Annotated in this window: 57 protein-coding genes and 5 pseudogenes (2 of these 62 running past the window's edge); 33 read left to right on the forward strand and 29 right to left on the reverse strand. The window is 60.0% G+C overall.

Annotation, left to right across the window (positions count from 1 at the left end; translation table 11 throughout):
- The 3 genes in view from ACPEE0_RS22855 to ACPEE0_RS22865 are tightly spaced (each overlapping or abutting the next) and all read right to left on the reverse strand, a layout consistent with a single transcriptional unit that may run on beyond the window.
- Positions 1 to 315: the 5' portion of a hypothetical protein gene (locus ACPEE0_RS22855; RefSeq protein WP_424575543.1), read on the reverse strand. 3 nt of this gene lie to the left of the window's left edge; only the first 315 of its 318 coding nucleotides appear in the window; it begins with the start codon at positions 313 to 315; its stop codon lies beyond the left edge, outside the window.
- Positions 290 to 2,665, reverse strand: a complete 2,376-nt coding sequence (locus ACPEE0_RS22860) for a DEAD/DEAH box helicase (RefSeq protein ID WP_424575544.1) — start codon at positions 2,663 to 2,665, stop codon at positions 290 to 292. The genes ACPEE0_RS22855 and ACPEE0_RS22860 overlap by 26 nt, the downstream gene beginning before the upstream one ends.
- The gene (locus ACPEE0_RS22865; RefSeq protein ID WP_424575545.1) at positions 2,662 to 3,495 is read right to left on the reverse strand and encodes a HamA C-terminal domain-containing protein; all 834 of its coding nucleotides are present in this window, start codon (positions 3,493 to 3,495) and stop codon (positions 2,662 to 2,664) included. The genes ACPEE0_RS22860 and ACPEE0_RS22865 overlap by 4 nt, the downstream gene beginning before the upstream one ends.
- 695 nt (positions 3,496 to 4,190) lie before the next feature.
- On the opposite strand from ACPEE0_RS22865, the gene ACPEE0_RS22870 reads away from it, so the two are divergent.
- The 3 genes from ACPEE0_RS22870 (at position 4,191) to ACPEE0_RS22880 (ending at position 7,829) form a co-directional block, all read left to right on the forward strand.
- On the forward strand, positions 4,191 to 5,225 hold the full coding sequence (locus ACPEE0_RS22870) for a nucleotide-binding protein (RefSeq protein ID WP_424575546.1): 1,035 nt from the start codon (positions 4,191 to 4,193) through the stop codon (positions 5,223 to 5,225).
- 347 nt (positions 5,226 to 5,572) lie between these two features.
- Positions 5,573 to 6,997 carry a hypothetical protein gene (locus ACPEE0_RS22875; RefSeq protein WP_424575547.1) on the forward strand — a complete coding sequence of 475 codons (1,425 nt, stop codon included), beginning with the start codon at positions 5,573 to 5,575 and terminating at the stop codon, positions 6,995 to 6,997.
- A gap of 514 nt (positions 6,998 to 7,511) precedes the next feature.
- On the forward strand, positions 7,512 to 7,829 hold the full coding sequence (locus ACPEE0_RS22880; RefSeq protein WP_424575635.1) for a plasmid pRiA4b ORF-3 family protein: 318 nt from the start codon (positions 7,512 to 7,514) through the stop codon (positions 7,827 to 7,829).
- Positions 7,830 to 8,029: 200 nt separating this feature from the next.
- Here the strand turns inward: ACPEE0_RS22880 and ACPEE0_RS22885 are convergent, their stop codons facing one another.
- Together ACPEE0_RS22885 and ACPEE0_RS22890 are read right to left on the reverse strand one after the other, a co-directional pair.
- The gene (locus ACPEE0_RS22885; protein ID WP_424575548.1) at positions 8,030 to 8,632 is read right to left on the reverse strand and encodes a recombinase family protein; all 603 of its coding nucleotides are present in this window, start codon (positions 8,630 to 8,632) and stop codon (positions 8,030 to 8,032) included.
- Between the two features lie 203 nt (positions 8,633 to 8,835).
- Entirely contained in the window at positions 8,836 to 9,189 is a 354-nt protein-coding gene (locus ACPEE0_RS22890) for a YegP family protein (RefSeq protein ID WP_424575549.1), read from the reverse strand.
- 414 nt (positions 9,190 to 9,603) lie between these two features.
- On the opposite strand from ACPEE0_RS22890, the gene ACPEE0_RS22895 reads away from it, so the two are divergent.
- Positions 9,604 to 10,026 carry a hypothetical protein gene (locus tag ACPEE0_RS22895; protein ID WP_424575550.1) on the forward strand — a complete coding sequence of 141 codons (423 nt, stop codon included), beginning with the start codon at positions 9,604 to 9,606 and terminating at the stop codon, positions 10,024 to 10,026.
- Positions 10,027 to 10,363: 337 nt separating this feature from the next.
- Here the strand turns inward: ACPEE0_RS22895 and ACPEE0_RS22900 are convergent, their stop codons facing one another.
- Positions 10,364 to 11,023, reverse strand: a complete 660-nt coding sequence (locus ACPEE0_RS22900; protein WP_424575551.1) for a hypothetical protein — start codon at positions 11,021 to 11,023, stop codon at positions 10,364 to 10,366.
- Positions 11,024 to 11,112: 89 nt separating this feature from the next.
- Positions 11,113 to 11,448 (reverse strand): hypothetical protein, encoded by a 336-nt coding sequence (locus tag ACPEE0_RS22905; RefSeq protein WP_424575552.1) that lies wholly within the window; start codon positions 11,446 to 11,448, stop codon positions 11,113 to 11,115.
- A 563-nt stretch (positions 11,449 to 12,011) separates the two neighbouring features.
- On the opposite strand from ACPEE0_RS22905, the gene ACPEE0_RS22910 reads away from it, so the two are divergent.
- Entirely contained in the window at positions 12,012 to 12,281 is a 270-nt protein-coding gene (locus ACPEE0_RS22910) for a hypothetical protein (RefSeq protein WP_424575553.1), read from the forward strand.
- Positions 12,282 to 12,539: 258 nt separating this feature from the next.
- Here ACPEE0_RS22910 and ACPEE0_RS22915 read toward each other — a convergent pair whose 3' ends face one another.
- The 9 genes and pseudogenes from ACPEE0_RS22915 to ACPEE0_RS22955 form a co-directional block, all read right to left on the reverse strand.
- On the reverse strand, positions 12,540 to 12,902 hold the full coding sequence (locus ACPEE0_RS22915) for a hypothetical protein (protein WP_424575554.1): 363 nt from the start codon (positions 12,900 to 12,902) through the stop codon (positions 12,540 to 12,542).
- A 549-nt stretch (positions 12,903 to 13,451) separates the two neighbouring features.
- Positions 13,452 to 13,784 (reverse strand): ANTAR domain-containing protein, encoded by a 333-nt coding sequence (locus tag ACPEE0_RS22920; RefSeq protein WP_424575649.1) that lies wholly within the window; start codon positions 13,782 to 13,784, stop codon positions 13,452 to 13,454.
- Positions 13,744 to 14,139, reverse strand: a complete 396-nt coding sequence (locus tag ACPEE0_RS22925) for a GAF domain-containing protein (protein WP_424575555.1) — start codon at positions 14,137 to 14,139, stop codon at positions 13,744 to 13,746. The genes ACPEE0_RS22920 and ACPEE0_RS22925 overlap by 41 nt, the downstream gene beginning before the upstream one ends.
- A 431-nt stretch (positions 14,140 to 14,570) precedes the next feature.
- A complete protein-coding gene (locus ACPEE0_RS22930; protein ID WP_424575556.1) occupies positions 14,571 to 15,476 on the reverse strand; it encodes a sugar phosphate isomerase/epimerase family protein in 906 nt (301 codons plus the stop codon).
- Positions 15,477 to 16,059: 583 nt separating this feature from the next.
- Entirely contained in the window at positions 16,060 to 16,491 is a 432-nt protein-coding gene (locus ACPEE0_RS22935; RefSeq protein ID WP_424575557.1) for a DUF1330 domain-containing protein, read from the reverse strand.
- 76 nt (positions 16,492 to 16,567) lie between these two features.
- Positions 16,568 to 17,383, reverse strand: a complete 816-nt coding sequence (locus tag ACPEE0_RS22940) for an SDR family NAD(P)-dependent oxidoreductase (RefSeq protein ID WP_424575558.1) — start codon at positions 17,381 to 17,383, stop codon at positions 16,568 to 16,570.
- 649 nt (positions 17,384 to 18,032) lie between these two features.
- Positions 18,033 to 18,197, reverse strand: a pseudogene (locus ACPEE0_RS22945) (hypothetical protein); the annotation flags it as partial.
- Between the two features lie 771 nt (positions 18,198 to 18,968).
- Positions 18,969 to 19,439 (reverse strand): pyridoxamine 5'-phosphate oxidase family protein, encoded by a 471-nt coding sequence (locus tag ACPEE0_RS22950; protein WP_424575559.1) that lies wholly within the window; start codon positions 19,437 to 19,439, stop codon positions 18,969 to 18,971.
- Positions 19,440 to 19,546: 107 nt separating this feature from the next.
- Positions 19,547 to 19,747 (reverse strand): STAS/SEC14 domain-containing protein, encoded by a 201-nt coding sequence (locus ACPEE0_RS22955; protein ID WP_424575560.1) that lies wholly within the window; start codon positions 19,745 to 19,747, stop codon positions 19,547 to 19,549.
- Between the two features lie 330 nt (positions 19,748 to 20,077).
- On the opposite strand from ACPEE0_RS22955, the gene ACPEE0_RS22960 reads away from it, so the two are divergent.
- Positions 20,078 to 20,782, forward strand: coding sequence for a GntR family transcriptional regulator (locus ACPEE0_RS22960; RefSeq protein WP_424575636.1), 705 nt, complete (start codon positions 20,078 to 20,080; stop codon positions 20,780 to 20,782).
- A 504-nt stretch (positions 20,783 to 21,286) separates the two neighbouring features.
- Here ACPEE0_RS22960 and ACPEE0_RS22965 read toward each other — a convergent pair.
- On the reverse strand, positions 21,287 to 21,505 hold the full coding sequence (locus ACPEE0_RS22965) for a GMC oxidoreductase (protein ID WP_424575637.1): 219 nt from the start codon (positions 21,503 to 21,505) through the stop codon (positions 21,287 to 21,289).
- A complete protein-coding gene (locus ACPEE0_RS22970; protein WP_424575561.1) occupies positions 21,453 to 22,433 on the reverse strand; it encodes a GMC family oxidoreductase N-terminal domain-containing protein in 981 nt (326 codons plus the stop codon). Before ACPEE0_RS22970 ends, ACPEE0_RS22965 begins: the two co-directional genes overlap by 53 nt.
- Before the next feature lie 825 nt (positions 22,434 to 23,258).
- Between ACPEE0_RS22970 and ACPEE0_RS22975 the strand changes: the two genes are divergently transcribed.
- The 10 genes from ACPEE0_RS22975 (at position 23,259) to ACPEE0_RS23020 (ending at position 31,045) form a co-directional block, all read left to right on the forward strand.
- A complete protein-coding gene (locus tag ACPEE0_RS22975; RefSeq protein ID WP_424575562.1) occupies positions 23,259 to 24,557 on the forward strand; it encodes an ABC transporter substrate-binding protein in 1,299 nt (432 codons plus the stop codon).
- A gap of 31 nt (positions 24,558 to 24,588) precedes the next feature.
- Positions 24,589 to 25,302, forward strand: coding sequence for a carbohydrate ABC transporter permease (locus ACPEE0_RS22980; protein WP_424575563.1), 714 nt, complete (start codon positions 24,589 to 24,591; stop codon positions 25,300 to 25,302).
- A gap of 235 nt (positions 25,303 to 25,537) precedes the next feature.
- A complete protein-coding gene (locus tag ACPEE0_RS22985; protein WP_424575564.1) occupies positions 25,538 to 26,377 on the forward strand; it encodes a carbohydrate ABC transporter permease in 840 nt (279 codons plus the stop codon).
- The gene (locus ACPEE0_RS22990) at positions 26,374 to 26,787 is read left to right on the forward strand and encodes a C-glycoside deglycosidase beta subunit domain-containing protein (protein WP_424575565.1); all 414 of its coding nucleotides are present in this window, start codon (positions 26,374 to 26,376) and stop codon (positions 26,785 to 26,787) included. The genes ACPEE0_RS22985 and ACPEE0_RS22990 overlap by 4 nt, the downstream gene beginning before the upstream one ends.
- A gap of 471 nt (positions 26,788 to 27,258) precedes the next feature.
- A complete protein-coding gene (locus ACPEE0_RS22995) occupies positions 27,259 to 27,786 on the forward strand; it encodes a hypothetical protein (RefSeq protein ID WP_424575566.1) in 528 nt (175 codons plus the stop codon).
- Between the two features lie 200 nt (positions 27,787 to 27,986).
- A complete protein-coding gene (locus ACPEE0_RS23000) occupies positions 27,987 to 28,850 on the forward strand; it encodes a fumarylacetoacetate hydrolase family protein (RefSeq protein WP_424575567.1) in 864 nt (287 codons plus the stop codon).
- Positions 28,813 to 29,760 carry a VOC family protein gene (locus tag ACPEE0_RS23005; protein ID WP_424575568.1) on the forward strand — a complete coding sequence of 316 codons (948 nt, stop codon included), beginning with the start codon at positions 28,813 to 28,815 and terminating at the stop codon, positions 29,758 to 29,760. The genes ACPEE0_RS23000 and ACPEE0_RS23005 overlap by 38 nt, the downstream gene beginning before the upstream one ends.
- 330 nt (positions 29,761 to 30,090) lie before the next feature.
- On the forward strand, positions 30,091 to 30,312 hold the full coding sequence (locus ACPEE0_RS23010; protein WP_424575569.1) for a hypothetical protein: 222 nt from the start codon (positions 30,091 to 30,093) through the stop codon (positions 30,310 to 30,312).
- A gap of 225 nt (positions 30,313 to 30,537) precedes the next feature.
- Positions 30,538 to 30,801, forward strand: coding sequence for a transposase (locus tag ACPEE0_RS23015; RefSeq protein ID WP_424575638.1), 264 nt, complete (start codon positions 30,538 to 30,540; stop codon positions 30,799 to 30,801).
- A 49-nt stretch (positions 30,802 to 30,850) separates the two neighbouring features.
- Positions 30,851 to 31,045 carry a hypothetical protein gene (locus ACPEE0_RS23020; protein WP_424575570.1) on the forward strand — a complete coding sequence of 65 codons (195 nt, stop codon included), beginning with the start codon at positions 30,851 to 30,853 and terminating at the stop codon, positions 31,043 to 31,045.
- A gap of 355 nt (positions 31,046 to 31,400) precedes the next feature.
- On the opposite strand, the gene ACPEE0_RS23025 is transcribed toward ACPEE0_RS23020, so the two are convergent.
- The 3 genes from ACPEE0_RS23025 to ACPEE0_RS23035 form a co-directional block, all read right to left on the reverse strand.
- Complete coding sequence (locus ACPEE0_RS23025; protein ID WP_424575571.1) at positions 31,401 to 32,798, reverse strand: amidohydrolase family protein; 1,398 nt, start codon at positions 32,796 to 32,798, stop codon at positions 31,401 to 31,403.
- 11 nt (positions 32,799 to 32,809) lie between these two features.
- Positions 32,810 to 33,727, reverse strand: a complete 918-nt coding sequence (locus ACPEE0_RS23030) for an alpha/beta fold hydrolase (protein ID WP_424575572.1) — start codon at positions 33,725 to 33,727, stop codon at positions 32,810 to 32,812.
- Between the two features lie 107 nt (positions 33,728 to 33,834).
- Entirely contained in the window at positions 33,835 to 35,487 is a 1,653-nt protein-coding gene (locus tag ACPEE0_RS23035) for an FAD-dependent monooxygenase (protein ID WP_424575573.1), read from the reverse strand.
- A gap of 260 nt (positions 35,488 to 35,747) precedes the next feature.
- On the opposite strand from ACPEE0_RS23035, the pseudogene ACPEE0_RS23040 reads away from it, so the two are divergent.
- The 4 genes and pseudogenes from ACPEE0_RS23040 to ACPEE0_RS23055 all read left to right on the forward strand — a co-directional run.
- Positions 35,748 to 35,939: pseudogene (locus ACPEE0_RS23040) on the forward strand (LysR family transcriptional regulator); the annotation flags it as partial.
- Between the two features lie 33 nt (positions 35,940 to 35,972).
- A complete protein-coding gene (locus tag ACPEE0_RS23045) occupies positions 35,973 to 36,701 on the forward strand; it encodes a LysR substrate-binding domain-containing protein (RefSeq protein WP_424575639.1) in 729 nt (242 codons plus the stop codon).
- A gap of 327 nt (positions 36,702 to 37,028) precedes the next feature.
- Positions 37,029 to 37,958 (forward strand): cytochrome P450, encoded by a 930-nt coding sequence (locus ACPEE0_RS23050; protein ID WP_424575574.1) that lies wholly within the window; start codon positions 37,029 to 37,031, stop codon positions 37,956 to 37,958.
- 4 nt (positions 37,959 to 37,962) lie between these two features.
- On the forward strand, positions 37,963 to 39,234 hold the full coding sequence (locus tag ACPEE0_RS23055) for a cytochrome P450/oxidoreductase (RefSeq protein ID WP_424575575.1): 1,272 nt from the start codon (positions 37,963 to 37,965) through the stop codon (positions 39,232 to 39,234).
- Positions 39,235 to 39,274: 40 nt separating this feature from the next.
- Here ACPEE0_RS23055 and ACPEE0_RS23060 read toward each other — a convergent pair.
- The 3 genes and pseudogenes from ACPEE0_RS23060 to ACPEE0_RS23070 all read right to left on the reverse strand — a co-directional run.
- Positions 39,275 to 39,707, reverse strand: a pseudogene (locus ACPEE0_RS23060) (DDE-type integrase/transposase/recombinase); the annotation flags it as partial.
- 367 nt (positions 39,708 to 40,074) lie between these two features.
- A complete protein-coding gene (locus ACPEE0_RS23065; RefSeq protein WP_424575640.1) occupies positions 40,075 to 40,518 on the reverse strand; it encodes an alpha-hydroxy-acid oxidizing protein in 444 nt (147 codons plus the stop codon).
- Complete coding sequence (locus ACPEE0_RS23070) at positions 40,476 to 41,651, reverse strand: DUF6069 family protein (protein WP_424575576.1); 1,176 nt, start codon at positions 41,649 to 41,651, stop codon at positions 40,476 to 40,478. The genes ACPEE0_RS23065 and ACPEE0_RS23070 overlap by 43 nt, the downstream gene beginning before the upstream one ends.
- 358 nt (positions 41,652 to 42,009) lie before the next feature.
- On the opposite strand from ACPEE0_RS23070, the pseudogene ACPEE0_RS23075 reads away from it, so the two are divergent.
- The 4 genes and pseudogenes from ACPEE0_RS23075 to ACPEE0_RS23090 all read left to right on the forward strand — a co-directional run bounded on the left by ACPEE0_RS23075 (position 42,010) and on the right by ACPEE0_RS23090 (position 45,359).
- Positions 42,010 to 43,145: pseudogene (locus ACPEE0_RS23075) on the forward strand (Gfo/Idh/MocA family protein).
- A gap of 1 nt (position 43,146) precedes the next feature.
- Positions 43,147 to 44,148, forward strand: coding sequence for a sugar phosphate isomerase/epimerase family protein (locus tag ACPEE0_RS23080; protein ID WP_424575577.1), 1,002 nt, complete (start codon positions 43,147 to 43,149; stop codon positions 44,146 to 44,148).
- Between the two features lie 258 nt (positions 44,149 to 44,406).
- On the forward strand, positions 44,407 to 45,027 hold the full coding sequence (locus ACPEE0_RS23085; protein ID WP_424575578.1) for an ROK family protein: 621 nt from the start codon (positions 44,407 to 44,409) through the stop codon (positions 45,025 to 45,027).
- Positions 44,931 to 45,359, forward strand: coding sequence for an ROK family protein (locus ACPEE0_RS23090; protein WP_424575579.1), 429 nt, complete (start codon positions 44,931 to 44,933; stop codon positions 45,357 to 45,359). The genes ACPEE0_RS23085 and ACPEE0_RS23090 overlap by 97 nt, the downstream gene beginning before the upstream one ends.
- Before the next feature lie 639 nt (positions 45,360 to 45,998).
- On the opposite strand, the gene ACPEE0_RS23095 is transcribed toward ACPEE0_RS23090, so the two are convergent.
- From ACPEE0_RS23095 to ACPEE0_RS23105, 3 genes are all read right to left on the reverse strand, one after another.
- A complete protein-coding gene (locus tag ACPEE0_RS23095) occupies positions 45,999 to 46,208 on the reverse strand; it encodes a hypothetical protein (RefSeq protein WP_424575580.1) in 210 nt (69 codons plus the stop codon).
- A 339-nt stretch (positions 46,209 to 46,547) separates the two neighbouring features.
- Positions 46,548 to 47,831, reverse strand: coding sequence for a GMC oxidoreductase (locus ACPEE0_RS23100; protein WP_424575581.1), 1,284 nt, complete (start codon positions 47,829 to 47,831; stop codon positions 46,548 to 46,550).
- Between the two features lie 116 nt (positions 47,832 to 47,947).
- A complete protein-coding gene (locus tag ACPEE0_RS23105; protein ID WP_424575582.1) occupies positions 47,948 to 48,874 on the reverse strand; it encodes a sugar phosphate isomerase/epimerase family protein in 927 nt (308 codons plus the stop codon).
- Positions 48,875 to 49,078: 204 nt separating this feature from the next.
- Here ACPEE0_RS23105 and ACPEE0_RS23110 point away from each other — a divergent pair.
- The 9 genes and pseudogenes from ACPEE0_RS23110 to ACPEE0_RS23150 form a co-directional block, all read left to right on the forward strand.
- Positions 49,079 to 49,258, forward strand: a pseudogene (locus ACPEE0_RS23110) (TetR/AcrR family transcriptional regulator); the annotation flags it as partial.
- Between the two features lie 147 nt (positions 49,259 to 49,405).
- A complete protein-coding gene (locus ACPEE0_RS23115; RefSeq protein ID WP_424575641.1) occupies positions 49,406 to 49,750 on the forward strand; it encodes a TetR family transcriptional regulator C-terminal domain-containing protein in 345 nt (114 codons plus the stop codon).
- Between the two features lie 652 nt (positions 49,751 to 50,402).
- The gene (locus ACPEE0_RS23120; RefSeq protein WP_424575583.1) at positions 50,403 to 51,827 is read left to right on the forward strand and encodes an MFS transporter; all 1,425 of its coding nucleotides are present in this window, start codon (positions 50,403 to 50,405) and stop codon (positions 51,825 to 51,827) included.
- Positions 51,828 to 52,521: 694 nt separating this feature from the next.
- On the forward strand, positions 52,522 to 53,244 hold the full coding sequence (locus ACPEE0_RS23125) for a sugar phosphate isomerase/epimerase family protein (protein WP_424575584.1): 723 nt from the start codon (positions 52,522 to 52,524) through the stop codon (positions 53,242 to 53,244).
- A gap of 8 nt (positions 53,245 to 53,252) precedes the next feature.
- Entirely contained in the window at positions 53,253 to 53,402 is a 150-nt protein-coding gene (locus ACPEE0_RS23130) for a hypothetical protein (RefSeq protein ID WP_424575585.1), read from the forward strand.
- 195 nt (positions 53,403 to 53,597) lie between these two features.
- Positions 53,598 to 53,822: a hypothetical protein gene (locus ACPEE0_RS23135; RefSeq protein ID WP_424575586.1), complete on the forward strand. Its 225-nt coding sequence runs from the start codon at positions 53,598 to 53,600 to the stop codon at positions 53,820 to 53,822.
- A 114-nt stretch (positions 53,823 to 53,936) separates the two neighbouring features.
- The gene (locus tag ACPEE0_RS23140; RefSeq protein WP_424575587.1) at positions 53,937 to 54,179 is read left to right on the forward strand and encodes a hypothetical protein; all 243 of its coding nucleotides are present in this window, start codon (positions 53,937 to 53,939) and stop codon (positions 54,177 to 54,179) included.
- Positions 54,180 to 54,371: 192 nt separating this feature from the next.
- A complete protein-coding gene (locus ACPEE0_RS23145) occupies positions 54,372 to 55,133 on the forward strand; it encodes an SGNH/GDSL hydrolase family protein (RefSeq protein ID WP_424575588.1) in 762 nt (253 codons plus the stop codon).
- Position 55,134: 1 nt separating this feature from the next.
- Positions 55,135 to 55,548, forward strand: coding sequence for a transposase (locus ACPEE0_RS23150; protein ID WP_424575589.1), 414 nt, complete (start codon positions 55,135 to 55,137; stop codon positions 55,546 to 55,548).
- A gap of 574 nt (positions 55,549 to 56,122) precedes the next feature.
- Here ACPEE0_RS23150 and ACPEE0_RS23155 read toward each other — a convergent pair.
- Both ACPEE0_RS23155 and ACPEE0_RS23160 read right to left on the reverse strand, forming a co-directional pair.
- A complete protein-coding gene (locus tag ACPEE0_RS23155; protein ID WP_424575590.1) occupies positions 56,123 to 56,608 on the reverse strand; it encodes a hypothetical protein in 486 nt (161 codons plus the stop codon).
- A 49-nt stretch (positions 56,609 to 56,657) separates the two neighbouring features.
- Positions 56,658 to 56,729: the final stretch of a MarR family winged helix-turn-helix transcriptional regulator gene (locus ACPEE0_RS23160; RefSeq protein ID WP_424575591.1), read on the reverse strand. Its footprint extends 243 nt past the window's final position; 72 of the gene's 315 nt are visible here — the last part of the coding sequence; the start codon falls outside the window, past its right edge — the gene reads right to left on this strand; it ends in the stop codon at positions 56,658 to 56,660.

Raw genomic sequence — 56,729 nt, forward strand, 5'->3', positions numbered from 1 at the left:
TCTCGCGGCACGTTCAGTCTGGACCTTCACCATGATGTTCTCGACCTCGGCGCGAGCCTCGTCCGACAGCGTGGTGCTTGCCAGCACCGCTTCATGATCAAGCTCTTCCAGCTCGTCTGCGTCAGAGAATCGCAGTGATTCTGCGTGATCTGTCAGAAGCTCCGTCGCTACAGCTCGACCGAAGCCCACCTCCTGTAATTGGATCGCGCGCTGGTCAGTTGTGCCGTACTCGACTAACGTCGCTACGTTGATCCCTGACGCTTCTCTTCCCAACGCCATCACACTGACGTCAATGAAGTTCTGCAGGTAACCCATGATGCGGAACCGTAGGCCCCCCCTCGATGTCTCTGAGAGTCCATTCAATAATCAGGTTGATGTGCTTCGCAGAATGCCTGTCGAAAGGCTCGGTGACCAGGCTCTCCTCACGGGAGTAGTCACGGTATGTGATCCAACCACGTTGGCTGTAGTAGGCAACCGAACTGGAGATAACACGGCTGATTGGGTCGCCTCGGACCCAGCCGCGCATGAGGAGTGCCCAGTAATAAAGACGGCGGTCCCACCCATCGGCATCGGCTCTCTTCGGCATAAGTGGGTCTGTCCCAGAGACCTCGGTCGTTCTCCAGTCATACAAAGTGCTGAGGCGCCTGAGAACGCTGAGGAATGTTTGGACATCGGTCAGATTTGCCTGATCGGCAACCAGGGGCGCAGCGGACCCGGTGGTGAGTTCGCTCCAGACAAGGTCCTGGTATTTGGGGAGGATGTTCGGTGAGCGTCGCAGTACGTCCGTTGGCACGGCAACTGAAGAGGCTGCCTTCTTCAGCAACTCGCGGCCGTCTTTGACCTTATCGAGGAAGTAGCTGCGGAGCGGTGTCTGCTGGTTGTCGAGCTGGTGGAGCGTAAGGATCGACGCGTACTGCTCAACACTTCGCTGCTGGTCAGCCGACGTTGCCGTCGGCAGGCTCTCACCGCGGAGGATCCGCGCTATGTCGGTGTACTCTTTCTTTCGGTTGTTCGCTGGCCTGACCAGAAAGCTCTCTGCTCGTCCAGGCTCTGATCGAGGAATCAGGGCGCGCGTCGTTTCTGCCCATCGGTTGGCTTCCTCGCGCACGCAGACAACGTTGCCGGAGAAGTCGTACGTGAGACGGCCTGCGCGTCCGGCCAAATTCTCGAAATCGATCTTTGTAAATACGCTGTTTCCGTGCTTGTCGTTAAGGACGAAGATGTTCTTCGCGGGCAGATTAACGCCCTCCAAAAGCGTCGAGGTGCACACTACGAACTGGACAGCCGAGTCGGGATCAGCGAATGCCTGCTCGACTCGTTCGCGCACCTCTTGCGGCATCTTGCCGTGATGGAAGGCAACGCCACGACGCAGCGTGTTCGCCAGGAAGTAGTCCTTGTGAACATACTCGCGAACATGTTTGACCAGTTCCTCAATCTTCTCGTCCGCGATTTCACTCCGACGCTCCGCGAGTCGGAGGGCAAACTCTGCCGACTTCAAGGACCCATTGATGTAGATGATTGCTTTGCGATCACCGCTGAGTGAGAGGATTAGGTCCACCACGCCCCTCTGACCCGGCCCGGCGTCGATCTCTCGCGGCTGCGCGTCCTGTCCGGAGAAGTAGTACTGCTTTCCCGCGACCAGATCAACGAAATAGCGATGCTGCGCGACTGTTCGCTCCCGAACGGTAAAGGCTCCATTAGCCGCCTTACCGAACAGTTCCAAGAAGAGCTCGGGGTTTTCGATGCTAGGTGAGGCGAACACAAGTTTCGTGGCGAACCGGCGAGTCACCTCGACGATCGAGTGGTAGTAGAGCGAGCTTCTCGCATCATTTTTAGCGATGACCTTCTGCGCCTCGTCAACCACGAGGTAGTCGATCTCGCGCACAGGGTTAGCCAGATAGCGAAGCAGCCGTTCCGGCGTCAGCACAAAGATGGTTCGTGGGTACTTTTGGCGTAGCAACTTGGGAAGCGAGGGGTAGGTTGCCACGTTCACTTCCGGCACTTCCGCCAGAAGTTTCCGAAGATCAGCCGCTGTCTGCCCGATGAGTGCCTTGGTAGGAACAAGCACGACGACACAGTGGTCGTTGAGATCGTCACGACGAACGATGTCATAAAGAGCATCCTTGATGATGAAGGATTTACCGAGCGACGTTGGTCCCGAAAAGCTGAAGTAGTCTTCGCCGCGCATCTTCTCCGTAATGGCGTACTGCGTGTCGGTGAGTATCGCGTCTCCCTTGCTGGTGCGCTGGAGCACCTCCTTCGCGATGCGCAAGGTGCCCCGCGAGAGCGGCAGCGCGAAGCGGCTACCCACACCCTTCTGAAGGGTACGGATCCCCGGGAAATTGCCGAGCTGCACGAGGACCGCCTCGGCAACGGCGAGCAGTCGGTCGCTCAGCTCCTGGTCGAAGCCTGTGGAGGTGTCATACTCTCGAAGCAGAGCAATCGTTGTGTAGGCGAGCTCTCGGTGACGAGGGTCGCTCGCGTGCGACAGCACGTCCGCGTAGCGAAGCAGGTGCTTCGCCTCGACCGGATCAACTGCTTGGGTTATCTGCCCTGAAAGGAATGACTCGGCGACAGCACGTTCAAGGTTTTCGTACGCGGTCTGGAAGTCCTCGCGCTCAACAATGATCTCGCTCAGTAAGTCAGCGGCGGTACGCGAGGTCACTTCTTTTTCTTCTCCTTTGGTGGGCGTAGGTTCTTACCACTTAGCTCAGAAGCGAGATCGATGCGGATGTCCTCGATTCCTCGCACACTGCCATTTACGTTTCGCTTCAGGAAAGGGACTGCATAGATGTGGAACTGGAATCCGCCAAGTCCGCGGTTCTGGATCTCGGTCTTGATGGTTTCAACTTCGGCGGTTATCGCCGACAGCGCGAGCTCACGTAAATGATTCTCGATCTCTGGCGCCGTGTGATCGGCGAACGGGAAGGTCGTCACGTCGAGCTCGAAGCCGATGAATACTCCGAAAGCGTTTGACTTCGTAATCGCTGGCGTCCCTGTTGCGGGTGGCAAAAGAATCGAAGCGAGGAGTCCAACCTTTTCTTCGTTGAGGCTCTCCTTTAAGAGCTCGGACTCCACCAGCCAGGTGTCGAAATCGAAGTCATCTTCCTGAACCTTGCCCATTGACTCGAAGGCAGCCTTCACACCACGGCTGGCACTCGATCCGATCTTGCGAGCGGTATCCCCATACATCTTCGATTCGCCAAATATCAGCTGGTAGTCACCTTGCGATACCTCAAGCAGGTGTACGCCATCGGTGCCGTGAACGTAGTGCTCCGAAGATGTTTTGAGTTCCATTTTCGAGAGGATTTTGGGCGCGCCCAGATGTCCTTCGAGAAAGGAGTAGAGAAGGAGTTCGCCACCCTCACCCGCGTTAGGGTCAGGGGTTTTGAATTGCGTCTGTGTTTTCCTCCAGAACTCGCCCATGCGGCTTGGATCGCTCAGCACCTTCGCCAGATTCTGGCGGGAGAGCACGTAACTGATGCTATTGTTCACCAACTCTTTAAAAGAGGCTTTACAGCGAAATCGCCGCCATCGACACGAAGCACGTGAAGGTGCATGATCGTTTTCTGATGGATGTCGAAGCGCTCCGGCTCATAGAAGAGTGCCAGGAATCGATCGCGATTCATCAGTGAGAGTGGCAGAACGGTGCTAGTCATTAAGCTGCAACCACCCTCCGCTGCGCATCACACCAAGTGGTGGGGTTGGCTTTACGCGTCAAAAACATGCGCTGGCTCTCCTTCGCGCCAACGGCACGTATTGAAGTTTTTCGTCTACCTGTCAAAGGTACCGGGGAGCACCGACACAGGTAGCTCCGCCGTCTGCGTGTCCCGACAATGGGAAGCGACCCGCGGCCCCGAAGGGGCTCAGCCGCCGACGTTAGCTGTTCTTCAACCAGATATTTGCGGCGTAGAACCGTTCCATAGCGGCGCGGAAGACCGGGATATCGCAGGCGCTGGTAGTTCCTTCCGTCATTACCGGAGAGCTTCTCTTGTTACCGTTCGCCACTGCCGTTGGGGACAAGACCCTTATGCCACTTAGCGATGCAAAACTGGATCAACTCCATACAAGCGCGAAGATCGATCGAACTGTATTCTCGGCAGGTGAAAGTATTTATTAGCTGGTCCGGTCCGGAGAGTCGCCAAGTAGCAAAGGCACTACGCGACTGGATCCCCCAGGTCCTGCATACCGTGGAACCGTGGCTCGCTACTGACGACATGCTTCCCAGTGACAGCGGCATCAAAAACATGGAGAGCCCTTTCATGCAGTGGGCTACGACATCCGTCGTGCTTTCGTGCCTAACTCGGAAAAATATGACCTCGGACTGGTTGGCCCAGGAGGCAGGCTTTGCCACGCAAGAGGGAAAGGCGCTCATAATTCCACTCTGCCTTGACTTTCATCCCTCCGAATTACGCGGCGCCCTTGCGGGATTTCAAGCGACTTCCCTCGATCCCAAGGGAATCCGTCATCTCGTACATGCCCTTAATGATCGTTCAGATTCACCAATTCGGAACGGCAGAGTTGAAGACCTAGTCGACATATGGGCACCAAGACTCTTTGAAGAGATTTCCCATGTTCTCCAAACTGTCGCCACGGAATCGGCGCTTGAAAGTGCGAAGGAGCTAAAGCTCATTGGCCCGTCGTCCTCGTCCAAAGCGGACGATGTGATCAGAGAACTTGCGGGCCAAGTAGAGGCGCTTGCGAAACAAGTACAAGAGCTGCAATCCAGTAAGCCCGGTCAGGGGAAAGTGCCCAGCGTGACAGGGCGGTTAAACGATGCTAAACCCAGGATCTTCATCGGTTCATCTGTTGAGGGGTTACCGATCGCCGAGACAATTCAGGCCGGGCTCGATTACGTCGCTGAATGTACGGTTTGGAACCAGGGCGTTTTCCAACCATCTCAAACTGCTATTGAGACATTGGTGGAGGGTACTGCTTCTTACGATTGCGCCGTCATTGTCCTCACGGCAGACGACATCGTAACCAAGCGGGAAACACGTGCAGCAGCCCCTCGAGACAACTTGATTTTCGAACTCGGTCTCTTCACAGGCTACCTCGGGCGGGCAAAAACCTTCATGGTGCTCTGTAGGGACGAGGAGCTTAGTCTTCCCAGTGACCTGAGTGGCGTCACTGCTTTGGATTTTGCTAACAGAAGCGATAAGAACCTCGCTGCTGCACTCAGCCCCGTTTGCTTAAGAATCAAGGAAGTGATGGGTATTCGCTAGTACCTGCCTTAGAGTCCGATAGTCGGGGATCTTCCAGGAACTTTTGCGAGGACGGGTCACCTGCACCGTGGTTCCCCTACTCAGGCAGCCGCCAGGATGCTCCTGTAGTCGGACGGTTCACCTCTTCACATTCCCCGAGCTGAAAACACCTCATCCTCGCCATGCTCACGCTCCTGACAACACCGGGGGTAGGAGAACATCTCATGTCGCCGGCCTGTCGCCAGGACGTGCATAGATAAGCTGCTGGATACCAATCTGCAATCTGAGTTTGTGTGAAGAATTGGGCCCAAACGGTATGTTATAGGCAGTCACTGAGCGGTTGCCTATGGAAGCGTGGGGGAGCAGCGTTGAGATTTTCAGAGCAATTTGGAATCAAGCGATCGGACGATGACGATTGGTTTGACCCCCATCTAACGGTTGATACAAAGCTTTTTATTGATCCTCTTCTCTTGATCTTGGCTGGCGAGCCTTGGGCTTCTGGGCATGACCGCCTGATAGCTCATTTTGTTCGATGCTATGAACTCATTGCCAAAGCCGCTGGAAGCAAGTCTACGTCCGCCGCAATTGCAAAGCGGTTGCTCACATTCCCGGAGCCTGCCGAGCTTTGCCTTGGATACACGGCAGTTGGAAGCAATGGATCAGGCTCTGGAGCAGCGTTTGCTCAGCGTATGGCAGACGGCATTGCCGTCGCTATCGCTCACGGACTGTCCAACCCAGAGCATATAGAGGAAATCGGTATCCTCAACGAAGGAATCGGTTCTGATCGTATCTCCGATGCAGTTGGAAACGTGCTGAAGGCAGATTTCATAAGATACACGCAAGGAATTTGCTTCCGACACGGCATAGAAATGCAAAAGCATAAAGTAAGGAACACCAGGGTATTTCCGAACGAGGGGCGCTGGCTGACAGAGTTTGTCGACCTACCCACAAACCCGGAGAACAACAAGCCCATCATCCTTGTGCCAGAAACGCTTCTCAATGATCTACCCACCCTAAATGCGGATGACTGGTTCGACTCCGACCTCAACGGGGACATCCGGAACCAGTTCAACCTGAGCGTGGGCCAGAGCGTTCGGAAGTCTGATATCGTCCAATTCGCTCGACGCCATCCTGAGCGTGTGCGGAAGTGGGCCCGAAGCCAAACTAGTCGGAAAGACTTGCAGGGCTACAACTTTTGTGACGACCCCCGAGGTGTCGTGCAGTGGGACAAACTGCCCGTGGTACACGCTGAGTCCAATCCCCTCAGCCTGCAATCCGAGCCGAGGAACGAAGCAGAGCTACGACTGCTCATAAGCCAGATGCTCAAACAGTTCCAACGGTTCGTCGAGGACCAGCGTGGGTGGTCGCTACTTTGGGATTCGGATGGTAAAGAGAAACCGGAGGAGGCCGCACAGTTGGTCTTCCTAGGCATGGCTCAGCACTACCTGCGGCTCTTCAATGTGGAACTGGACAGGGAAGTCGAACTTGGCAGAGGCCCAGTGGATTTTAAAATAGCTAGCGGATCAAAGCTACGGATGTTGATTGAAATCAAAAAAGCCCACAATGGGAAATTTTGGCACGGGCTTCAGACCCAGTTGCCCAGCTACCTTCAATCCGATGCTTGCAACTTTGGCTGGTATCTAGCGATCCGATACAGGAACAATCCCACATCGGAAATGCGCATGAAGGAGCTTCCCGGCCTGGTGAAGAGTACCGCCCAGAAGGTCGGTAAGACCATTGAGTACGCCGCTGTAGATGGACGGCCAAAAGACTCTGCCTCTAAACAAGAATAATTCGTTCCTGTTTTCACGCGCCGGCGGTTCGTGAGCACAGGGCAAACCTCTTGCAGTGAGGCAGCTCACACAGCCGCTTGAGTAACCCATCCCCTGCCCGTTTTCAACCGCCGATAACCGACGTTCTGTATAGCCAGATAGTGGGGGAGGAGTATGCAAGATCCGGGCGCGGCGCGGGCTCCTGCGAGGGTGGAGCGCATGGATAAATTTCCCGGGATTGCGGGCGGACGAGAGCTGCTGACGGTTCGCGTGCAGCTTGTGGATAGCGAGCCCGAGATTTGGCGTGTTCTGGAGCTGGCCGGACAGCTGACGCTAGGAAGTGTCCAGGGGTTCTGCAGGTGGCTTTTGGCTGGGAGAACGCGCACCTGCATAGGTTCACGGCCACTAATCCGTTGGCGCCGTTGCAGCCGGCCGAACGTGACATGCCAGACCTCCCGCAGTGGCTCCCCGCATACGATTGTGAGGAACCCGGAGACAGGCCTAAGGACGGCTGCTCCTGGGCCAACTGCTGGCCCTGGGCTCAGGCGAAGCGTTCTACGAATATGGCTTTGGTGATAGCTGGCTCCATCGGCTCGAGTTGGTTTCCCGCAGGCCCGCGCTTGACGACAGCGTCCGTGCCCGGTTGATCGACGGTGCCAGACGGGGCCCGCTCGAGGATTCCGGTGGAATTCCCGGCTACGAGGAGATCGTGGATGCCTTGGCAGACCCTTCGCATCCTGACCATGACGAACACGCCGCCTGGGTGGCCGACATAACCGGTTCCGATGCGCCTTTTGACCCAGCCTTCCTCGACATCCCCGGTTTGAAATGGTCGCTGAGTGAGCAGTTCTGACACATGCCCTTGGGGAAAAACACCGCGGGTTGTTGTTCTGCGAAGTGATTTCCTGACGCAAGGGGGTCTGTTGGAGGCTGTGACCGGAGACCACCCTTACGGCTTAGGCCGACGCAGGCGGATGACGCTTTGCCCGGTGAGCCGCTGTGAGTCTTGTGAGTACGTGCATCTGTTGGTTGTTCCCCGTGGTGCCTGTACTGCTATGTCGTGGCGGGGATGCTGGCCGGGGAGGGGACGGACGCGGCTCTGGCTTGGCGAATGTATTGGTAGACGGTTTCCCTGCTGATGCCGTAGTCACGGGCCAGGACGACTTTCGGAATTCCGGTGCCGGCACGCTGGACCAGCTCGGCCGCCCGCTCCGGCGTCAGGGTCTTCTTCCGCCCCTTGTAGGCGCCGCGCTGCCGGGCGAGGGCGATGCCTTCGCGCTGGCGTTCCCTGATGAGGGACCTTTCGAATTCAGCGAAGGCGCCCATAACCGAGAGCATGAGGTTGGCCATGGGGGAGTCCTCCCCGGTGAAAAGGAGCTGTTCTTTGAGGAACTCCACCCGCACCCCCCGCTGGGTCAGCCCCTGGACCAGGGCACGCAGGTCATCAAGGTTGCGGGCGAGCCGGTCCATGCTATGCACGACGACGGTATCCCCGTCGCGGGCAAACCTCAGCAGCTCGGTCAGCTGCGGCCTGGCAGTATCCCTGCCCGACGCCTTGTCAGTGAACACCCGGTCCAGAACCTGCCCTTCAAGCTGGCGTTTCTCGTTCTGATCCAGCGAGCTGACCCGCACATAGCCGATCCGCTGTCCACCCATTACTGCCTCCAACACTTCGCCCGTGGATCGAGTGTGAAAGCACCGGACAGGCACGTCAAGAGCTCTTCCACGGGAGGGCCGAAGCAGAGCTGGAGCAGGGCGGACTATGCGGCGAAGAATCGGCAGCACTTGGCGGGCCCCAGGCCGCCAAAGAACGTCCGCGAGGGGCCGTCCCATATGTCAGGGACACGGCGTGGTGCCCATTAGTTGGGCGAGAGGATGGTGGGGGTGTAATGGAACCAGGGGTAGGGCGCGGGGCGGCTACTCGGACACCGGAGGTCGTTGCCGGGTTGAAGCGCGGCCGGAGTCGCCGGCCGCTGGGGCGTAAAGCCCGGCGGTGTCAGGCAGAGGTCGGTGATATGGCCCATCCCGGCGTATTCACGGACATCGGCGATGCCCGCAACCGCGGATTGCTTGTCGGGGAACGGTCGTGACGTTGCCATCACTGTTCCGTCCGGAGCGGTAATTCTGAACCTGAAGTTCGAGTCTTCGTCGTTGAAGATTTCGAACATTCCCGCCATGTGGTCTCCTCCCGGTTCGGCCGGTTTTGCGGCCATTGCTTGCCGCCTGAACGGCAGCGCGGCATCGGGCTGGCGTTCGGACGGGTGAGGGTAAAGCTCGGTCGGGGAAACGTGGGTGATCCCACAGATTCCTTCGCTAAACCTACGTCGAAGCTTCATTACTTGTCAGTAGAACTTTGCCGCTTCAGCGCCAGGCCCGGGCGCCGGCGACGGCCCATCGCCGTCCTTCCAGTCCTCTGGGAACAGCCCCAAGCGGCAGAGCCGATAACTTCCTGACAAGTGCAACTCGTGGCCCCATTCCTCAGTTGCGTTCGTGTGCGCGGGTACGCTGGAAAGATGTTCATTGGGGAGCAGAAGACACCGGCGCCGGGGCGGGTGGCCAAAAGATCTCGGCAGAGTAGGAGCTTCGCGCTTCGGCAGTCGGACGCACGGCAATGGTTGGAACGGCTCGTGCCGGCAGACAAGATTACCGAGGCGCGGGTCAATGAACTGGCCGGCGTTGTGGACAAGTATCGTCCCGGCAGCAGCTATCAGCGCATTGCTGACGCCATGGTCAGAAACAACGAAGTCCCCACCATCGAGAAGGTCGCCGCGCGCCATCGGGCCCGCAAGGAGGCCCGGCTGCGACGCGAAGCACCGCCTGTACCGGTCGTCCTGACCGGCTCCGTCGTGGATCAGCTGTTGGTGGTAATCGGTCAGTCGTGGAAACACCATGGACATGGGCCGACCTGGGGTGAGGTCGGAGAAAGGATGGGATGGGACCGCCGCGAGGTCCGCGACGCTCTCGTCCGGCTCAGGGCGGAGGGCGTAGTGGAGTTTACGGTTGAAAGCGGCTCCCTCAGGCAGGCCCGGACCGGCGCGAGATCAGCCTAACGAGGTGCCGAGTGGTCCTCGAGACGCGTGGGCCAATGCTGTGATCGGCGGCGATATGGGTGCCGTCGTCCAGGCGCGCGTGAACGCGCGTGAAGAGGGGCAGCATTTAGCTCGCCGGGCCGGGCAGCTGGATGGCCCTCGACAGCTCCAAACGGGTCTGGATGTGCCTGTGAGGAGACGTTTCCAGCCGCCCGGGCGTGCATCAGCTAGTGCTAGACCGTTTCCCGGCTGATCCCGTATCCACGAGGGAGGGCAACTTTGGGGACGCCGGTTCCGGCGCGTCACCGCCTTCCGACGCGCGGGCTGCAAAACTTACCCTGCGCGTCAATCAGTCGCGTTATCGCTGGAGGTATTGGCGGAGTCCCGGAATGGCGAAGTCGACTTTGCCGTAGCCCGCGGATTCGATGAGTCCTGCGGCGATGAGCCTGTTGCGGTACTTGGAGACAACGTTGGGTTTGGCTTTGAGGATGGCGCCGATCTGTCCCGCGGCCGATGGGCCGTCCTGGGAGGCCATCGCGTTGAGGAATTCCCGATCTCTGTCGGAGAGGTCGGACAGGGCTGATTCGACGACGACCAGCGTGTTGCGCCGCTGTGCGGCGGCGATGGCACGCTGGACACCCGCCTCATCCAGCGTCCACCCTGCTTTGCTGGCTTCGAGCCAGAGGTAGTAGCCGACCAGTTGGATCAGGAACGGGTACCCCTCGGTCGCCTCGGCTGCCTCGCTGATGCGGTCAGGGGAGACGGTAATGCCTCCCTCGCCGAACAGGTGACTGTAGGAGGCGTTCACTTCGGCGACGGCTGCCTCGTGGAGATTGATCCTGTCGGCACGCCGGAGGAAGGTTGCCACGCCTTCGTTAAGGAGGTCGGACACGGCGGAGGGCAGGCCCGCGAAGATCAGGCCTATGGGCAGCCCATCGCGGATGAAGTGCTGGACATCGGCTGCCAGCTGCGAAATTTCCGTCCGGTCGACGGCGTGGATCTCATCAACCGTGATCACAAGCCCGGTTCCTTTGGTGTCCAGGACGCGTAGCAGTTCATTGCCCGTCCGTCGCCAGTCCATGGCCCGTTCGGGAGGAAGCTGGGTGGTTAGCCCGAATCCGGCCGCGGAGAAGGCGGTGACTTTCCGGGCGGGGGGCCCGTCCCAAGCTCCTCCAGTAGCTGCAGCATGTCGTCGCCCACCCGGGCCAGGAACCCTGGGGTTGCCGTCCGGGAGATTACCGCCCACCCTCGGGCCCGGGCGATGTCTTCGGCTGCGCTGAGCAGGACGGTCTTGCCGATACCCCTTGAGCCGGTGATGATGGTCAGGAGCCCGGGCGCGCCTGATCCTTGCTGCAGGCCGTACTCGAACTCGTCCAAAAGACCGGCCCGGCCCACCATCTCCGGTGGCGTCGCTCCGGCCGTGGGCTTGAAAGGATTCTGCACGCGGCCTCCCGGGCGCTCAGGGGTGAAACCAGGTGAAACTGGTGAAAGTAGTGAAACTCCTGCAATCATAGCCGCATTTCCAAGCCGGGCAAAGACGGCGCACCCGGCCGGGGCGGTAGCATCGGGCCATGAGTCGCGAAGAGGATTATGTCGAGCACATCCTGCAGGTGGGGGAGGGCCTTACCGGATTAACGCTGGAGCAGTTGGGTTTCGAGCCCCCGACTGGAGGATCTGGCAGCAAAGCAGCGCGGCCTGCTGGGTCCTGACGACTTCGAATGGATGGAGTCAATCACCCAGGAGCGCCGGGACAGAAGCCTGTTCCAGGCCAAGCACCTGGCCGGCGCGCTGTGGGAATCATCCGTCATCCTGATCGACCAGCTCTTCGAAGATCTCGCTGGACTGCGCAAGCTTGATGCCGTCGACCGCGACGACATCGCCAACACTTCCGTTCTGTCCTGGCTTCCGCCCATGCAGGCTCCGAAATGTCGGCTTTGTCCAAAGGTTTCTCGTGATAGCCGTGGACCTGACCGGCTCGCTGGCCAGCGGCTGGAGCCGTCCGTCCTGTGTCGCCCAGGAGCTGGCGCTGCGCTGCCTCCCTTGATCAGGTCAAAGTCATTCAGGACTCATATGACCTGGACCTGGCGGCCGATTGGCGGGGCATGCTTGAAGAGCGGTTGTTCGAGGACACGGACAGTGACCTGCTCTACCAGAACGCCATGGACGGCTTTGAAAGCGACCAGGGGCTGAACATGCAGCTGGGCTTTGCGCCGATGAACTTCGAGGACTGGTTCAAGCCATTCAGCGACGCCTCGGCGCCGCCCTTCGTGCGCTGAACAGGACAGGCGCGCCGGGTAAGCTCAGGCGCAGCTCTGCGGAGGCTCTCCACGCCGGAAGTGGCGAAACTCCGGCCAAATAGCGGTTGGCCGGAGTTCCACCTACAACCCTGCAGGATGAATCTTGGAGATGGCTGGGAGCGCCCGCCCGGTGCCCCTCATTTCCGCTGCCGCTCCTGAACGGACACAGCCTGAAACGATGCATCTGATGCAATACGCAGCCTTCTACTTGACATAATCTCCGTTATCGGCGTTTCGTCACCCGAGGGGGAGGGCCCGAAAAGGCCACTTATTCCTACCTACGGATGATGCTTTCTGGTGGCCCAGAAGCTGCCGAAAATTCGAAGGGTGCCAATGAACATCGGTTTGCCCCGGGTCGGCGGTGTAGTCCCGGGCCCGCTCCCCCAGCCCTTGGACCAGGCGGTCTGCAGTTTCCTGCTGATCGGCTTCCCGGAGCTGCCATCGCCAGAGCATTGCCCTGGACAGTGGAGTCCCACTAGACGTCACCGTGGGGTCGACCCGGACCTTCTCCATGTAGCCGGCGGCCTGCAGCCCGGCAAAGGTGGCCGCAGGGTCGAGTCCGGTCCCTTCGAGCAGGTCCGCTATGACCTCGGCGACCATCTCGGGCCGCGGAACCTACGGACAATCGAGCGTGCCGTCCCGCCGATGATGTCGGTCTTTACAACCCTCATGGCCACAGCCTCACCGCCAAAGGGAAGCGACGTGTTCCCAGCGAACGTCAAGGTTCGGGCGGCAAGATGTGGAATGGAACTCCGACCAACCGCTATTTGGCCGGAGTTTCGCCATTTCCGGCGCCGGCGGAAGACGCGAGCGGTCCGGGGCGATGCCCGCTATGTGAGCCTTCGACTTTACTGCCCCCCGCAAAACTGAGTGGTCAGAAGATGCGTCGGAAAGTCCGGTGGTCCTGCCGCTGGCCGGCGATCTACAGGTAGGCGGGGCCGTGCAATGGGACTCGAAGCCGTTCCTTTCCAGAACCCGTGCGGACCCGCAACTCGGTTCCTGAGCAGCTTTTGCCGTCGGCCGATAGTAAGTACTTAGTATTGGGCGTGGTGTCCAGCAGTGAGGCGTCGCGTTCCATATGCGAGGTGGCTGCAGCCGTTACAAATCCCGCGGAGAGCCTTGAAGCACTGGCTGGCTTGGGATACCGCTTTATCTGTCGAAGTGGGTTTGGATGTTCCCGCCAGATAATTGTTTGATCAGTTCGGTGGCTACGTCCCGCAGTTTCCGGTTCCGGTTGCTGGAGACCTTGGTGAGGATTTCCATCGCTTCTGCCTGAGCACCTGTTCTGCGCCATGATGACGCCACAGGCCAGGTTGATCGCTGTCCTGCTTTGCATGGCTGCTTCGACGTCGTCTGCGCGGTTCTGAGCCGTGTCGATGCGGACCGACAGTGGAGGGTGTGGCGGGCGGTCGCAGCAAAACCCAGGGCCTTGTCATAGACGTCAGGGGTGAAGGCGCCCGGCTTGGAGGCGAAGAAGTTCAACGCGGCCTTGGCAATCGCTGCTGATCTCCAGCGGCACCCCGATGGCACTGTGAATGTTTGCCTCAGCCAATTTCCGGTTTAGTTTCGGCCATCGCTGATCTCTGGTGAAGTCGTCGATCACGACCGGCGACCTGAGCCGCAAAGCCGTGATGCAGGGGCCGTCGCCCACGGCCTGTTCAATGTAGTCCAGTTCCACCGCACGGGGCTGCTGCCCGCCGCCGTGACCGGCCGACGGCTCACCATGACAGTGATTGCACACTCGATGGGCCTTCTCGACACTAGAGGTGCGGGCTAGGTCGAAAGCGAAACGCATGACGCGTTCGCAGCCAGCCAGCTGCAGGATATACACAGGCATTCAGAAGGGTGGCCTGACCCGCAGAAACGTCAGATTCGCTGACGGATGGGAGTCCTCTCATCTACTTGTACTCGTCCCACTTAAACGCCTGTGAGGATTGGGGTGGCTGGTCTGGGATTGGCTGGCAGAGTAAGTGCAGGCCGTTCCAACCTGGCGGTCGTGACTCGATTAAACGCTTGGCCCCGCTCTTTTTTCTGGAGCCGTCTAAGCGGGCACTACCCCGGCCCCGCCAGCGCCCGGGCTCCTGCTCGCGGGGAGGTGCGGAACGAAGCGAGAATGTTGTCACGAGAACTCTAAGGGTCGTTGCTTGGACGAGTACTGGTGTTGGGGTCGTTCTGCCGCCGCTAGGTGCCCTGTGCCTTCCGCTCACTCTCGGGTGAAGTGAGAAGAAGGGCACAAGGAGTGTGGAGCCCTCGTGTCCAACGTGCGCCCTAGGCGGCTCGGATGAGTTCGATCGTCTTGCTGATGGCGCCGTCAGCATCGGCGCCCTCGTAACCGCCGTATTCGATGGTTAGGGGACCCTCGAAGTTACTCTTGGCGAGGATGCTGATGATGCGATTCACGTCGTACACCTTCGAGGATCCGTCCTCGTTAAAGCCGTAGGTCTTGACGTGTACGACCTCAGCGCGGGGCAGGAGGTCTTCGAAGATGCGGTACGCGGGCTCGGGGTCTGCGACGTCCCGGGGTGCGCGGTCTTCAGCGAAGCTCGCCGACAGCTCGCTCAGGATCGGCTCGATGTTTCCCGTGTCGAGCACGAAGCCCACGTCAGAGCCGACCGCATCAAGGATGGGGATCAGCTGCTCCGGGTCGGACGTAACGACATCGTCATTTTCTACTGTGAGTCGGACCCCTGCGGTCTTGGCGTAGGCGCTCAGACGACGCAGTCCGTTGACCAGGTCGTCAAAGGGTGCCAGGGCCGGGGATTCCACGATGGGCGGTGGCATGAGGACAACGCGAACGCTTTCAGCTTTCACTTCCACCGCACTGTCGATGAGCTGCTCCACAGCGTCCAGATCCTCGGCGCGGTTCGTGTCGTTGGCGTCTCCGACACACCGGCTCAGCCCCACCATGGCGACCGTGACGTTCTCTCGCTCGAGCGCCTCCCGGAACTCCGCCCGCTCCTCGGGGGTTGTGCCGTAGAGGTTCGCGTCCATCAGTTCGACCAGGGAGCTCTCGAACTGTTTGATACGCGCGGGAATGCCCGCGAAGGGGACGTTCCGGGGCGCGAACCCGAGTTGCTGCATGACGAGTTCGTTGTTGGCGTCGCGGACGCCCATGAACATGGGGCCGAGGTCGTGCCGGACACTGAACGTGGCGATACGAATGTCGTTCTTCATTGAGCGTTCTCCCTGTCAAGACTGTTCGGCTTCAGGTGCCGATGCTGCGATCGTATCGTATGCTATGTAAAATTTCTAGCGAACACTAAGCGACCGCTAAGAATTAGAGTCACGCTGCAACGAAACTCTGCCACGCGCGGTTTGGGCTTCAATCATGATCCGGGTGACCAGCTGCGATGTCCGCGCCTGGCCAATCGAACCTACGCACGAGATCAACATGCCCGCTGCTCCGGACTCCACGCGTGTGTGGATCCTTCGTGCACACTTCCTTGGATTTGCGTTGCTTGGCAATGCCATAGGAAGCCAACAACCGCCTGGGCCACTTTCACGTGGCACGATCTACGCCAACCCTCATGTGCAGCAGGCTATTGAAAGAGCATCGACGCGTCGGGTTAGACCTCGATACTGAATCTCGCAGCAACTGCCTCAGGTACGGCGGCGCGGATCGCTTCCAGGTCCTGGAGGTTTGGCGCGACGCGACTAGCGTGTTCCATAAACGGCTCCCCCGTGAGTTCTGAACTGCCCGTGACGCACGCCCTGATTTCTATGCGCGAGAGAAGAGAATCATCAGCTGAAAGCCTCCCTACACAGGACTGAAGCCATCAAGGAATCCAATCCGGAGGTCCACTGCGCCCTTTCGGATGGCGCGTACGTTGGCGTAATCATCTGATTCCCAGAAGTCGCGAAGGCTTGACATCGAAGGAAACTCGAGGATGGTGAATCGTGCGGACGCAAGGTCACCTTCGACGATCTCTTCGCCTGCTCCTGCAACGATGCATCGAGCACCGTATTGAGCAAGGAGCCGCGGTGTTTCCATGCGGTAGGCGTCATAGGCTGCCTGGTCGGTTATTCTTCCTGCCGAAGTTCGGTGGGAAACAACTATTTTGGTTGTGAGTGCGGGCCGAGGCAGGTGACTTTCTTGAAGATCGCTGATGGGGCGAAATGGCTTGGTCCCGGAAGCCCGGCACTGCCGACTGCGGTTCCCAACAAAAACAAAGTGGTTCTTTGTGTCCATCGAGGGCCACTAGGGCGATGATCCAAAAGATGCCAGGACTGTGCCGCTGCAGTTGGTATTCTCGCGCCTAACAGCGCTACTTGCCTTCGGCTTCGCGGGAGACGGGGGCCCACGCCGCCCATTCGTCGAGGCGCTGCTGGTACAGGCGGGGGACGATATACGTGGGCATCTCACCGAAGAACACGCGGAGGGGCGCTTTCTCGGCGTCGACCACTTTGAGGATTGCAGAACGGAACCCGACGGGCTTGGGGCCGGGCTCACTTGCCTGCTGAGCCATAGCATCACGAATGCGCGTGTACTGCGGCTGCGCGTCTGCAACGATCGCGGACGCGTTCCCCCAATCAGTGTCGAATCCGCCAGGCTCGATTAGGGTGACTCTGATACCGAACCCGGCGACCTCCTCCGCGAGGGATTCGGTGATGCCTTCAACGGCCCACTTGGAGGCGTGGTAACCGCCTAGGGTCGGGAAGGCGGCGACTCCGCCGACGCTCGAAATTTGGATGATATGACCGGATCCCTGTTCACGCAGGATCGGGAGGACCGCCTGAGTGACGTGAAACACGCCGAACAAGTTTGTTTCCAGCTGCTCGCGCAATTGATGCTCGGTGATCTCCTCTACGGTGCCGAAGAGGCCGTAGCCAGCGTTATTGATCACGACGTCGAGAGCACCGAAGGTCGCATGAGCGGTCTTCACGGCGGCGATCACCTGGCCCCGATCGGTGACATCGAGCTGGATGGGGAGTACGGCGTCGCCGTACTCCCCGACCAGATCGGCGAGGCTACTGGCGTTACGGGCCGTCGCCGCGACTTGGTCGCCGCGGTCCAGAGCTGCGAGGACGAACTCCCGACCAAATCCTTTCGATGCCCCAGTAACGAACCAAACCTTGCTCATGATGCTCCTTTTCCCGCTCGTCCGCTCCAAAACGGTCTCTGCGGATGCTGTCGGCTTTCCCATCGCGCACAACGTAAGGAAGGATCTCTTGCACCCGCAGGCTAGCCTGCCGGGGGCCTGGACAAAGCCACGGGCCGTGGCTAACTTCCTTGCGAATTGACGCCCCGAAGCTGGCAAGCTCTTTGGTCTTCGGGCAGGCAATTCTTCAGTGCGACGCACACAGCCGCACGTAATGAGTGCACACCTTTTGTGGCTACTCCATTGCACAGCTCCTTGTGTGCTTACCAAATGTATAGCATCCTATTTAGTTGGCGTCGACCCCTTTGGTACGAACGTCGGCGAAAGTGCGCCGCTGGTGGCTGTTCGGAGGTGAGTGGTCGCTCCCATGTGGCGGACGGTTGCCTGCTGCAGCAGCCGTACCTCTTCCCTCCACTCTGCGCGAATGTTGAAGCGACGTCGGTGTCAGCTTAGGAACCGTCTGGTTCGCAGGGGCGGGTGGAGTCGGTTGCCGGGGCGTGGATCGCTTCAGTGTCCTGAAGGTTCGCGACCACGGAACGGGCAAGGTCTATGAATGTTGCACCCTCCACGCCGTCGGCGCCCAGGACCGCCCGTGCGTTGATCGCAGTCGCGATCGCCTTTATCTGAGGCATTAAGGTGTGGGCGTGAGGGCTGAGGCGGGGACTATAGCGCGGCGCCTGTTTGCGGGGTCGATGTCCCGAACGATGAGGCCGTCGCGGCACATCCGCTGCAAGGTCAATGGCATGGTCGGCTGTTCAGTGGCATTGAGTTCAGCCAGTTCGCCCTGGGTAATCTCCCAGTGCTGCCAAGGTCAACAGGATGGGCGTCTGAGCGGAGGCCACCCCCAATGGGGCAAGAGCTTCGGAAAAACGCTGAGCGTAGAGCCGAGCGCACAGATTGACGGCGCAGCCGAGCGACTCAAACAGTTCATACTCCATGGCGCTGATGGGAGGCCTCCTAGTCTTGCTTGGGTCCTTTTGCTCGTAAACTCACGCACATTCGGGAACGATCGGGTGCGGCGGAGGGGGCTCCCTGCAGGCCTTTGGAAGTCAATCCTTTGCGATCCTCCAGTAAATGGCTGCTGATGACTGACCATATCTGGACCGTGCGAATTCTGGATCTGCTCGCTCGCACCCGAAGGCCGGGTAAAGGTGATGGAAACTTCGATCGTAAGCCATGTAACAACCGCGAAGATCTCACCTCGGCAGCGCGGCGCCGGACACCTCTTTTGGACGCCTCTCGATAGCCGGCGCGGCTCGTCAGGAGCTGTAGTCTAGCTTCAGTGAAAGCCGTCCATGAGGACGGGCTTAGCGCTGCTCGATCGTCCGCGGTGGTGCCCAATATTCTTAGCGGCTCGGTCAAGCGGCCCCCGATCCCGAGCATGTTGCTGCCACATTGGTGCAACAGGTGGTTCTACGCTTAAAGGGGTATTCGCCTGTTCCTGCCCGGTCCCGTTCGTCAGGCGTCCGCGGTCAACCGCTCATGCCGGTGCCTGATCAGCCCGGGTGCCGGGTCACGTCCGTTACCTCATGCCCCGCATCCAGGGCCTATCCGAGGAGAGCGGCTTTCAGTCCCGACCTTGGCCGCGAACACGGTCAGACGAAGCGGTCTCAGGTTGTGCCGAGTCCCCTCGGCTGAAGACCGTGCCGGAGTCACAGGTCGACGGCTTTAGTATTCGAAGGGGTCCTTCCGGGGAACGGGTTACGAGCGCCCGAATACCGCCCACGATCTTACCCACTATGCTGGACGGGCCTTCCCAGTACTGCGCGGAATCGGCGTGGACCTTGATTAGAGTCATCCCCGGAGTATCGACACCTTCAGGGAACCAGATCCTCAACGCCGCTACATGCAGCTCTTCGGCCTTGGCTCGGTCCTGGACCACCTCGGCGCGGCCGGAGATCGAAGTCCAGGAGCTGTTGCGGTCATCGGCGAAGGTTACGTTCACTTCCGGATTAGCCCGGATTTCGGTGATCTTGTTGGAGTCCTCAAATGCAAAGAACCACAAATCCCCGTCGAACGCCGCATCCTGGAGGGCCATCGGTGGCAGGGCCGTCCAGGCCCAACTCCGTTGTATTGAGCTGGACCTTTCTCCACCGACAGTTGGAACTACCTACCATGGTGCCCGGATTCCGATTCCTCCAGCAGTCACGCCAGTGCAGCGGCCCTGGAAGCGAAAAAATGGGACTGGTACGGCGGGCGAGGAATTTGCAGGAAAAAGTTGGCAATGAGTTGATCGACCGGGCTGGAATATAGAAACGCGACTCGGTAAGCCGCGCAGGTGTCGGCATTGGCCATATCCACGAGCAGGGGAAATACCTGCTCCCCCATCGTGTTGACTTCCGCCATCGCCGCCTGTGCGTCCTGGGCCTGTGGTTGGCTCAGACCAGATAGATGACGCCGTCGGCCCGCAACTGCACGGTTATCTTGCCGCCATTGATGTGGACGGGGTTGGTGAGGGGCGTTCTTCCAAAGCTGGATAGTAGTGGCGTGTTCTTCCTTCAGTCTTCACAGGCTGGCGTCCCCCTTGGGCCGTGGTCTGCGTGCACACCTGAGTCGCTGCCCGCACTGCCCCTCCGTCAACCTCATGGTGGATTGTGCGGCGCTGGCAGTGATCAAGGCCGATAAAAAACAATTTCGAAGATCAGGCATAAATTCGATTATGGTACTCTTTTGCTTATGGTAGCGTCTAAGACCAGACAGGAGCGGGCGTATAACGCTCTCCGTGCGGACATACTTTCTGGACGACTGAAGCCGGGCGAGAGGCTTCCGTTTGCGGAACTTTGTGCAAATTATTCGGTGAGTGTAGGCGTCATTCGGGAATCTTTGACACGGCTGTCCGAGCAGGGCCTGGTCTCGGTTGAACCGCAGCAGGGCTTTAGGGTCATTCCCATATCGAAGCCTGACCTTTTGTACTTGACGGAAGCGAGGCGTGAGATTGAAACTTTGACGCTTCGCCATGCGATGAGGGAGGGCGGCGTAACTTGGGAGTCCGAAGTGCTGGCAGCTCACCACAGGCTAGGCCGCCAGCCGCGTTTAGACGCAGCAGACCCGCATCGACTTAGTGACGACTGGGTCGTAGCGCACATGGAATTTCACGACGCACTTCTAAGTGGATGCGGCAACCCCAGACTCAGATCCATTGCCAAGCAGCTGCGTGACGCTGCCGAACTGTACCGCCGATGGTCCATCCCTCTGGGACACCATCCGGAACGGGACATCGAGGGCGAGCACCAGTCCATTGTGAACGCGGTGCTAGACGGAGACGTAGAACGAGCCGCTCAGCTTCTTGACAGGCACATTTCGCTGACGTCAGAACTTTTGTTGGGGTCAGACGCGCTCTATTTGGGTGATCCCGCATCTTCGCTTGTTTCCGACGTCTAACGCCGGCAAGTTCTCCTTTTGGGATGAAGGGGCTGGGCCCGGGCAATGTTGTGCGTCCAACTTAATCCGTTTTCACCGGCCTGTTATCACCCATGCAAGACTTACCAGCCGGGGTGACAACGACTCTTGAAATTGTGCTTCCTTTTTGGATGACGGCAGAAGTCGCTCTTGATGCGGCAACAAAGTCGTGGACAAGCGCGACATGGCTGGGGCGTCCCTGGTGCCGGGTCAAGTGGCTCGGATTTCGGCTATTGACTCTGAATTCGCACTTGCCCCGAAATGCCCAGGGGAGCTTTTGCTACTCCGGCTGGGACATGCCATGAGGAGGGGATTTCTGTCCTGCGCCTGTTAGCGGTCGGCCTGCCCCACTCTGCGCATCGGGCGGAAGTCCGTCTGGCTCAGCAGTGCGTCGTAGCACAGCTATCAGAATTACAGCCCAACGGGCTGCTCAGAAACTACCTGTAGGGACACATAGATGTACTTCGCTGCACCGGAAGCGAAGTTTTAGTCTGTTAGTGAGAGCGCGAGCTTTCTTGCGCCACGTACTGCGAATGCAATACTCATGAGCGTGGGGTTTACGACTGTCGCGGTTGGGATTACTCCGTTACCTCCGATGTATAGGTTGTGGAATCCCCAGACTCGCGACCAGGCATCGCAGACGGAAGTGCCGTCATCTTCTGGTCCGATCCTCAGTGGTTCCCTTGTAGTGCAGCGATGCCCCAGCGGGCATTCGACGCGGCTCGCCTCCGGGAATGAACTCGCCCAGGGCGCCGGCTGTGCGCCGCAATCTACGCTGAGCCTCTTCCACTTCTGCAAGTTCTTGGGGGGACATATCGTACTCGAATGTCACCGCTGGGAAGCCCAGATAGTCGAGCTCTGTGGGGTCGAAAGTAAGACCGTTCTCCCGGCGCGGGAACTTGCGGCTGCCCCATCCGACGTTTGCGTAGCCCCACGGGCTCGGCGTCATCCCTGGTGGGAGCGGTATTGGGGACTTATCGAGGTACATGACCTGGCCTGAAAAGGGGTTCGCTCCGTCGGAAAATGGGATGCGCACCACTGCGGCGACGGGGTCAATCCGTTCGCGGCGGGATTCTTGCTCGCGCTGAAGAGCGGCGAGCTCCGCAAATTTCCCGATCCGCTCGTCAAGAGCAACAATGCTGAATACAAGCGGATGGTCGCTAAGGTATCGGCCGAGAGCTTGGGGTCTGATTTCGGAGGCCCAGAGCAGCTGTGGAGTGCGGATTGCGTCGCCAGCGACCACAACCGCGTCAGCTTGGATTGTTTCTTCGTGGCCGCTCAATTGGTCGCGCAGGGATACTCCGGTAACCATGCCGTCAGAATGTATGAGGCGAGTAACGAGAGTGCCAGCGCGTATCGCGAATCGCTCGGCAATTTCGGATCCATCTTCGATGAGCGGTCCGAGCACGGTATCGGTACCCGTCCAATGAATTGAGCCGTCCGGGAGCGTCTTGCCGGCGATTGCGAGGAACTCTGGCTTCGCGCCCGATGGTAGATCGTTCCATTCAGCGCGAACAGCGTCCAGCACGGCTCGGCCTGAGACGGAATCGTCGAAGGCGTGGTGCGTTGTGTTGAGGAGTTCCTCGGCGCGATCGAGCAGCTCGTCGAATTCGTCGTCAGGGATGAACTTCACTCGTTCTGAATCACGGGGTCTCGGAGTCGCGCAGGTCCAATGTGCCCCTTGGCCCCCCCACGCACGTCGACAGGGCTGCGGCGGGGAACTGCGCTGTGTTCGAGGACTTGGCGCCACCGATGTCGACCAAGTGGGTTCCGCTGCGGGCCGTGTAGGTGCCCTCAATGGATGTTCCGGCCGGGATGCCGACAATGCCGCCCCCCTGTCCTCGCTGAGGGCCTTGGGATGCTAAGCGCCGCCTCCGAGCGTTCGGTCGGGTCCGCGATGTTGCGTACGTTGACCCCTGGCCGTGCCGTCAGCTGCGGTCCGAGCTCAATCATGGTCACCCGAGCATTCGGAACCGACTCGAGCAGTAGCCGGGCGTACGTTGCACCGATCGGTCCACTGCCGACGATCACAATTTGCCGTTCTCTGTTCATGAGCTAACTCCTATTTTTCAAACTGGGGCCAGGGAAAGCTAGGCGACCTTCGTCGACTGGCAGCAGGGATGACGATGTTGGCAAGCGTGTCGGTCGTCGCGACGAAAACCGTCCCACCCCATAGGGCTGGGCGACGCTGTGACCAGTTGCACACGGTATACGGCAAAAGTCCGTAAGGTCTCGGAAATCTCCTACTTTGTTGCTACTGAGCGCTAATTATCCGTCGAGTAGGAATGTTCGATTAACCCTTGCGCAAACAAGTGTTTCATCGTATCTTCGACAGGTCAACACATTTTCGAATATATAGCGTCCTACCATCTGCGGGGACGCGCTTGAGGCCGGACAGAACCCTCACGGCGTCGAGCACCTACTTACTCCAGTCCACAACGCTCTGAAAAGGCCAACGATGCCCTCGACTATCCATCCAGCAATCCGAAAGTCCGCTGCTATCGTCGCGGTACTCACCGCCACAACCTTGGTGGGATGTACCGGGGGGCAGTCGGATTCGAGTACCGGTGGCCCGGTCACTTTGTCCCTGACACTCCTGGCTACATCTGTCGGTTCCCCCTACGGCGAGATGGCAAAGAAATACAGCGAACAACACCCGGACGTTTCATTCAACATCGAGGAAATCCCTAACGAACAGTATGGAGAGGTCCTCCGGACTCGTTTTCAAGCGGGCAATGCTCCTGACATGTTCTTCACGGATGCCGGCAGTGGCAGCCGACAAGGGATCCTGCCTTTCGCTAAAGCTGGGTACGTCCTCCCACTCAACGACTCCGCAGCTGAGAAACTCATCGATGAGGACGACAAGGAGTTGGTGGGTTTCGATGGATCAATTTACGGACAGCCCCTCGATTACGTACCGATGACGACTAATTTCAACCAGACTGTGGCAGAAAGCATCGGCATCCAACTTCCGCTCACTTCCGTCGACAACGTGCTCGATAGTTGCAAAAAGGCGGCGGATGCGGGGAAGAGTCTGTTCGTCCTAGCCGGAGCCTCGGTTCCGAATACTGCCAACACAGCGATCGAAATTGCCGCCTCGCGCGTTTATGCGAAAGATCCTGACTGGGACACTCTCCGTAACAATGGCGAGGTCACCTTCGCGAATAGCACGGAGTGGCGGGAGTCACTTGAGTTGATCGTTAAACTGAATGAGGCCGGCTGCTTCCAGCCCGGTGCCACCGCAGGCTCGATCGCTGACAACACTCCCGCCGTCGCTGCTGGCAAATCGCTTGCCTCGTTCTCACCGGGTGGCGCCACAGGCGACATGAAGCGGAGTAACCCGGACAATACGTACATCGCAACGGCTTTCCCAGGCGACGACAAAGACAGCACCCGGGTCTTTTCTTCCCCTTTGAATCTGCTCGGCGTTAGCGCCAGCGTTGACGATCAGAAGAAAAAGGCCGCTCTTGACTTCCTCGCCTGGCTTGCTGAACCGGAGACAGCCGCAGCGACGGCCGACCTCAGCGGCAACATGCCGATACAGGTTGAAGGCACCCAGACGCAGCCGGCGCAGTACGCCCTCATTAAGGACATCCTCGCCCCTGAAAAAACTCAGACCCTCCCCAACGTGACCTGGAGTCCAGAAGTGGTGACGGCCCTCGGTCAGGGAGTTCAGGGGCTCCTCACCGGACAGACCACGGTTACCGCAACTCTCGAGGCGATGGACGCAGCCTGGGATCAGGCAGCGGACCAGTAGCGTCCGAAAGGATGAAAGAGATGACCAAACGGTGAACCTCACAACAATGCATCGCTCCGAGCGCGGAGCAGAGAACCATCCGGCAACAGTTCCCGTCCAGCGCAAACGGGCGTCCAGACAGAGGTTGTTCGGGTCATGGTGGTGGGCGCTCCCGGCGCTACTGCTCACCGCTCTGGTGCACTACATCGCAGTGGGTATCGGTGGCTCGTTCGCATTCACCAATTGGCGTGGACTGGGTGCCTTCCAATGGATCGGAGTCGACAACTTCGCCAGAATCCTCGCGAACCCTCAAAGTCGCGGCGCGCTGGTCAACACTCTGTTCCTCGCAGTCGGCTACCTCCTGGGGACTTGCGTGCTTGGCCTGGCCTTGGCCCTGGCACTCAACCGAGGCGTAAAGACGCGGTACTTTCTGCGCAGCTTGATCTTCATGCCTACGGTTCTTAGCCCGCTCGCAGTGTCATACATTTGGCGGTTCATCTATCAGCAGGAGGGGCCTCTCAACGGACTGCTTGCCGGGCTTGGGTTAAGCGAATGGCAGCGCACTTGGTTAGCCGATCCGGGTGCAGCTATCTGGGCGATCCTAATCGTCATGGTGTGGCAGAGCACGGGTCTGGTCATGGTCATCTTTCTTGCCGGGCTCGCGGGGATCCCGCAAGAACTCGAGGAAGCGGCCGCCATCGATGGGGCCAGTACTCTTTCCCGATTCCGCCACATTGTTTTCCCCTCTTGCGCCCCTCGCTGGTAGTCGCATCAATGTTGATGCTCATTCAGGGACTTAGGGTATTCGATCAGATTATGGCGCTTACCCACGGCGGACCGTTCGGTGCCACGGAGTCTCTTGCGACCCAGGTATACAAACAAACATTTGTAAACGGGCAGTTTGGGTACGGGGCGGCGTTGTCGCTGCTTCTAACGATCTTGATCCTAATTGCTGCGGCTGTTCAATCCGCTCTCGTCCGCTCACCAAAGGAGCAGAACTGATGTTCAACCGATATGGGCCAACCACTCTCGTGAGGGAGGTCATCGTTATAGCCGTCGCCCTAGTCATGCTCCTGCCCTTCTACTTGCTGGTCGTGATGGCTTTCAAGGACAAACAGGAAGCAGTAACCTCTTCGCCAGTCGCGCTTCCAGAAGCACCGACCCTGGACAATTTCATAACCGTTTTCACAGGAAGCGGCTCACGAAGCGTGTTGCTGGGCTTGTTCAACAGCGCGATAATCACCGCCTGCAGCCTGGTGCTCCTCATAGCTTTAGGGTCAATCGCGGCCTACGTTATCGCCCGCCGGGCGGGGCGAGTGAGCAATAGCGCGTACATTTTCTTCGTTGTGGGGATCATCCTCCCTTTCCAACTCGGCATGATCCCCGCTTACGTGGCCTTGCGGTCAACCCACCTCGTCGGGACTCATTTTGGGATGATCCTCCTTTATGCCGGACTGTTGTTGCCGCTTTCGGTCTTCCTCTACACCGCCACGGCTCGGACAATACCCCTTGAATACGAAGAGGCAGCGAGTATAGATGGAGCAAGCAAGCTCCGAGTATTCACGACGGTAGTCTTTCCACTACTGTCGCCCGCAACAGGAACGGTCGCCATCCTGGCCGGGCTGGTGATTTGGAACGATTTTTTCACGTCCCTGATCTTTTTGAGCGGGTCGAAAGCAACGACGATTCCGGTCGTAATGTACAGTTTCGTCGGCGAAAACGTCACTGAGTGGAACCTTGTTTTCGCGGTGGTGATCGTCTCGATGATCCCCATCCTCGCGTTCTACCTGTTGGCTCAGAAAAAGTTTATCCAAGGGTTTGCCGGGGGGCTTAAAGGATGAGCCGCCCGGAATTGATATTCGCTTCGGACAGTGTGCGTGTTCATGGCGGGGGCTTAGCAATCGACGTTCGAATCCCCTGGTACCGCAGCCTCCCGCTCAGTGCCATTAGCGAGGTAACGGTGCGCATCGACGGCATTCCCGTTCCAACGAGCGACCTCACGTTACGGTGGCAGGGAAACGATTACGCGATACAAGACCTTGCCGAACACTGGGATCGAATCTGGTTTATCCAGGACACCGCCACGTTGCTATTTCCCTTCAGAGATAGTCCTGCACCGCTCGACATAAGCGTCGGAATGAGGATCCGCCTCCCCTACATCATTATCGAGCCGTACGGAGCGCTCGAGCGATATTTCGAGTACACCCGTATGGTGACACCGATCCAGGAGGAGACCCAAGATGCTCCATGACGAGCACCCGCAGCCCCTGCTAGGCACCACGTTTTTCTCGTTCACGAATGAATGGGTGAGTGGGCAGTACACCCTCCCCGACCTCCTCAAGCGGGTGGCTCAGGAGGGAATTGGTTACGGAGTCGAGATTGTCGGTTTCCAAAGCATCAGAGGATTTCCCGGGATTTCCTCAGCTTTCGTGCGGGAGTTCAGGGACCTCCTCGACAACCTAGAACTGGTACCTACGTGTCTCGGATCCAACATCGACGTGGCGCTTCGACGTGACCGATACCTTAACGAAGACGAGCTCGTAGAGTATCTGCTCAGGCAAATTGAGGCCGCCCGGCTCTTGGGCTTTCCATTGTTGCGCGTGCAACTTGGTGCGGATCCTAAAGTCATGGAGCGGGTTGCAGCGACGGCGGAGCGCGCCAACGTACGGCTTGGTATGGAGATTCATGCCCCGAAGGTCCGGAAACACCATCGATCCTGGCCATGCGCGAGTTGTATGACCGCCTCGACAGCGACTACCTGGGCTTCATCCCTGATTTCAGCGCCACCATGCATCGGATCACCCCTGGACTCATTCAGATTCTCGTCGACGCCGGTCTGCCTTCTCGGCTCGTACCTGACCTTCAGCGAATTTGGGCCCAACAGGGTAAGCCTGCCGAACGGCTCGGGGAGTTTCTGGAACTCGCACGAGCGGCAGGGGCGCCGGAAGGAGCACTGGTGCAAGCCAACGCGCCATTTACTATGAACGGTCACGAGGCCCCAAACTCATGGGTCGAGCTGATGCCGCGGGTATTCCACGTGCACGCAAAGTTCTACGAGATCGGCGCGGACGGGCAGGAGCCGTCAATCGACTATGAGGCCAACCTCGGCCCACTTCGAGACGCAGGATTTTCAGGATCCATTTCAAGTGAGTGGGAAGCTCACTCATGGACTCCGATCGCCGACCTTGACACATTTGCCCTGATCCGTCGCCAGCAGGAGCTCATCCGCACGATCTTTGGAATGGATTAACGCGGCGCAAATCATTTCTTCACATCTTTCCCCCGGCTGAGACCCCGAAGATCTCGCTTATATACCTACTCGAAAAGACGAAAGTTATTACGCATGAAAGATGAGCATCAAAGCTTTGATAATCAAGCTTTGCTCCGCGGCAAGAGCTATTTCACTAGTCGACCCAACCAGCAGATCGACTTTCAGACAGGAGAAACAGTATGAGGATCGCCAACTACCGAGGACGCGCTGTCCTCCTCACAGGTGAAGACTCTGCAATAGACATAGCGGAGGCTAGCAACGGTGAGTTCGGCCCCCGCCTCTCTGATGTCTTCGAGAACTGGTCCGCGTTCCAGCAGTGGGCGGCCAGCGGGACACCGCAAGGCACAGTTGTAAGTATCGACCGCTCCCAGCTCGGGAGCCCCTCGCCGACTCCGAAGCAAGTCATTGCCGTGGGTCTCAACTATGCCAAGCACGCAGCGGAGTCCGGCTTCGAAGTACCGGATTTACTGCCGCCCACATTCACCAAATTCGTTTCGAGCATTACGGGTCCCGATACGGTAGTCGCCCTGCCACAGGGCGGAAACACCGACTGGGAGGTGGAGTTGGTGCTCATTATTGGGGCTGAGGGGCATGGTATTCGGGAAGAAGACGCTTGGTCATATGTAGCGGGCGTGACGGTCGGGCAGGACCTCTCGGAGCGTGTATCCCAGCTCCAGGGACCAGCGCCTCAATTTTCCTTGGGCAAGTCGTTCCCGGGATTCACGCCGCTGGGCCCTTGGCTCGTGACCGTCGATGAACTCCCCAACCGGGACGATCTCGAGATCGGCTGTTCAATCAATGGCGACGTAGTCCAGAAGGGCCGCACGAGCGAACTCATCTTTCCTGTCGCAGCTCTGATCTCCCGGCTTTCACAAACCGTCACCCTCTACCCGGGCGACGTGATATTCACCGGCACTCCCGCCGGCGTGGGAGTGGGGCGCGATCCCCAGCGGTTCCTGAAGCCCGGGGAAATCCTCACCAGCTGGATAGAGGGAGTTGGACACATTGAGCAGCGTTTCATTGAAGCAGGCGGTGCCGAATGAGCGTAAACATCAGAGAAGGGCAGCTGTAATGACAGGAAACGGACTCATTTCCGCGGTGGGCTACTTGTCCTTGCAGACCAAAGATCTGACGGGAGTTATCCGGAACGCCACCGACGTCCTTGGCCTCTACGAGACTGACACGACCAGCAAGAAGTCCTATCTGGCCGCTCAAGCGGCTCATCACGAAATCATTTACTCGGCGGGCGACCACGACGCGGTCGACCATATTGGACTCGTGGCCAAAGATTCCGAGGCTCTGGGGATAATCCGCGAAAAGGTCTCTCGAGCCAAATATCGTGTGATTGCAGAGCAACCGCTTGACGAAGCGGTTGGTCAGGGATTCGCCTTCGTCGGACCCGAGGGCTTTACTTGGCAGGTGTACACAGAGGCCGCCTCGTACAGCCTGGTGAAGAACGGCGGCTTCGGGCCGGACAGGTTCGGTCACGTGAACATCCAGGTCATTGATACTATCGCCCAGCGCGACTTCCTCGTCGAAGTCCTTGGATTCCGCGTCTCGGACAGGATCGGCCACGACCAGGCTTTCTTCCTGCGCTGTAACAACGACCACCATGGCATCGCGGTCTTCAAAAGTAGCCGCGCTGTGCTGCATCACCATGCGTGGCAGACGCAAAGCATTGTCGACCTAGGACGACTTGGTGATCGCCTCGCACGGCGAGGCTCCCGACTCGCTTGGGGCCCTGTGCGTCACGGTGCCGGAGACAATATCGCCGCCTACTATGTCGAGCCAACAGGTGCTGTGATCGAACTGTACACGGACCTCGAGATGATCTTTGACCCGGAAAGGGAAGCCCGGCTATGGGCAGAGGACGACCTCTACTGGATCAACCAATGGGACGGGCAGGTTCCGCCCGGCATACTCGATCATGGGATTCCCCCTCTACAGCGCTAACGCCCTAGCCCCCTGCCTTGCCGGAACCGGCGACCTGCGTTACAGGGACCTCCTGCTCTCGTCTTGAAGGCAGGAGGTCCTCGTGTTCCATGAAGGACGTGTTGTTATCGTCTGCAAATTGCCCGGCGCATTATCGGCTCCTATGCGACCAGTCCCGAGGTCCGGCCTAGAGGCGGCGAGGAAGAGGCTGGGCCATGCGGTTCGGCCCTATCTCAAGGGGCTCTTTACGGTAGATGGTGAATCGATTTCGTGTCTTGAGAGCTGAAGGGCTCGTAGCTCCTGCTGTGATGGATGTTCTCTGCGCATTCATCACGTCAGGAGCTACGAGCCTTGATCGAGCCCACTTTCCCGCGGCCCGATGCTGCCACCGCCATTTTAAACCTGCCGAGTACCCGCGTCACAGGTACCGAGATCCTGGGCTTCGGGCAGCGCCGGGTCATTGTCGAAGCCACCGCAGAGGCCGGCTGCCCCTCCTGCGGCGTTATCAGGGCAAGGGTACATTCCCGTCGGCTGCTACGGCTGCGTGACATCCCCATCGCAGGGCCGGCCTAAGTGGTCTGGGCCAAGCGGAGGTTCATCTGCGATGAGTACTTGTGCCCGCGCCAGACGTTCACCGAGGAAACAAGCCAGGTTCCCCGCAGGGCACGGTCCACCCGCCACCTTCGCGACACCCTTTATCCGACCACCATAGTGGATTTGGACCGGACAAGTTCTGGGGATCGTAGATGGTCGCGACAGCGACGGTGTCGGGAACTGGCTCCTCGCCCGCCCGCTTGAATAGCGGTTAGGTGTGCAGGTCGTCGCGATCGACCCTTTGCAGCGTTCCGTAAGGCCCTGCGGATGTGGCTGCCACGCGCCGCCGTGTCAGCCGATGGGTTTCACTTGGTCAAGCTCGGCAACGACATGCTCACCGAAGTCCGGCAACGCCTCACCAGCAAGTTCACGGCCGCAGGGGACGCTCCATTGACCCGGTTTGGGCGAATCGGGGTCTGCTGCTGCGGGCCGGTGACACACTTTCGGACCGGGCAGGGGAAGGCTTAGCACCGTCTTCGCGACTGACGACGCCGCCGGGAAAATGCAGGCCGCTTGGTTGGTCAAAGAACAGTTGCGCACTCTGCTCGCGACCGGGTCCCTCGCTGACGGTGCCGCCGCGAACGACCTGCTCGAGTCCCTGGTCGAGAAGGCCGCGCAACCGGAAACAAACCGGCTCTGGCGCACTATTCGCCGCTGGTGGAACGAAATTGAAGTCCTCATTCGTCACCGGCGCGACAACGGCGAAAGTTGAAGCCAACAACGCCGTTATAAAAACACATCAAACGCACGGGCCGGGGATTCACCAACGCACGGAACTACAAGACGCGTATCCTGTTGCGCAGTGCCGTTAGAACAGCGGCATGAACACCCCGTCACGGCAGAACTTTAACCACGTACCGTGAAGAGCCTCCTAGGGAGCGCAACCCGTGGCGATGAATGACGGCTGAGGCCACGTGCTCCTCCCCGAATTGCCGTCGTGTTCATGCTGGATGCTCAATTCAGCCCACGCTCGGAAATCGGCTCGCGGGCGAACACTTGGGCGCCCATCGTGCCAATCGTCCCCGCCTCTTAGAAGGACAGCAGCGCGCCCTTCCACGGAGGCGGGTTCAAACTTCAGTCATTGATGTGCGGCTGTTGGCGCGGTCCAGGAGGTTGTGCTGGGAGCGGCGGCCCTCGTCGACGAGTGCCTGGGTGTTGACTCCGACCAGGGCGCCGTTGCGTTTGACGAAGGTTCCGCCGACGAGAACGTCCCGGACGTTGCCTTCGTGGGCGGCGAGGACGATGGATGCTACCGGGTCCTGAACGGGTCCGAGGTTCAGTGCATTGATGTCGATGAGGAGCATGTCTGCTCGCTTCCCCGGAGTTAAGGATCCGATCTCGGTTTCCTGACCGATGGCCCTTGCACCGTTGATGGTGGCGTAACCGAGAATGTCCCGCAAGGTCACGGCCGGCATATGCGCGGCCCGTTCCGGCCCGATCCTAGTGAGCGTAGAGCGGTGGTACGCCCAGAGCATGCGCATTTGAGTGAACATGTCACCGGTGCATTTGGTCTCGGTGTCTCCGCTGAGTGAGGGGCGGATTCCAGTTTGGAGCAGCCGGTGGAAGGGGATTTCGCCCACGCCTGTCGAGTTCATCTCACAGTGGATACCGAGGGAGACTGTTCCGCCGTGGTCGGCGATGAGCTGGAGTTCCTGGTCGTTGAGGTGGTTGCAGTGGACGAAGGTCATGTCCGGGCCAAGGAGGCCTGCGTTGGCGTATTGCTGGACAGCGGCGGCTTTAGCGTTGCGGGCGTACGCTCCGGTGTGGACGGAGACGCGGAGCCCGAGTTCGCGGGCGAGCCTGAGTTCGTGCTGCCAGACGTCGGGGGATGCTTCTTCGGGGCCGCGCAGGACCATGGCCAGCGTGATCCGGTCGTCCAGGGGTCCGTTGCGGAAGTATTGTGCCTGGATGCGGCGGATGTCTGCCGGGTGGGGGCGGACGCTGTTGGCTGTCCAGGAGTCATCGGGAGAGGTGGGCCAGCCGTGGCCAAATACTGCCCGGATGCCTGATTCGTGCAGGCCGGCGATGGCACCGTCCGAGTGTTCGGGGGAGTTTTGGACGTGCGACCAGTCAAATAGCGTGGTGGTGCCTGAACTGAGCGCGGCGTAGCTGCCGAGCTTGTTGCCGATGTAGACGTCTTCTGCCTGGTAGGAGGCGCCGAGGCCTTTGAGTACTTCGGCGAAGTAGACCCCGGGGTCCAGTTCGGCGTAGCTGTGCTTGATGGCGCTTTGCCAAGTGTGCCGGTGGGTGTCGACAAAGCCGGGCAATGCAACGAGGCCGGAGCCATTGATGACTTCGTCCCCGGCACGGTGGTCAGGGACTGCGTGCGGGTTGTCCAGAGTGGGTTCAATGCTCGTGATCCGGCCGCCGTCGATGGTGATCGTGGCGCTGTCGAGTTCCCCGATCTGCTTGTCAAGGCTGAGGACGGCGACCTTTTCAATGATGGTCCGCTGGGATTGTTGCATGGCTTGTACCGTCACTTGTGGGATGTCGTTGGCTGGAGGCAGTGGTCGTTCGGGGATGCTGCGGGCATGGCGTGGGTCAGGAAATCTGCGATGTACTCCGCAGTTTCCGGTGTATCAAATTCGGGGCCTTCGTGGTTGGCGCCCTCCAAAAGCCTGAGTTCCGCTTGAAGGCCCAGTCGTTGTGCCCGGTCGTGGAAGTTCATCGACTGCGCGACCGGAGCCACGCCATCGGCGGTCCCGTGCATGATCAGCATTGGCGGGGTGTTGGTATGAAGCCGGTGGATCGGGCTGAGCTTGGAGAGGATCTCGTCGTTCAGTTCCTCTTCGGATACTCCGGCCAGCAGGGCTTGCCGGAACGCAGGAGTTGGGGGCAAGCCGCCGAAATATGCCGGGACGGGTGAGTTGGCGATGAAGGCCGGAACGGTAAATCCGCTGTCGTGGACCGGTTTCGGTCGGGCAGAGGTCAGGTCGAAGTTGGTGAAGAGCGCAACGATCGCCCCAATTCTCGTCGCAGCGTCGATCTCATCAGATGCACCGTTCTCGGTGAGGAGCAGGGCGCTGATAGTGGCGAGGTGACCTCCTGCGGAGGCTCCTCCGAGGGCGACGCGCTGCGGGTCCAGGTTGTATTCATCTGCATGGGCTGTCACCCAGGCAAGGGCGTCCTTGATGTTACTCAGCTGTGCGGGGAAGGCTGCGTCTTGGACGACGTCGTAGTCGATGGAGGCGACGGCGATACCGTGGGCGGCGAGGTTGCGGAGCCGTTTGGGGGTTTCGTCGCGGAGCCCGGTGATCCATGCTCCGCCGTGAAGGTAGATCAGTACCGGCGCTTGCTGGGGGTTGTCGGGGCGGTAGAGGTCCAGTTTCAGTGTCCCGGCCGCGCCGGTGCCGTAGCGGAGGGCCTTATGGAATTTCTTGTGCTGTGTGGTCAATGTGTTCCCATCAGGTGTCGATCCGCCCCAGTTGTGATCTATGGACAGTGGTGACTACGTAAGGCGGGGTGCCGGCCGCAAGCGCCTTGGCTGGCACCCCGCTTGGCTTATTCAGCTGCCGGCGCGGTGGCGTGCTGCAGCACGCGGCCTGTCACAGTGGCCCAGACCTCTGCGGAGGGAAGAGCGTTCCCGCGCCAGGCGACGTGCTGGTCCGGCCGGATGATCGCGAATCGCGCCCCGTACAGGGTTTCCAACTCGTGTGATGGCTCACGAAGGACGGTCACGGGGATGTGCTGCTGGTCGGCGGCCCGGGCGAAGTCGTCCACGGTACCAGTGTCGTCCCGTCTGAAATCTACGACGGTGAACCATTGGCCGAACTTGTCGTAAATGGAGGTGCCGTCAGCCAGCCAGGCGTGCGGGGCCAGCGAACCGGGCACCGCTGAGGGGGTGTAGTGGTTCGGGCTCCATTCGGGCGCTGTGGTGCCGTCGGAAACGATCAGGGGCGAGCCGGCGTAGGTGTAACCAAGCTGTGTGCCGATGTGGCGGAACTGGGGGGCCTTGTCCTTCAGGATGACTGCGCTAAGCTCCTTCCGGACCGCGTCGCCTTCCGGTCCGGGATCTGCGATGCCGGGAACCACGAGGTCGACCGCTGATTTGGAGAAGCTGCGGGTGGCCTGTTCCAGGACCCCGACACCGATGGGGCGGCGTTCGGCGGTGAAGGTATCCAGCAGAGCCTCCGGGGCCCAGCCCTGGATAACGGCGGCGAGTTTCCAGCCGATGTCGGCGGCGTCGGACAGGCCGATGTTCATGCCGTGCGCGCCGTAGGTGGAGTGTTGGCGTGCGGCGTCACCAACAACGAAGGCACGTCCCCGGCGGTAGCTGTCGGCGATTCGGGCGTGGATGACCCAAGGGTCCAGGCCGATAATGCGGAATGGCACGTCAGCTCCGATGGCTATCTTCACGGCGCGCTCGGCCTGCTCGAGGGTGAAGGCGTTCGCGTCCTGGAGCTTGTGCAGGCTGAGGATGAATTCGCCGTCCGGGGACGTGGTCTGGACGAATCCGGGGAACTCGTCGTTGAGGCACCAGTACTGTATGGCGGGTTCCAGGTCAAGGGTATTGTAAAGGTCTTTAGATTCGAAGAGGATCTGCAAGTTTTGCGAGATTGCTTTTTTGCCGACCATCTCGAACTGGAAGGCGCGACGGACGATGCTGCGGCCTCCGTCGGCACCAACGACATAGGAGCCGGTCAGGCGGCGTTCCTCACCATTACGGGAACGGACGAGGACCTGGACACTCTCGTCATCCTGGCTGACCTCCAGTGCCTCGTAACCGTAGAGTGCTTCGACGTTGGGCAGGGCTGCGAGTCGTTCACGGATTCCGAATTCCACGTCGGACTGGCGAATCTGTATGGCAGGCTCGGGATACAGATCAGTGCTTATAGGTGCCGTGAAGAATGCATCCTCAAATGCGGCAATCCGGTACCCGGCCAGGCTCGTGCGGAACTGGACCTGCGATGGCCAGTTCGGTCCGAAGGCTGAGTGTCGCCGGACGGTGTCCGCAACTCCCCAGCGACGGAACAGCTCCGTGCTGCGGAGGTTCACAATTCGTGCCCGTGGGTGCACGCGTTCAGACAAATCAATCACGGGGTCGATGACCGTGACCGGAATGCCGCGAAGCCCCATTTCGACGGCGACGCTCAGGCCGACAGGGCCCGCTCCGATGACGATCACTCGACCACCGGGGTGTGCGGAGCTTTCCATTGAGGTACCTCTCTCTACTTGTCGACCCGAGGGGTTCTGCGGGCGACGTAATAAAAACGCAGAGAGCAGCATCTGCCGCGCGGATGCGTGACCGTAGTCCCTCCCCCTCCCCCGCATCTCGCTGAGGGGGGACGGGAGGTACAACGTCGCGGCGTACGCGCTGTCTCTTAAGTGGCTTTATCTCATCACTACACACGTCCATAAGTCCAAAAGATAATTCTCATACCCACCTATCGATATGAGTTATATAGAGTAGCCCCATGCACAGCCGAAGCCTGAGCAACGTTGATCTAAACTTGCTCGTACCCCTCCAGTCATTGCTGCGCCACCGGAACGTAAGCCAGGCAGCTAGAGCTTTGGGTATCTCTCAGCCCGCCATGAGTAATAACCTCCGACGCCTGCGAAGCCTGCTCGACGATCCCCTGCTGGTCAGGGTGGGGAACCGATATGCATTAACCTCCAGGGCTTCGGGTCTTCAGGACCGTGTGGATGAACTCCTTAATAACGTGATGAATCAAATTTTGGAGGAACCCATATTTCGACCCGAAGTCTCAACGAGGCGCTTCGTGGTAGGTGCATCGTCTTCGACCGTCGTTACCGGGCTGCACCCGGTCATGAAAGCTCTTGAAGGGGCTGCGCCTGGCGTTTCCTTCAAGGTTGTCGACCTGCCTCGGGATGCAGGTTCGATACTCGTGGGGCAGGAGGTAGACCTAATTCTCGTTCCGGAGCATCTGCCCGTCACGCATCCACGTGAACGCCTCTATCAGGAGGAGTGGGTCATAATCGCAGCAGTTGACAACCAAATGTCCCGGCTACCACTGACGCGGGAGTCGCTGACGAAGCTGCCCTTTGCCGTGTATGAGCAGGACGGACTGCGGGTTGGCGCCATGCAACTCCTGGCGGCCGAGGGTATCCACATTCAGCCGCGCTTCATCTGTGATGATTTCCTCACCATGATGCATGTCGTTATCGAGGCTGGTCTCTTCGCGATAATCCAAAGCAGTATCGCTCGACGCTACGCTTCCCGGAACGGACTGGTGATATTGGACAGTCCTATACCCTTCAGGCCGTTCGGCATCGACATGGTGTGGAACCCAAGGACGATCGATGATCCGGCGGTGGCCTGGCTGCGTGAGCAGTTCAAGTTGGTCCATGGCCGGCAAGGAGCATTGCCCCCATGGAAGAGTATCAGCGGTATGAATGATCGGGTATAAATAATATCTCTTAGATTTATATGCAGGAAACTGTTTAGATTTATCTGTCAGGCTCTCTCAGCGGTAATAGGCATGGAAGTGCTTTCCCAGCGGGGGCCCAGCACAAACAGCTTCCACTCCTGTTATTCCACACGCCCAATCCCGTTTTGCATCGAAGGAGATCGACGTGAGGCAAACGGTAACATCCGATCTCGGCTCTTCCTCAGGAGCTTTTGGCCCCTCCTTCCCTCGGCGCCACCGAGCCTCGGGTCAGTAGACGACATCAACCATATGGCGTCCCGCACGCATTTCCTCGGCGGGACCCAGACGTTTCACTATGGAGACTCCATGTCCACACCCACGCAGTTGTCTGGCGGCTGCCCCTTTCTCAACCCCCGCCGGCTTTTCCATGACTTAGCTGAGGCGCGCAACTCGCGGGAACTGCCACACTCAGATACTTTCAAAGGCCGCGTCATCAGCCGGTACGACGACATTGTCCAGGCCCTCCACGATCCTGCGACTTTTTCCAACGAGCCTACTGTGGGCACTTTCCCTTCTCCTTGGCGCGAGCAGTTCGAAGGCCGCGTGCCCAACAGGGGCACACTCCTTGGGTTGGATAATCCTGATCACGACCGGCTGCGGTCGAGCGTGAACACCTTTTTCATGCCGCGCAACCTAATCCGATACGAACCGTGGATTCGGGAACAGGCCCATGCCATGGTGGACAAATTTGTCGAGGATGGGCGAGCTGACCTTAAGACGTCCTTTGCGCTGCCCTTGCCGCTGAAGGTGATTGCTCACGTTGTTGGCCTTGATACGGCGCGATCCGAATGGATCGGCGCGGCACTGGGTTTCTTCATGGGGCCTCGTGACCTCTACCATCCCGGCACTCCTGACGAGAAAGCGAAAAAGCTGCTTGATCTTCATGACTACATTCTCGAAGTGATGGAAGAACGCAAGCATGATCGCCGGGACGATCTGATCAGCCACATCTGGAATGAGCGCGAGTCAGGTGCAGTGGAGATGACCGATTTCGAAATGTTGTCGATGTTTCCTGGGCTAATGCTCGCTGGGCACGAAACCTCGTCGAATCTAATCTGCATGACTCTCTCTCATCTGTTGGCCGACCCGGCCAGGTACAGCGCAGCGCAGAAGGATGACGACTCGCGTGCCGAAGCGCTGGAAGAGATTCTTCGATACGAGTCGGCAATTACGGGCATGAAGCGTCTTGTAACCAAGGACACGGAGTTGGGGGGGGCACTCCCTCAAGGCCGGTGAAACGGTGTTCCTTGCTTTCGCGTCGGGATCGCGTGATGCCACTAAATTCGGGCATCCTGACGATATTGATTTCGACCGCAATTGGGCAGTTCCGCACTTGGGCTTTGGTCAGGGCATCCATGCATGCCTTGGCGCACCGCTGGCAAGACTTCTGCTGCGGATCGAGCTCAGCGTGCTCAATGAGCGCCTGCCTGATCTCCGGTTGGGGGTGCCTTACGAGGAACTGGAATACACCGTGGTCTCCGAAGGCCGCGGGATGGTGGGGCTACCCCTCGAATGGACGCCAGTAAAGGTAGCTCCGCGCGCTGCGTCCCCCGAAGCGGATCAGGCGGCTGCCGCCGGCATTCCCGTTACGGTCACGTCCCGCCGGTCACTCACCGAGGACGTCGTCGAACTGACGCTCCAGGTGGACTCGTCTGCTGATGTTGATTGGGATCCCGGAGCCCATGTGGATTTGGAACTCCCCGACGGTTCCTTGCGCCAGTATTCTCTCTGCGGGCAGTCTGACAGCGCAGAACTGCGTATTGCCGTCCTGCGAGAAGAGAGCGGTCGCGGCGGTTCTCGACTGATCCATGATCAGGTTCAGGTGGGTGACCGCCTTCACATCCGCGGGCCGCGCAATCATTTCCGGTTGAAGCCGGCCGCTTTCTTCCTCTTTGTTGCAGGTGGGATCGGTATCACTCCCTTGCTGCCGATGATTGAGGAAGCAGAGCGACGTGGAACGCCCTGGCGCCTGCTGTACCTCGGACGGGACCGGAAGCGCATGCCATACCTCGCGGAGTTGGAGAAGCATTACGCGTCCCAAATTTATGTCTGGCCTAGTCAGGAAAGGGGCCGCTATGACTTGGATGATATTTGGAAGCGGCTTCCAGTCGACGAAGCGTTCGTGTACGCATGCGGCCCGGATGAGCTGTTGGTTGGGCTTGAGGAATCAGCAAACCGCCACGAGGCTGACTTCAAGCTGGTCGTGGAACGGTTTACAGCGAGAAAAGTTGATCACCGGCCGAATCGGCCCATCGACGTAGAACTCGCGCGCCGCGGGATCTCAATCACCGTGAGCGAAGAGGAAAGCATTTTGGATGCTTTGAACGCCACGGGCGCCAACATTTTGTCGACCTGTCGCGAAGGAACCTGCGGCACCTGTGAGGTCAGGGTGCTTGAAGGTGTCCCTGAGCACCGGGACAGTGTACTGACACTGGAGGAACGGCTCGCGAACTCCACTATGATGGCCTGCGTGTCGCGCTGCCGCGGTAAAAAGCTGGTGCTGGACCTATAGCGGGCGGATTAGGGACTGCCCGGCTTTTGTTGACTCGGGGTTAGGCCGCTGTGAGCGCGGTCCAATTGATGTTTCATATCCGATGGGTGAGTGTGCGTGCCCAGCCGTCTTTGCCGTCGCCGGCGATGGTAGGTTCTCTCGATCCAGGTCGTGAGGGCCAGCCGGAGGTCCTGCCTCAGCCACCGCTGACGGTCCAGGACGTTCTTCTGCAGCAGCGAGAAAAAAGACTCCATCGCGGCGTTGTCCGCGCACGCACCGACCCTGCCCATCGATCCGGTGAGCCCGTAGTGCCGCAGTAATTCGACGAACCGGCGGGAACAGAACTGCGACCCTCGATCCGAGTGCACCACCGTCCCTGCCGGGCCGCGTGACCGGACCGCGTTCTCGGGCGCGGCGACGGGCGGAGAGGACTCCATCCGCGAGTCCATTGAATAGCCCACAATCCTCCCCTAATAAACGTCCTTCACCGCGCATCGCGTAGCCTGCCGGTCCCGGTCGGGCGAACGAACCCACAGACCCGCACTTCTTTGCCCGGGTCGGCGTTGTGGGCCCGGGCACGTTCCACCAGTCCTGAGGCGAGCCGGTCTGTGGTTTTTCTGCTGTTGGACTCGCGGAAGCTTGCTTGGCTAGGGTGTTGCCTTGAATGGTGGAACCCCACCAGCCGTCGCCATAGGGGTGGACCCGGACCTTCTCCATGTAGCCGGCGGGCTTCCAGCACGGCAAGGACGGCGGCAGGGCCGAGTCCGGTCCCTTAGAGCAGGTCGGCCTTGGCCGCGGTGACCGTCTCGTGGCCACGGAATCTGCGGACAATCGATCCTGCCTACCCGGCCGCAGGACCCTTTATGGTTGCGGGTTCCTCCGTGGAAGGAACACCGCGTCGTCGATGTCCTCGATTGCCGTGCAACCGGTGAGCGCCATAGAAGTATCGAACTCGTCTCGCAGTGAGGTCACTACCCCCTCGACTCCTTGGGGGCCTGCCACTGTGAGACCCCACAAAATAGGCCGCGCCACTAGGACAGCACGCGCGCCCAGAGCGAGGGCTCGAAGGACATCTAAGCCGGACCTGATCCCTCCGTCTACCAGCACCTCCACGTTCCCCTGGGTGGCATCGACGATGGCGGGTAGAGCCTCAGCGACCGGAACTGCGTGAGCAAGGCCCTGACCGCCGTGGTTCGAGACGATGATGCCCGCGGCGCCGTGCTCGTGGGCTAACACGGCGTCTTCTGCGCGAGTGATTCCCTTCAGCACGATGGGGAGAGGTGAGAGGCCTGCCAGCCACGCCAGATCGTCCCAGGTGACACTGGCGTCCGCGAAGGTTGTGGGCTCGAGGCGGCGCCGTAATCCCGTGCGAGGAACATGGCTCGTGCCCCGTCCCCGAGCTGAGCCGAGACCGATTCGGCTGCACTTCGCATCGCTCTGGGGAACCAGGGTGACACCGGAAGGTCCACAGTCAGGCACAGCGCGGAAGCTCCGGCTGCGAAGGCACGACGGACTACATCTTCGAGAATGCTGCGATCGGCGGGCCAATACAGCTGCTGCCAGTATCGACCCGCAGCGACGGAACCCACCTCCTCCGGCGTGCGCGATGCCATCATGCTCAACGTCGTGATGGTGTCGGCTGCCGTACATCCGCGGGCGACAGCCACCTCCCCGTCAGGGTGGACCAACATGGATCCCACGTACGGTGCGGAAATGACAGGTAGGGCTATCTGTTGCCCCAGGACCGTGGTAGCCGTACTCCTTCTACTGACATCAACCAGGGCGCGAGGACGCACGCGCAGACGCTGCCAGGCATCGAGGTCACCCCTCAGCGTTGCTTCCATGTCGACGTTGTTGACATACAACCTATAGTCATCTGGCATAGCCTCCTCGGCTTGCGCCCGATAGTCATCTACCGTCACCGGAGACGGGACGGGGGCGGTGTCGTCGCTGCTCATCAGTTTCCTCGCCGGCCCCATAAGGCCCCGTGATTCTCGGATCGATAATGGTGAGATGCGCTCAGTCGCCGGCGGCGCGGAGATACGCGGGAACCGCGGCACCCATAACCGCGACGTGCATGAGCATCGTCGCGATGACGCCGGCAACGGTCGTGCCTGGATGAAGCCCGTCATGAGCAGCACGATGTTGGGGATGAAGGAGAGCGCTAGAACGACGGTAGCAAGTACAAGCAACAGCCGGCGAGGATTCTTCGCTGTGCGGCGGATACGCAGCCAGGCGAACCAGCCAATCGTAATGGGTATGACGGTGTACGCCGTGAAGATAGGCAGGGCGAGCGGTGGGTAGGTGGCGGGCGCTCCTGCGGCTATTGCGACTGCCGCGATAATGGCGTTCAGCGCGACCGCGATGGCGATCGCGGCGGCGAGGATTAGCGCCTGTGCCTTCGGTGAGGTGTTGGATCGAAGCGAGGTTGTGGTCATGGAGTGCTCCAGGGTTCGAGATTCGGGAGCCGACTGGTGTCGGTACCCGTTGTCGACGCTGCCCCGCTGCCCGCACACCATCCGGAAGCCGGCCATGTGCGGGCGCTGATCTTGCAAAGGGGGTCGGGGAGGGTGGCGACTTTGGTAAGCGGTCCTCCAATTGTATTGTATGCTATCGATATTTCCGAATGAGTTGGGGCACATTTGGCAGTACGTTGTGAAGAATGACTCCGATCGCCCGGGCGCCGGAGACCGCAACCCTTTAAGCAAGCAGGAACGAACATTGACAGCACTCACACACCCCTCCGGCACTGAACCGGCCCGTCCGCTGGGCGTGGCCCTAATTGGCTACGCTTTTATGGGGAAGGCTCACTCGAACGCCTGGCGGAATGTCGGCAGCTTTTTTGATGTCCCGGCGCTTGAGCAGAAGGTGCTTGTGGGTCGGGACGCTCACGCCGTCGCGGAGGCCGCCGCTACCTATGGCTGGGCCGAATCCGCCACGGACTGGCGTACGGTGCTCGATCGGGACGACATCGACATCGTGGACATCTGCGCCCCGGGCTGGATGCACGCCGACATCGCCATCGCGGCGCTCGGTGCTGGCAAGCACGTCCTGTCGAGAAACCGCTTGCCAACACCATTGCCGAGGCCGAGCTCATGACCGCCGCGGCGGCAAACGCTCGGGTCCGGGGCGTGCAGTCGATGATCGGCTTTAACTACCGCCGTGTCCCGGCCCTTGCCCTGGCGAAGGAATTAATTGCCGAAGGACGCGTCGGCACCGTCCGTCAGATCCGTGCCACTTACCTGCAGGACTGGCTCGCTGACGACCAAGCGCCCATGAGCTGGCGGTTGAGGAAGGAGGATGCCGGTTCCGGTGCGTTAGGAGACATCGCCTCGCATGCCGTCGACCAAGTCCTGTTCCTCCTCGGCGACCAGGTCACCGAGGTCACTGGGCGGCTGCATACCTTCGTGCCCCAGCGTCTCGGTGTACACGGGATCGAGGACGTAACGGTCGACGACGCCGCTTGGGCGACGCTCTCCCTCGCCTCCGGAGCAGTCGCCTCGGTGGAGGTCTCCAGGGTGGCGACGGGGCGGAAGAACAGCCTTCAGATAGAGGTCTACGGGGACAAGGGCAGCCTCCGGTTCGACCTGGAAAGCCTCAACGAACTTATGTTCCTCGACGCCACCGCTCCCGCCCGGGAGCAGGGCTACCGCCGTATCCTCGTCAGCGAACCAGAGCACCCATACTTGGAGGCGTGGTGGCCGCAGGGCCACATCATTGGTTGGGAACACACCTTCACCCACCAGCTCCGCGACTTCCTAACCGCCATTAAGGATGGAACCCCGCCGTCGCCGTCGTTCGAGGAAGGACTGAACGTGCAGTACATCCTGGACGCCGTGTCGGAATCAGCTGCAGCAAAAGGCGCGCTGGTTCAACTTCCCGGCGCCAACCGGACAACCGGTACGCCCGCCATCGAATCCGGAGGAGCTTGACATGTCCCGCCCGTTCACCCTGTTCACCGGCCAGTGGGCCGACCTGCCGTTCGAGGAAGTCGCCAGGCTTGCCTCGGGCTGGGGGTACGACGGACTCGAAATCGCGGTGTCCGGTGACCACCTGGACGCCTGGCGCTGGGACGAACCCGGCTACGTCGACTCAAAGCATGACATCTTGGACAGGTACAACCTCAAGGTCTGGGCCATCTCCAACCACCTCACCGGCCAGGCCGTGTGCGATGACCCCATCGACTTCCGCCACCAGGGCATCGTCCGCTCCAAAGTCTGGGGCGACGGCGACCCCGAAGGCGTCCGCACCCGTGCCGCCGAGGAAATGAAAAACACCGCGCGGCTCGCCAAGGCACTCGGCGTGGACACCGTCGTCGGCTTCACCGGCTCCGCCATCTGGCAGTACGTAGCCATGTTCCCGCCCGTCCCGAAAAAAGTCATCGACGCCGGCTACCAGGACTTCGCCGACCGCTGGAACCCCATCCTGGACGTCTTCGACGCATGCGGCGTCCGCTTCGCCCACGAAGTCCACCCCTCCGAAATCGCCTACGACTACTGGACCACCGTCCGCACACTCGAAGCCATCGGCCACCGCGAAGCCTTCGGCCTGAACTGGGACCCCTCCCACATGATGTGGCAGGGCATCGACCCCGTCTCCTTCATCTGGGACTTCAAGGACCGCATCTACCACGTGGACTGCAAAGACACCAAGATCCGCCAAACCGGACGCAACACCGTCCTCGGCTCCCACCTGCCCTGGGGCGACCCCCGCCGCGGCTGGGACTTCGTCTCCGCCGGACGCGGCGACGTACCCTGGGAAGCCTCCTTCCGCGCCCTCGCCGCCATCGGCTACACCGGCCCCATCAGCATCGAATGGGAAGACGCCGGCATGGACCGCCTCCACGGCGCCCCCGAAGCCCTCACCGCCCTGAAGAAGTACGACTTCCCGCCGTCGAGCACTTCCTTCGACGCCGCCTTCAACAGCAACGACTAACGACAGGGGTCTCCTGTGCGCCGCTGCAACGGCTGAGGGCCCCTGAGACGGGATCAGCGAGCAGGGACCAGTTTTTCGTTTGCGGTTGCTTAGAGTGCCGCTTCAGCATGGACCTTGTGACACCCGGAGCGCTCAACAAAGGCGGTCAGATCTTTGACTGGATCCCCTCGCCTCAGGACTACATCCAATGGAGCACCGGGCCGGATGCCGGGCCTTCCGCGATTCCATCACACGAACATGAGAGAGGAAGTTGAGTAGTTGCCTAATATTGGCATCGATATCGGGGGCACGAAAATTGCAGCAGGTGTCGTCGACGACGATGGACGGATCCTCGCGCGATCCCGCTGCGAAACGCCGATCTCGGGTCCTGCAGAGATTGACCAAGCTATAGCGGACCTCTACGGCGAACTTTCCACGTACGGCACTATCGAAAACGTCGGTCTTGCTGCTGCCGGGTTCGTGTCCTCAGACCGGTCTACCGTGCTGACAGCCCCAAACCTGCCCTGGCAAAACTACCCGCTGGGAGAACGCGTCGCCGCCCTCCTTCCACAAGGCTGCGCGGTGGTGGTGGAGAACGACGCCAACGCCGCTGCTTGGGCCGAGCATATATACGGCCCTGGTCCTTCCGGTTCTGTGTCCCTTATGGTCACGATAGGCACCGGCATCGGCGGCGGCGTTATAAGTGGCGGGGCGCTGATGCGGGGTGCTTTTGGTGCCGCCGCAGAGGTAGGACATCTCACCATGGTGCAGGAGGGTCTCCCGTGCGGGTGCGGCAAACTCGGATGTTGGGAGGCCTACGGCTCAGGTACAGCGCTAGTGTCAAACGCTCAAAAGGCACTCCAGGAGCGACCCAGGAGGCTGGACAGCTCCTTCGCTTGAGCAGAGCTGGGGACGGAACTCTGACCGGCCAACACATCGCCGTAGCTGCATCTCAGGGAGACCCCCTGGCTCGCGAGCTCTTCGAAGCTCTCGGCGACTGGATCGGCCGAGGCCTCGCGTCCCTCGCGGCCATAATCGATCCCGCGGTGATCGTTGTGGGCGGAGGGGTGGCCGAGTCCGAGGACTTTCTCCTACCGGCAGTCCGCAGCGCCTTCCAGAGCCGCCTCCCGGGTCGACACGACAGGCCGGAAGCCCGCGTCATAGCCGCTTCACTGGGCAACGACGCCGGTCTCGTCGGTGTTGCATCTCTTGCCGCCACGAAGACCGCCTAGCGCTGCCGTCCACCACACGGTAAGGAGTAGCGAGTTGCCCTGGCACTGCGGTTGGTGACACCTTTGATGTAAGTGTAGGGCGCTCGTGGAAGTGGCTGAGTTGGGAGGGACACGCCGGGATGGCGACATCTCACTTTCCCAACCAGCCGCGCCGAGCCGATCAGTGGGCTGATTAGCAAGCGGATGAATGCGGAATCTGACGAGGTTCCCCCACCCTTGGGCTCAGCTCAGGCACCAGCGCAGGAGTAGCTACAAGGGGTTTGACCACTGCGCCAGAACTGGTGCTGGGAGCTGCGCGAGAGGAAGATCCTGCGGCCGCCGTGCTTGACGGTTACCACTGTCTTTCGTGCGCCCATCTGATGGTCAAACTGGACTAATTCCGCTGATCCCTGAGGGCCTGCACAATTGTTCTCAATTGTCGTTTTGTAGCTGAGCCAGTGGGCACCTCCGGCGTTCTTTGGAGGGTGCAAAGTATTCTCGACGCCAAGCCGCGAAATGGCACATCTTTCGACGATCGCTGACAACAGACGATGCAGATAGCATCCGCACGATTCTGCGGATTCGCGCACCACGTCAGAGGACTGAAGACTGTCGTCGCGACGGTCGGGCGCATTCAGAGCCGTCTGATGCTTGAGCTACCTAACCCGGTACACAGACTGTGTACCCACAGGCAACGTCAGGGGCGGTTTCGACAGTGTATTCCCCCGGCCCGACGCGGGTCACCTTGATGCCTTGGCTGAGGGCGAGGGCAGCGGGGATGATGTCTTGGACTGTTGAGTTCAGCAGATCATCAAGCGCAGCTACGTCGGTGGTGGAGACGCGTCGGATGGTGTGAGTCGCGTGGGTCATTTATCTTCCTCAAGTTTTTAGTGCGAACTTGGCTTCGATTTGAGTTCATTTAGCCTGAGGCCCCAAGCCGGTCAGGTTCGTCGTAACCTGACCGGCAATGCTGTCGATGGGCGGACGTGGAGTACTACTCCACGTCCGCCCACCCGCCGAATGTTGCTGACGCAATTACGGCTGCTTAGATGTTTGCGGCACGGGCGCCGTGGGCGAAGTGGGCAGGCCTTCGACAGTCTCTCCCCGGATCGTCGCGTAGGTCCGGAGGCGCGGATGGCACGTGCGTGCACCTGTCCCATGAAGCCACCGCCAACGATGGCGGCTCGTATATTTTCCACGACCGCTTCCCTATCCAATCGATTCGGCTGCGTGAAGTGCCAGGGCAACTGTGGTGAGTGTTGGGTTGCACGAGTTGCGCGACCCCAGGGCTCCATTACCCACCACATAGATATTTTCTGTACCTCGGACAAGACCCTCCGGTGAGGCTACGGATGTATTTTCGTCCAAACCGATTCGATTGGTTCCCATGAGGTGCAGGGCGGAGCCGATCGGCCGCAGGAACGAAGCCATCCCCTCCCAGGGCTGCCCGATCGTGCTTGCCAGCGTGTATTGGTCAGCCAATGCCTGGGCAACTCGCTCATGGTCGGCCTGGCTCAGCTCCTTATGAGCTGTTACTGCTGGCAGACCAAACCCGTCGAGTTCAGTCTCCGAAAACCTCAACCCGTTGGATTCTGCCGGCTCGAGTCCCAGGAAGGTTCCGATGTTGGTGATACGGCTCGAGTCGTCGCCGAAGGTCATTCCCGTGTGTGCAACGCTCGGCAGATCGATGATGGAGGTGTGGAACGGCCGCTGCTCGGTGACGGGGAGATACAAGTTCACCGGTGCGTCGCCGTCTATAGCCTCTGGAAGATCCTTATTCAAGGTGACTGTGGAGACCAGGTTGAGGTGGTCGGTCATGTATCGTCCCAGCGCTGGGTGGCGTAGCCCGGAAGCGAACAGAAGCTGCGGCGTGCCGACCGCGCCTGCACCGACCACAATGGTCGCCCCGCTGGCGGTGATCTCGTCACCTCCGCTGCCTCGTGCCGTTACCGAGACGCCTCGGCCACCGTGATGCTCGATTCTCTGAGCCACGTACCCCGTTAGGATAGTGAGTTCGCCGTCTTCGGGACCTCCCGCCAGTAGAGCATCCGCCCCGGCGTACTCGAGCTGCCCGTTTGCCGTGCGACGCGCTGCAACTGGCACCCGCTTGGGTGATAGGCCCAGGCTTGATTCGATCGTGCTTTCAAGCCACTGCTGCCGCCGGCTCCCCTCCCCATTGAGGTCGGCGCTTGCCCAGAGCAGCGCTTCAGCGTCAGCGAGGTGGCGTGTCAATTCCCGCTCAGGAAGTGTCTCGTCCCATTCCGCTGGCAGCTGTGGCCGCGGTACCGCGTGAGACCAGCCGATCATCATTCCGCCGAGCGCGTGAATACCGCGGGTGCCCGGCAAACCGGGGATAGGGTCCGAGCTTCCCGCGTGCGGGACGAGAAGCTTCATGGCCCGTCGATTGAAGTCGTCATCGGGCAAAGTGTTGCGTAGGTGCGTTCCAGCCTGAGGTGTATGGGCTGGGCCGGCCTCGATGATCAGAACGCTCATCCCTCGTCGACGGGCAGCACCGGCGAACGCCGCTGACCCTGCTCCACTTCCGACCACGAGGACATCTGCTGTCAGGGGCACGCCTTCTGCATGGCGATCAAGTACAGTTACGGCGCTCATGCTCGTCCCCCGACCGCTGCGTCGAGAAGGTCTTTTGTACGGGAAATAGTTTCGTAGACCCCGCCACCATCCAACACTGCGCATTCGATGGTGATCGGGCCATCGTAGCCGGTGTCAAGAACGGTATTGATGACCTTTTCGAGGTCATACACCTTTGATGACCCATCCTCATTGAACCCGTAAGTCTTCACGTGCACGAGCGATGCTCGATCCGCCAGCGCCTGGATGAATTGCTCGACCCTGGTCAAGTCATCAACGGTCGCGAAGGGAAGACCTGTGCTGAAGCTCTCAACCACGGTGCCTTGAACGGGCTCGATGTTGCCCGTGTCCAGAATCAGACCCAGTTCCGGTCCCACCGCATCCAATAGCGCGATGACGTCTTCCGGAGTGGAAGTGAGCTCGCAATGGTTCTCGATGAACAACCGGATCCCGCGGGCCTGCGCAAAAGCACTCAGCCGTTTCAGCGCGACCACGACATCCTCGACCGACGCGGTCTCTCCGGCTTCGATGATCGGAGGCGGCATCAAATTGACGCGCGCGGACGACACAGAAAGTGATGACAGGAGCTCTAGGACGTTCTCGAGAGTGCGCAGGTCGTCCTCTCGAAACGCCGGGTTCCCGTCGCCGGCGGAGCGACCGTCAAGAGTGACGTTCGTGATCCTGACCTTCTCGTCGGTCAGTGCCGCCCGCAGCCGGTCGAGTTCATCCGGGGCTGCGTTGACCAGGTACCAGTCGGGAATTTCGAACTCGTCGACTCCGAACGCTTCCCGAAGATGCGTGGGCAGACTGCCCAGGGGGACGTCCCGGGACCCCTCGGCGACTTGATGCCATTGGATTTGCCCATTCTGGTCACGGTTGCACAGAGAGATTGGTCCCAGCGCGTGCCGGATACCCCACGCAGAAACGCGGATCGTATTGCTCATCGGGACATGCCTTTCGATGTGATGTCAACTACGCAGGCCGCATTCGGCTCAAATACGCGCGGCGTCCGCGGCTGGCGTATTGAAGGAGGAACGCCGTTGCTCCTGCGAATTCTTTTGAGGTCCCACTCAGGGGCTGTGTGAACAATATCACGAACTCTTAGTGTCCACTAAGAGTTCGGTGATTTTTTTTGGCTGCCTGTAGAGTTGGGCATCGGAAGCAGGTGTACATGGCAAAGGTTTCGGCATCGGTCGCGAGGAAGCCCCGGGGCCCCTGACGCACGCTCTGCACAGGTACGGCGGGCCATACTTGACGCGGCTCTCGATGTCTTCGCGCAGTCGGGTTACCGCTCAGGATCCCTTCGGGAGATCGCAGAGAAGGTGGGGATCACAGACGCCGGGGTCCTCCACCACTTCGGGAGCAAAAGCGCTCTGCTCGCCGAAGTTTTGAACCGACGCGACGAGCTGGTGGCTCATCTTCTACCCGGCGGTGAAGGTGCGGGGACAGAAAGCCTACGAGGTCTCTTGAAGATCGTGGAACTGATCTCGACCTACCCTGGTCTCGTCGAATTGCACTGCACCCTGCTCGCTGAAGCGACGACCCCTGATCATCCTGCACACAGCTTTTTTGTTGAGCGTTATGATCGCACGCGACAGAGCCTGGTTGCCGCGTTCGAGGCTGCGGAGCGCGATGGCCGCCTGCTTGATGGCGTTAATCCACATCATGCAGCCGCCTCAACGCTGGCCTTGCTGGACGGGCTTCAACTGCAGTGGTTGCTCAACCCCCGTGAAATCGACATGCCATCAACGCTCGCCGCGCACTTCGCAAGAATTGTTGACCTCACGGATCGAAGGGCCGCTACTAACGAGCTGGCATGACCTGGCTTCGTCACGCGGTCGCTTCGCTTGACCGGGGCCGCGCGAACCTAAATTCCGGCCACTCCCTAAGGCGAGGGACCCGAGCCGTTGTCCGCTAGGCCCACCGCTGGCACGGGAGATGGCCGCCTGACGGATAACGGCTCTGCGCGCCGAGCCTTGTCGAGATCCGGCCTGCGGCCCGGGCATGTTCCAAGTCATTGCGGTAGTTCTCGGTGTACCCGCCGTTCCGAATGGTGATGGCCGTCAGTCCGGACGCGGCGACCATCTCATCGGTTGCCTTATGATCCGGAGCAATCAGAAAGGCGGTTGTTGTCGCCTGTGGCGCCGACGTCTAAAACGATCCTTCCGACGCCGGCAGGCAGCCGTCCACCACACCGGAGCAACCACCCACCTGCGGACACCGGCAGCGGCGGACTTTCCAGCAAGGGGTCGACGCAAGCTAGATAGGATGCTATACATTGCATAGGCACATCAGAAACCGTGCAATGAGGTATAGCCGCAAAGGCGCCCACTCGCTCTGGATTATCACCAGCAGCGGACTCTCTCACCGGCGTTTGAACCCCAAAAGGGGTCGACGTCATCTAAATAGCATGCTATACATTCCATATGCACAGCAGAGACTGTGCAGTGGAGCAGCCGCAAAGGAGCAGCCTTGACCCTCTCAGCCGACCCCGCCCCCTCGGGCCAAGCCGCCGGTGCAGAGATCCGCACCGATTCAAAACCGCAACTTTCGCTAGTGACCAGGTCCGCCTACGGACTTGGCGACTTCGCCAATACGCTTGTATATGGAGGACTCGTAAGCTGGTTAGCCCTCTTCTACACTGACGCCGTGGGTATCGGGGCCGGGGTTGCGGGCATCATTATCGTCACTGCACGAGTAGTGGATGGCTTCTTCGACCCCGTCGTGGGAGCTATTTCTGAGCGTACACGCAGCAAGTATGGAAGATTCCGGCCGTGGATCCTGTACGGTATGCTGCCGCTGGGGATTTTCTCAGTCCTTACTTTTACCGCGCCGTTCCCTGGCGACTCGGTATCCGCCATCGTCTGGGCAGCAGCGACCTACGGAATTCTGGGGCTGGTCTACTCCTGCGTTAACCTGCCCTATGCAGCACTCTCAGGTGTGATCGCCGAGACGCAAGCGGACAGGCTCTCGTTGGGAAACATGCGCTTTGTGTTTGCGTCGATCTGCCTGATCCTGATGGGGCTCGCTACCCTTCCGCTCGTGAACACCTTGGGCACTCCGACCGGAGGCGCCCTGTCGATCTCGGGATTCACGGCGACCGTTGCGATCTTCGCCGGGTTGGCAGTCGTTCTGTACTTCTTTGTCTTCAAGACCTCGCGTGAGATCGTAACGCCTGTTCACGTCGAGCGGCCCCGGCTCGCTGAGACGATTCGAGCAGTATTCACCAACGGCCCACTGCTCGTTGTGTTTCTTCTCAATATCTGCGGCGGTACTGCCTTCTTCGCCCGATTTGGCGTCGTCGCGTATTACTACATCTATAACTCAGGTAACGCCGCGATCGTCCCGATCCTCATCTCGACCACTTCGATCGCCAGCCTCGTCGGGACCCTGCTCTTTACCCGGCTCGCGCACAGGATTGGAAAGCGAAGGCTTTTTATTATCGGACAAGCGGTTCAGGCCGCTGCACTCTTCGCGCTGTACTTGAGCGATCCGACAAACATTCCCGTTCTCGTAATCCTGACCGTTGTTAATGGGCTGGCGGGCTTCACCATTCCGTTGCTCTACGCGATGGTTGCTGACGTAGCAGACTACGGCGAACTCAAGAGCGGCGTTCGCAATGACGGCATAGCATTTGCAGTAGTCAGCCTTTCACAGAAGCTCGGAGCCGCGATCAGTGGCATCGCCGTCACCCTTCTCGGAGTATTCGGCTACGTGGCTAACCAAGTACAGACTCCGGAGGCGACGCACGGAATTAACGTTGTCGTCAACCTCCTCCCCGCGCTGCTCGGCGTTGTGACGATCTTTGTCGCACTCCTCTACCCGCTGACCGACAAGCGGGCGACCGAGATCCGCAACGAACTCAAATCCCGCGCTCAAGCCCGCGGGCAGGCCTAGCCTGTCGTAGCACCTCTGGTCTGCCGCCACCCGAACGAACCCGGGGTGGCGGCATGCCCATTGGTTCAGTGCTGAGCTGTGCCGGCGGGCGCCCAACGTCAAGGCTCCCCGGACGGCCTCCCTCATGACAATAGAGTCCTTCGCCCAATCGAACCCCGAGAGCTGTACTGAATAAGAGCAGCAAGGTCATTGTCGACACAGTCTTCTACGGCTCTGATTACGACACCGGCAGTGTGGTGGATATGGTGGCTGCCACCACCGAAGTTGACGCTTGGAAAATGCGTGAAAACCCTGCCTCATGCGGGCAACAAACAATCCAAAACCGAAGGTAGGGACGTGCGCATCATAAACGGCAACTCGGTGACTTCGCGGACCGGTACAGCGCCGGTTCACCCAGCACCTGGGATCACGTCCATTCACCCTGTCGGAAGTTCAGGCTTGTGACGACTTGCCCTTATTTCTCTGGGAATCAGTGCCCCGCCCACCCATCGAGACGGATGCTGCTTAAATGACAGCCGCGGAGGAAGGCGCCCGGTCGACGACGGGGGTGGCCCGACCGCCATGGGAACACCTGACTAGGAATTTGACGTCCCTAATTCCAGCAATCTGGGGAAGCGCCAAGCGCGTAGCTTTGGGTGCGGCTCGATGAGATGTCGCGCACGCCACTTTCAGCGTTCGACACGAACTCGGGCCGATGTTCATGGGCGCCCGGGACGCAAACGGTCAACTCGTCATGCAGCAAGTAGCAGATTATCCCGAGCTCATCAGTTTTGATGGTATTCCCGAACGGATTAAGCGATTCGGCGTCAATTCCGTGGAGCTGATGGAACAGAACCTCCATGGCACGAGCGCCGAAGACGGCGCGGCATTCCGCGCTGCGCTTGAGCGCGAAGGGGTGAAAGTCGGCCTCCTGGGCCTTAGCAGGTGCGTCGGGGATACAAACGACCAGCACCGCGCTGAAGATTTGGATGAATTGGAGCGACTGATCGAGTCGGCGGCGGAGGTGGAGGCAGAGCAGGTTCGTGTGGTCCTCATGCCGCCTCCGATTGTGTCTTCGCCAACGCTTGCGCCCTTTGACGTCTTAGTGGATTCCCTGCGCCGCCTGAGCGCCAAAGCCAAGGCCGCCGGCGTCCGGCTGACGGTGGAAAACGAAGACGTTGTAACCTCCGACCCCGATCAGCTGATCCCGATCCTCGATGCAATTGGTACAGACATCGGCCTCGTCCTCGACACCGGGAACGTAGAGCCGCTCCTGAGCGAAGTGACCAGCAGCTTCCTAGCGGGGCGCGAGCCCAAGGATGTTGCCGACCCAGAGCCGGCCTACCGCATGGTCGAGGCTCTACTCCCCCGCGCCGAAGTCGTGCACGTTAGACCTACGGGTTCAATGATGACGGCTCATCGAAGGTGTACGACCTAAATCGCATCATGAAGATCCTTGTAGACGGCGAGTTCCAGGGGCCGCTCACGATCGAGTACGGCGGATTCGACGGTGCAGACGCGGAGGATGCGATCAACAAGACGATCGAGCTCATCCGAGCCGCGGTACCCGCGTCAGCCCATCCACCGCAGACCTAGTCGGGGCAGTAGAAATGTTAATCCTCCGGCCGCTGAGGTGACCTGCCGCGCTTCGGTCAGAGGGCCTGACCTCAAGCGCCGGTGCGGATTGCTCATGCGACGAACAGCGCTCGTGCTGAAAGCCTTCCGAGAGACGAAAAGGCCAGTGGCGGTCATGGCCCACCTGCAAGGCCGGAAGATCCGCCTGGCCAGTCGTTGACGGCCCGCTTCGCTCTCGCCGTGGGTGACACGTCGACTACCCCGACCGGGGATCGTCGCGGAACCGAGGACATCTGCTCCGCCACGTTGAAGAGCTACACCGAGGAAGTCAACGTGGGTGACGCCCTGCTGATTGTCGACGGCAAGGTGACCCTGCCGGCCGCGGCAGTGCACCAGGTCGACCCCTGGCCGGAAAAGAAGAACAACGAGGCTATCAGATAACGCAAGGACCCCTGCCGACCGGCAGGGGTCCTCTGCAAAAGTAGCGTCGACCCCTTTGGGTACGAACTCCCGTCCAATCCAGTAGCCCCGCTGCGCCACCTGCCAGGAGAAGCCATGCCCTCTGTTCTGTCCACCGCACTGGAGTCCGTCCTCGGCGCTTTAGATAGGTGCAGCCGCGACGGAGCGACCACCTTCTACCTCTCACCGAAGATCGGACGCGAGACGCTCGGCGATGCCTCGTTCGAGCTCTCGAGTTCGATCCCGTCGGGCGTCCGGATCGCGATGACGACTGATGCCCCCTTCATTGAGGTGGAAGCCCACCTGACACGGCTGGTCATCAGCGGAAACAGCCCATAGAGCGAGCACGTTCGACGTCGTGGTGGACGGTGTCGCCGGAGCTTCCCACCCAGCGGACCGCGAGTCTCTAATTATGATCGACCCCAAAACAGGGGGGTACGAATTCAGTGCCGAGCGGCGGAGCCGCGAAAGTGCGCTTCGACCTAGGGAACGAGCCGCGGGATCGCGAAGTGGAAATTTGGTTCCCCCAACATGTCAATCCTCGCGCTACGGGATGTCCGAATCCCGAATGGACATGCGATACGTCCAACGCGCCGTGCCGCTCCCCGCTGGCTGCACCATGGCAGCTCCAACAGCCAGTGCATTGAATCCGCACGTCCCCTCGAGACCTGGCCGGTCTGGGTTGCCCGTCGAACCGGCTTCGAAATCACCAACCTCGGCCTGGCCGGTCAGTGTCAGCTCGACCAGTTCATGGCGCGGGCGATCCGCGACCACCCCGCCGACGTCATTTCCCTCGAGCTCGGAATCAATGTCGTCAATGCCGACTCAATGCGTGAACGTGTGTTCCTGAGCGCGTTGCACGGTTTCCTGGACACCGTGCGGGAGGGGCACCCCGAGACACCCGTCCTCATCTTCTCACCCTTCATCTGCCCCGTTGCGGAAACGCATCCCGGTTCAACGCCCTACACAGCGGATCGTAAGGTGTACACGTTGGAGCGTCCGGACGAACTCGCCCAAGGTGCTCTTACGCTATCGCGGGTACGGCAGCTGATCGCGGCCGAAGTGACTCGTCGTGTGTACGCCGGGACGAGCACCTGCACCTCGTCGACGGGCTCGACCTATTCGGACCCGAGGACGCGGCCAACCTCCCAGACGGTCTGCATCCGAACGGTGCCGGCTACCTTCGGATCGCCGAGCGCTTCGCAGCACAAACCTCCAACCTGTTCGCTACAGGCTCTGCTTCACCGGACGTCCCGGTATCGATTTAGTCAGGGGGACGTCGAACTGCGGTAGCGTGGCAGGATGTCTGCAGGCAGAGCATGCAGACGGAGGGCACCAACAACCGCTCGCCGAGGTGGTCAAGCTCGGCGACGTCATGCTCACCGAGGTCCGGCTGCGTCTCACCCGGCAGGTCCACGGCCGGAGGCCGATCCATCGACCCTGTCTGGGCCAATCCGAGGCCGCTCCTCCGCGGAGGAACACACTCTCGGACCGGGCACGAAACAGGCTCAGCACAGTGTTCGCCGCCGACGATGCCACCGGGAAGCTGCAGGCCGCGTGGCTGGTCAAGGAACAGCTCCGGACCCTGCTCGCCACCGGCTCCCTCGCCGATGCTGCCGCCACGCAAGGATCAGCATCAGGCATTAGGCATTGGCGTAAAAGCAGCGCGCCCGAAACCAACCGGCTTTGGCGCACGGTCTGCCGCTGATGGAAAGAGATCGAAGTCCTCATTGTCGCCGGCGCGACAACCGCAAACATGGAAGCCAAAAACACCGCGATCAAACACATAAAAAGGACTGGCAGAGGATTCACCACGAACCGTGAAGAGCCGGAACCTCTACAGTCTGATGACGCCTGTGGGTGGAGCGGAATCTGCCCACATCATTGCATAGGAATCTATCTATAATGTCCGCGGTCACTCTACGACACGGAGTCCCCGCCGTCCCCGACCCAAAGCCAAAGCTCGTATCCGTCACACGCGTGGAAGAATGTGCGCTGGTTCGGTCCGTCCGCAGCTACCCAGAGACCAGAGCCGTCGAGCATAACTGCATCAACTTCGCCATGGCGCCACACCTTGTCGCCCTTCCTTAGTTCAACGGTCTGGCCAGGCTTCAGCTGCCAGTTCTCGTTCGGCCGCCATGTGCATACGTCAACATGCGGGTCCATTGCGCTCCCACCAAATGCTTCCATTTATCCCCCTACATTCCACAGCTCATGCATTGCGGGTAGCCTGCAACGTTGCACGATGCACTGGGAGTACCCATGAACTGGCAACCAAACGTTCAAGACTTCCTTGACTTGAACCGTCCGGAAAGTCTGAACCCGTCGCGTGTGTTTAGCGAAAGCAGCACGATGTTGGTCGCCCCCGCGCAAAGCTCAACCGCCTGCACTGCATAGAAGCTCCCGACGAGCTGGTCAGGCTCGGCGGTAAGTCCGAGGTACAAGGCTGACGGTGCGAGGACCAAGATCCCGATGCCGGCCGCTGCCCGCATCCGGAGGGTCTTCGCCCGGACAATTGATCCGGACGCTCCGCGAGCCAAGCTTGTACCGGTAAGCCCCGTAGTCACCAATGCGGGCACGAGAAGCAGCAGGCCCCAGGGGATCGTGCGTTTTAGCGCCACAATGGACCCCGCGTCGCCGACAATCTCAACAGATGCTGTGGAAATCCAAAAAGCAAGGATAATAAGCAGCGCAAGAATGCCGGATGTGGCATGCACCACCGTTTTCTTGTTGAGACGGGCGCCGGCGTTTGTGGACTGGGCTCTCATGACGCCAGTTTACATAGCATGCAATGTATATGTCTAGGCGGTGGGGTCTTTACGGGCCATGAGGGGAAGCGGGTTGCACTAGGGCTTCCACCGCGTCCCGGATCTTGTCCGAGTCTGCCAG

It is taken from the genome of Arthrobacter sp. SD76, assembly GCF_049726125.1.
Taxonomy (GTDB): Bacteria; Actinomycetota; Actinomycetes; order Actinomycetales; family Micrococcaceae; genus Arthrobacter; species Arthrobacter nitrophenolicus.

Bases quoted from the DNA above. Each gene is read 5' to 3' on its own strand.
- ACPEE0_RS22885 (WP_424575548.1), bottom strand. From the start codon at position 8,632: ATGGGTGGACAGCGGATCGGCTATGTGCGGGTCAGCTCGCTGGATCAG.
- ACPEE0_RS22890 (WP_424575549.1), bottom strand. From the start codon at position 9,189: ATGGCCGCAAAACCGGCCGAACCGGGAGGAGACCACATGGCGGGAATG.
- ACPEE0_RS22915 (WP_424575554.1), bottom strand. From the start codon at position 12,902: ATGGTCGCCGAGGTCATAGCGGACCTGCTCGAAGGGACCGGACTCGAC.
- ACPEE0_RS22925 (WP_424575555.1), bottom strand. From the start codon at position 14,139: ATGCCTGTGTATATCCTGCAGCTGGCTGGCTGCGAACGCGTCATGCGT.
- ACPEE0_RS22930 (WP_424575556.1), bottom strand. From the start codon at position 15,476: ATGAAGAACGACATTCGTATCGCCACGTTCAGTGTCCGGCACGACCTC.
- ACPEE0_RS22935 (WP_424575557.1), bottom strand. From the start codon at position 16,491: ATGGACACAAAGAACCACTTTGTTTTTGTTGGGAACCGCAGTCGGCAG.
- ACPEE0_RS22940 (WP_424575558.1), bottom strand. From the start codon at position 17,383: ATGAGCAAGGTTTGGTTCGTTACTGGGGCATCGAAAGGATTTGGTCGG.
- ACPEE0_RS22950 (WP_424575559.1), bottom strand. From the start codon at position 19,439: ATGGCCCTCCAGGATGCGGCGTTCGACGGGGATTTGTGGTTCTTTGCA.
- ACPEE0_RS22955 (WP_424575560.1), bottom strand. From the start codon at position 19,747: ATGGCGGAAGTCAACACGATGGGGGAGCAGGTATTTCCCCTGCTCGTG.
- ACPEE0_RS22960 (WP_424575636.1), top strand. From the start codon at position 20,078: ATGGTAGCGTCTAAGACCAGACAGGAGCGGGCGTATAACGCTCTCCGT.
- ACPEE0_RS22975 (WP_424575562.1), top strand. From the start codon at position 23,259: ATGCCCTCGACTATCCATCCAGCAATCCGAAAGTCCGCTGCTATCGTC.
- ACPEE0_RS22985 (WP_424575564.1), top strand. From the start codon at position 25,538: ATGTTCAACCGATATGGGCCAACCACTCTCGTGAGGGAGGTCATCGTT.
- ACPEE0_RS22990 (WP_424575565.1), top strand. From the start codon at position 26,374: ATGAGCCGCCCGGAATTGATATTCGCTTCGGACAGTGTGCGTGTTCAT.
- ACPEE0_RS22995 (WP_424575566.1), top strand. From the start codon at position 27,259: ATGCGCGAGTTGTATGACCGCCTCGACAGCGACTACCTGGGCTTCATC.
- ACPEE0_RS23000 (WP_424575567.1), top strand. From the start codon at position 27,987: ATGAGGATCGCCAACTACCGAGGACGCGCTGTCCTCCTCACAGGTGAA.
- ACPEE0_RS23025 (WP_424575571.1), bottom strand. From the start codon at position 32,798: ATGCAACAATCCCAGCGGACCATCATTGAAAAGGTCGCCGTCCTCAGC.
- ACPEE0_RS23035 (WP_424575573.1), bottom strand. From the start codon at position 35,487: ATGGAAAGCTCCGCACACCCCGGTGGTCGAGTGATCGTCATCGGAGCG.
- ACPEE0_RS23050 (WP_424575574.1), top strand. From the start codon at position 37,029: ATGTCCACACCCACGCAGTTGTCTGGCGGCTGCCCCTTTCTCAACCCC.
- ACPEE0_RS23070 (WP_424575576.1), bottom strand. From the start codon at position 41,651: ATGACCACAACCTCGCTTCGATCCAACACCTCACCGAAGGCACAGGCG.
- ACPEE0_RS23080 (WP_424575577.1), top strand. From the start codon at position 43,147: ATGTCCCGCCCGTTCACCCTGTTCACCGGCCAGTGGGCCGACCTGCCG.
- ACPEE0_RS23090 (WP_424575579.1), top strand. From the start codon at position 44,931: ATGTTGGGAGGCCTACGGCTCAGGTACAGCGCTAGTGTCAAACGCTCA.
- ACPEE0_RS23095 (WP_424575580.1), bottom strand. From the start codon at position 46,208: ATGACCCACGCGACTCACACCATCCGACGCGTCTCCACCACCGACGTA.
- ACPEE0_RS23100 (WP_424575581.1), bottom strand. From the start codon at position 47,831: ATGAGCGTTCTGATCATCGAGGCCGGCCCAGCCCATACACCTCAGGCT.
- ACPEE0_RS23105 (WP_424575582.1), bottom strand. From the start codon at position 48,874: ATGAGCAATACGATCCGCGTTTCTGCGTGGGGTATCCGGCACGCGCTG.
- ACPEE0_RS23125 (WP_424575584.1), top strand. From the start codon at position 52,522: ATGTTCATGGGCGCCCGGGACGCAAACGGTCAACTCGTCATGCAGCAA.
- ACPEE0_RS23130 (WP_424575585.1), top strand. From the start codon at position 53,253: ATGAAGATCCTTGTAGACGGCGAGTTCCAGGGGCCGCTCACGATCGAG.
- ACPEE0_RS23140 (WP_424575587.1), top strand. From the start codon at position 53,937: ATGCCCTCTGTTCTGTCCACCGCACTGGAGTCCGTCCTCGGCGCTTTA.
- ACPEE0_RS23145 (WP_424575588.1), top strand. From the start codon at position 54,372: ATGTCAATCCTCGCGCTACGGGATGTCCGAATCCCGAATGGACATGCG.
- ACPEE0_RS23155 (WP_424575590.1), bottom strand. From the start codon at position 56,608: ATGAGAGCCCAGTCCACAAACGCCGGCGCCCGTCTCAACAAGAAAACG.